Consider the following 57,671-nt stretch of genomic DNA (forward strand, 5'->3'; position numbering starts at 1 on the left):
CCAGCGCAGGCCGACTCCGTTCATTTCCGCTGTTTCGAACTCATCGTGGATGAACGCCGAGCGGCAACCGCAACTCAGTCGCCCGACCCGGTGGGGGGATCCGCCACCGACGCTCCGCGTGGCAACACGCGCTCCGGTGATCAAGCCGAGTTGCTGCGGCTCAACAACATCACCAAACGTTTTCCTGGCGTACTCGCGCTCGACAACGTCAGTTTTGATCTAAGGCGCGGCGAAGTCCACGCCGTATGCGGCGAGAACGGCGCGGGCAAGTCAACGCTGATGAAAATCATCAGCGGCCAGTACCCGCCCGACGATGGCACCCTCATCTACAAAGGCAGCCAACGCCACTTCACGTCCTCGCTCGAAGCCCAAGCCGCAGGCATCGCAATTATTCACCAGGAGCTGAACCTGGTGCCCCAGCTATCGGTGGCGGAAAACATCTTTCTTGCACGTGAACCACGCCGCGGCATCTTCGTCGATCGCGCGCGTTTGCACGCCGACGGCCAACGTTGCCTCGAGCGGCTTCGCGTCGACATTGAGCCGGGGACACTGGTGCGCACCTTATCGGTTGCGCAACGGCAAATGGTCGAGATCGCCAAGGCGCTGTCGCTTGACGCCGAAGTGTTGATCATGGATGAACCGACTTCATCGCTCACGGAAGAAGAAACGACTCAGCTCTTCAAGATCATTCACGAGCTAAAGCGTGCTGGCGTCGGAATCATTTACATCTCGCACCGGCTCGATGAAATGACCGAGATCGTCGATCGGGTCACCGTGATGCGCGACGGGCGGTATGTTGCGACCGACATGTTTCGCGACACCACGATCAACAAGATCGTGGCGCGCATGGTCGGTCGCTCACTTGAAGACAAGTTTCCGGCGCGCACGTCGGTGCCCACCGACGACGTGCTGCTGTCCGTCGACCAACTGACGCGCACGAACGTGTTCGGCCCCGTCAGTTTCGAGCTACGCCGCGGCGAAATCCTTGGCTTCGCTGGCTTGCTGGGCGCGGGCCGGACCGAAGTGGCCCGCGCCATCTTCGGTGCCGACCCACTCGATAGCGGCACGGTGCACCTCGGCACAGAGACCCTCGCGATCCGCTCGCCAATCGATGCAATCCGGCACGGCATTGCCTATCTGTCCGAGGACCGCAAGGCCAGCGGTCTGTCGGTCAACATGCCGGTCGCAAGCAATATCACCCTTGCTAACCTGGGTGCGGTGTCGAACCGCTTCGGATTTATCCGCTTCGCTGCAGAAGCTGCTGTGGCGCAACGTTACATCGACGCGCTCGGAATACGCACCCCAAGCATCAGGCAGATCGCACGCAATCTCTCGGGCGGTAACCAGCAGAAGGTCGTCATCAGCAAGTGGCTGTTCCGCGATTCACGCGTGCTGTTCTTCGACGAGCCGACGCGCGGCATCGACGTCGGCGCCAAATTCGCGATCTATGAACTACTCGACAGATTGGCCGGGCAGGGCATCGGCGTCGTGATGATCAGTTCGGAACTGCCCGAGATACTCGGCATGACCGATCGGGTCGCCGTCTTTCACGAGGGAGAACTCGTGACGATTCTCGAAACCCGTCAAACCAGCCAGGAGGAAATCATGCACTATGCGTCGGGTCGCACGGTCAACTCCGACAAGTCGGGGACATCGGGTATATCAGGCGCTCCAGGAGTCTCGCGATGAGCACGGTCACCGGACCCACACCTGCCCACGTCAACGAACGGCGCAAGGATCTGATCCAGAAGTTCGCCGCCTTCGGCAGCCTGATTGTCATGATCGTGGTGTTTTCCTCCACAAGCGAGGCGTTCCATACGGTCGACAACGCCATGACCGTCGCGCTGCAGGTGACCTCAATCGCCTACCTCGGCGTTGCCGCGACCTGCGTGATCATCACGGGTGGCATCGACCTGTCAGTGGGCTCGGTGCTCGCGCTCGCGGGTGTCGTCGCGGCCCTTGCGGTGAAAGCCGGCATGCCGGTCACCGTCGGCATGCTTCTCGGCATCACCGTCGGCGGGCTGTGCGGCGCCGTCAACGGCCTGTGTGTGACGCGCATGCGCCTGCCTCCTTTCATCGCCACGCTCGGCATGATGCTGGTGGCCCGCGGCCTCGCACTGCAAATCACCGGCGCGCGCCCGGTGTCGGGACTGGGTGAAGCATTTGGCGTGCTCGGCAACGGATCGCTCTTCAGGATCGAGACAATCGGCGCAGACGGATTTCCGGATGTGACGTTCCCCGGCATCCCCTACCCGGTCCTGCTGATGATCGTCATCGCCGTTACGGTATCGATCATGCTAAGTCGCACAACACTCGGCCGTCACATCTATGCCGTCGGCTCGAACGCGGAAGCCGCGAGGCTGTCCGGTGTCAACGTCGCGCGCGTGACGATGTTCACGTATGTGCTGTCTGGGACGCTCGCGGGGGTCACCGGCTGCGTGCTGATGTCCCGGCTACTGACCGCGCAGCCGAATGAAGGCGTGATGTACGAGCTCGACGCCATTGCTAGTGCTGTGATCGGTGGCACCTCGCTGATGGGAGGCGTTGGAACGATCTCCGGGACCGCCATCGGCGCCTTTGTGATCGGCATCCTGCGCAACGGCTTGAATATGAATGGAGTGTCCAGCTTCATTCAGCAAATCATCATCGGCTTGGTCATTCTGGGCACTGTCTGGATTGACCAGCTCCGCAACCGCCGGTGAGATCCATCGGCGCATCGGAACGTGAAGGTCTGCAGCGCCGAGAAGTCCACGTACGACAACAACTTCTCCGTAGGAGTAGAGACATGCGCACATTCCAACTGAGCCTGCTGGCCGCAACCCTGGCCCTGGCAACCGGCCTCGCCCAGGCCGCCGGTGGCGAAATCGCCGTCATCGTCAAGACCTCGAATTCCAACTATTGGCAAAACGTCCAAAAAGGCGCCAATGCAGCCATCGGCGACGCCAAGGGCTACACGATGACGTTCCAGGGCCCGGCGACCGAAACGGCGATTGCCGATGAAGTCAACATGGTCGAGAACGCGGTGAACCGTAAGGTCGCCGGAATCGTGCTTGCACCGTCCGATCCCGACGCGCTGGTGCCTGCCGTCAAGAAGGCATGGGAAGCACACATCCCGGTCGTGATCATCGACTCAGCCTTGGCCGATTCAGGCAAGCAGTACTATCAATCATTCCTGTCGACCGACAACAAGAAAGCCGGCGAGCTATGCGCGAAGGCGTTGATCGATCGCGTCGGCCGGACCGGCAAGGTTGCCATCATGTCGTATGTCGCGGGCGCGGGCTCAGAGATCGGCCGCGTTGGCGGCTTCCGGGATTACCTTAAGGCGCACTCCCAACTGCAGGTGGTCGGTCCGTTTTATTCGAACTCGCAGATGGCGACCGCGCTGAACCAGACCACCGACACGCTCACCGCCAATCCGGATCTCAAAGGAATCTTCGGGGCAAATGAACCGACGGCGGTAGGCATGGGCCGCGCGCTCGAGCAATCTGGCAAGGCGGGCAAGGTGGTGGCGATCGGATTCGACGGAAATCAGGACCTGCAAGGCTTCGTCAAGGACGGCACGCTCGCCGCTACCGCCGTGCAGGGCTCGTACCAGATGGGCGATCTCGGCGTGAAAACGGTGATCAGTCTGATCGAGAAAAAGCCCGTGCCGAAGAACCTCGATACCGGCGTCGTGCTTGTAACGAAGGACAACATCGACCAGCCGGTTGCCAAGAACGTGCTGTATTGACGCGGCGGAGCGGATCCAGCCCGCTTGAGCGCCCGGCAACGACCAGTCAGACAAGGATTGCTATGCTTACGGTGATATGCGAGACGCCCGGTACGCTGAGCGCCCAGGAACGAATGAAGCCTGTACCCCGTGAAAACGAGGTGCTGGTGCGCGTAAAGCGCGTTGGCGTTTGCGGGACCGACCTGCATATCTTTACTGGAAATCAGCCCTATCTGGCCTATCCGCGCGTGATGGGCCACGAGTTGTCTGGTCTCGTCGAACAGGCACCGGTCGACAGCGGACTGGTCGCAGGCGATCCGGTCTATGTGATGCCGTATCTGTCGTGCGGACAATGCATCGCATGCCGTCGCGGAAAAACCAACTGTTGCGTGAACATTCAGGTGTTCGGGGTACACCGGGATGGCGCGTTCGCAGAATACCTGAGCGTGCCCGCGCAGTTCGTCCACAAGGCCGAAGGCATCAGCCTCGACGAGGCGGCCATGGTCGAGTTTCTTGCGATCGGCGCACATGCGGTCCGGCGTGGCGACGTGAAGGAAGGCGAGCGGGTTCTTGTGGTCGGTGCGGGTCCAATCGGCATGGCGGCGCTCACGTTTTCGAAGCTGCGCGGCGCAACAGTGACGGCGCTCGACACGCGTGCCGACCGGCTTGATTTTTGCGTGAAGCAACTCGGCATCACGGCGGCGGTGCAGATCGGGGAGGACGACAAGACCCGACTCTCGGCAATCACGGATGGCGATTTCTTCGATGTCGTTTTCGACGCAACGGGCAACCCCAAGGCGATGGAGCGCGGCTTCGAGTTTGTTGCACATGGCGGCCGCTACGTGCTCGTGTCGATCGTGTCCGACACCATCACGTTTTTCGATCCGGAGTTCCACAAACGCGAGACAACACTGCTTGCCAGTCGGAACGCAACGGTCGAGGACTTTGAGACGGTCGTCAAGGCGATGCGTGCAGGGCATATTCCACACTTGGCCCTCAATACGCATCGACTCGCACTCGCCGACGTGCCGGCCAGCTTCGCTACGCTACTCGACCCCGCCGGCGGCGTCGTCAAGGCAATCGTGGAATGCTAAGCATGCCCGGGCTCGACACAGACTCACGCACTGCATCAGAGCCTTTGATACAGCCGATCCTTCAGTTCGGCACCAGCCGGTTCCTCCAGGCGCATGTCGACCTGTTTGTATCGCAGGCTCTGGAGTCAGGCGATGCGCTCGGCGGCATCGCCGTCGTGCAAACCACGGACAGCGCGGATAGCGCCGCGCGCACCGCCGCGTTTGCAAGCGGGAACGCCTATCCGGTGCAAATACGCGGCCTACTTCGAGGCAGGGTACTCGACCAGACGCTTTCCTGTCGTGCGATCCGTCAGTCAGCTCATGCGCGAACCGACTGGACGCGAATCCGTGAGACCGTAAGCGGACCGGTGCAGATCATTGTTTCCAACACGGCAGACAGCGGCTACCAGCTCGACGAACGCGACGATGCAAGCGCTGCAACCGCTCCGGCGCGCGCGCCGTACAGCTTTCCTGCGAAACTGCTGGTCCTGTTGTACGGACGTTGGCAAAGCCAGCCCAACGCACCGCTATCCCTCTTTCCTTGTGAACTGGTCGAGAGGAACGGCGATGTACTACGCGCGATTATTGTCAGGCTCGCATCGCAATGGCGCTTGCCTGGTGACTTCATTCACTACCTGGCCGAGCATTGCGTGTGGGCCAATTCGCTGGTCGACCGGATCGTATCCGAGTCGATCAAACCGGTCGGGGCGGTTGCGGAGCCTTACGCGCTGTGGGCAATCGAAAGGCAGCCGAGGTTGCTGCTGCCTTGCGTACACGCGTCAATCGTGCTGACCGACGATCTGAGGCATTTCGAGCAGCTCAAGCTGTTTTTTCTGAACCTGGGGCACACGTTCCTCGCCGAACGCTGGTTGCGCGACGGCAGGCCGCCAGACGAGACTGTCTACCACGCGATGAACGACCCTGTGCTTCGTGCCGCGCTTGAAGCGGTCTGGATGGACGAAGTGTTACCAGTGTTCCAGGCCCTGGGGAAACGGAATGATGCGCTTGCCTATCTGGATGAAGTGCGCGAACGCTTCCTCAATCCTTTTCTCCATCATCGGATCGCCGATATCGCGCAGAATCACCCGCAAAAAAAGCAGCGGAGAATTGTGCCTTTGCTGGAACTGGCAGCGTCTCTTGCGAAAGGCACGGGCGCCGGGATCAAACAATCGCGACTGAGGGAAGCGGCCACCGGCCCTTAAGCGATCAATGCAGCGGATTGCGGGCTGGCAGACGAGACTCACAGAGCGTTTCGATGGGTTGTGTTGCAATAAGGGCGGCAAGGCGAGACGTTGTGTAATGGCATGGAATCCTACATGATCGTCTAAATGCCTGACTGCATGTGCTCAACGCGCGCGCAATGCATCGACGATGTTCATGCGCGCCGCGCGCATCGCAGGCAGAAAGCCGCCAACGAGGCCCATCGTCATCGAAAATGTGAGCGTCTTCACGACGATGGCCGGGGTGAGGATAAAGCGGAACGACAGATCCGCAAAGGTCTGGAAGTTGGTGGTCGAAAACGACGCGAACTGCATGAACGCCGCGCAGCCCAGTCCCGCCAGTCCGCCGACGAGCCCCAGCAGCATCGCTTCGACGAGAAACGCAGCGAGCACGTTGGTGCGCCTGAAGCCGAGCGCACGCAACGTGCCGATCTCCGCAACCCGGTTGGCCACGGACGCGTACATCGTGATCATCGCGCCGATCATTGCGGCTATCGAAAAGATCGTCGATAGCGTGAAGCCGAGAATGTTGATGAACGTCGAGAGCGCCTTCGACTGGTCGCTATAGAACGTCTGTTCGCGCTTCGCTTCATCGGCGAGGCGCGGATCGACGTCGATGTCGGACTTGAAGCCGCCGAACCGGTCGGACTGCGCGAGCCGCACTACCATCGACGAATAACTCGTGCGGCGAAATGACTGCATCAATTGATCGACATCGCCCCAGATTTCCGAATCGAAGCCGCTGCCGCCCGCGTCGAAAGTGCCAACCACGGTCCAGTCGCGCTGCGCGAAGCGCAAATGCTCGCCTGGCTGCGTACCGCTGAAGCCCTTTGCAATGCTGCTGCCGACGATGATTTCGGACGATCCTGGATTGAACATGCGCCCCGACGCGAGCTTCACTTGCGGCCGCAAGCTCATGCCCGCGGGCGAGACTCCGCGAATCACGACGTTCGATGGCTTGCCCGAGGCGAGCTTCGTCAGAGAGATCAGCACAACGGACTCCTTCGACGCCATGCGTCGCCCGTCGCTACCGATCGCCACCGCCGGGTGCATTTCGATCACGTTCGCCTGGCCGCGGTCGATCGCGCTCTGCACTTCCGTTTCCGCGCCCTTGCGGATGACCACGACGTTGTCCTCTTCACCGGTGGACACGAGCGTCTTCTTGAGGCCCGCATCGAGCATCAGCACGGTCGCGAACACGAACACGACAAGCGCGAGCCCACCGGCCGTGAGCGCGGTGGTCAGCCGGCGCATCCACAGATTGCGAGCGATATACGAGAGCGGGATCGCCACGTGAGCCTCTAGCCGATAGCCCGCAGGCCTTCGACGATCCTCACCCGCGCCACCTGCAGCGCCGGAATGATCGCGGCCGTGATCCCGACGACGAGCGCGCACGCCGCCTGCAACAGCATCGTTTCGCGCGACACGTGGAACACCGGGAACACGCCTGCCGTCGCCTGCTTGAAGAGGCTTGCGGCGGGCGGCGTGGCGAGTATGCCGAGACCGCCGCCCACCGCGCAGATCGTCACCGACTCGCCGAACATCAGCAACGCGAGAAATCCCGGGCCGAAACCGAGCGCCTTGAGCGTCGCATATTCAACGGTGCGCTCGCGCGCGCTCATCGCCATCGCATTGGCCATCACGGCCATGATGATGACGATGACCACATACGACACCAGGCGGATCGCCGCAATGATCTGATTCGACATCGCCACGAAGCCAAGCTGGAACGCCTGCTCGGTTTCGGTGAGCGTCTCGGCGAGCGAGTTCCTGAATACGTTGTCGACATTGCGCGAGATCGCAGCGGCTTCGTCCGGGTTCGCGATACCAAGCACATAGACCCCGACCTGATCCGCTTTCCGGCCGGGCGTCTTGCGTACCGTTTCGTTCAGGTACTCCCAGTGAAAAATCAGTTGGCGCGTAATCGTCGATTCGTCGCGGCCGTCGAGAATGCCGCGCACGACAAACTCCCAGGTGCCCGGATAGATCGTGCCCTTGATCGGAATCACGTCGCCGATCTTGAAGCCGAACTGGCTCGCGAGCTGCCGCCCGATCAGGCAGCCCTTGCGGTCCCGCTCGTAGTCGTTGCGCTGCTGCGCGGGCAAGATGAATTCCGGGTACAGATCGAGATAGTTGTCCGATACGGCGAACTGCGCGAAGAAGTTCTTCGGTTCGCGATACACACCGCCGAACCAGTTGGAGCGCGCGACCATCGTCACGCCTTCCACGCCGCGTATGCGGTTCTCGTAGCTCAACGGCAGCGGAAAGACGAGTGAGATCGCATTGCGCGTCACGAGCCTTGCGTTCGATGCCGCCGCGGCGCCCGCATACCATGCGTCGACCACGGTATGCAGCAGCCCGTACGCGAGCACCGCGATCAGGAGTCCGAACACGGTCAGCAACGTGCGCAGCTTGTGCCGCAACGCGTTTCTCGTGATTAGCTTGAACAGATACATGACGATTGGCCGTGGCGCGCTTCAGCGAGTGGTTCCATCGATCAGTTCCCCCTTCTCCAGATGCACGAGCGCCTTCGCCGCACCCGCCGCATGCGCGTCGTGGGTCACCATGATGATGGTCTTGCCGAGCTCGCGGTTGAGCCGCTGCATCATCGTCAGCACCTCCTCGGCAGACGTGCGGTCCAGGTCGCCTGTCGGTTCGTCGGCGACGATCAGCGTCGGATCGGTGATCAGCGCGCGAGCGATCGCGACGCGTTGCTGCTGGCCGCCGGAAAGCTCGGACGGGTAATGCTGCGCGCGATCCGACAGATTCACCATGTCGAGGACGAGGCTCACGCGCTCGCGCCGCTCCTTGCGCGATAGGCGCGTGAGCATCAACGGCAATTCGATGTTCTCGAATGCAGTCAGCACGGGCATCAGGTTGTAGAACTGGAAGATGAAGCCCACATGGGCCGCGCGCCATTCCGCCAGCGCCGACTCCGACAGCCGCGTGATGTCGAGTCCGCCGACGCGCAGTTCGCCGCCATCCGGCCGGTCGATGCCCGCGATCAGATTGAGCAGCGTGCTCTTCCCCGACCCCGACGGCCCCATCAGCGCAATGAAGTCGCCTTCGCCGATCGAGAGCGTGATGTCGGAGAGAACGGGCACCGTCTGAACGCCGCGCCGGTACGATTTGACGAGGTGCCTGATGTCGACGAGCGGCTCTGTATCGCTCACGCGCTTCACGTTGTCCACAGTGCTCACACTATTTCTTCGCCACGGTGACTTTGGCGCCGTTCTTGATGTGCTCGTTCGGCGCGCGTACGAGCACATCGCCGGGATGCACGCCGCTGACGGCCACAAGGTCGCCGAGCGCCGCGCCGGTCGTGACGGGCACTTCGCGCACGGTATCGTCCTTGATCACGAAAGCGACCTTGCGGCCATCGCGCTCGACGATCGCCGCGGGCTGCACCGCGACCACCGGCTCCCGGTCCCGCGGCGGAACAGGCTTCGTCAGAAACGCAATCTTAGCGCTCATGTCGGGCAGCACGCGCTCATCGCGATCGACGAAGCGCACTTTGACGAGGACGGTCGCTTTCGAACGGTCGACAGTCGGCACGATGCGCGACACGCGGCCAGCCAGTCTGAGTTCGGGCAGCGCATCGAGCTGGATCTCGCAAGGCTCGTTCACGGTGATCTTCGCGATGTTCGATTCCGCGACATCGGCTTCGACTTCGAGCGTTTCCATATCGGCGATCGTCACGACGGCGCCCTTGCTGTCGGATGCCTGCGAGAACGGCGTGATGTTGTCGCCGACGTTGGCATGCTTCTCGATCACCACGCCATCGAACGGCGCGCGAATCACAGTTTGATCGACGGCCACCTGGGCGGCCTGCGCATTGGCCTGCGCCGACACGATCGCCGCACGGCTGTTGTCGATCGACGCTCGGGCCTTGTCGTAACGGGCGAGATCGGAGTCGTACTGGGTGGCGGGCATGGCGCCCTGCGGCGCGAGTATCGCGGATCGGCGCAGGTTGATTTGGGCGTTCTTCAGTTCGGCCACCTGCAGCGCGAGATTGGCCTGCGCCACCTTGATTTGCGCCTTGGCCTGGGCGAGCGCGGCCTCGACGTCCGCGCTTTCGAGCCGGGCAATCACCTCGTCTTTCTTGACGCGCGTACCCTCCAGCACGCCGAGCCACTCGAGGCGCCCCTGCCCTTTCGACGCCACCGCGGCCTTGCGCTGCGGCACGACGTAGCCGGTCGCGTTGAGCAGCGTATAGGTCTGCGAGGGGTAAGCGGACACCACGGTCGTGGTTTCGACGGCCTGCGGACCGGCCAGCTTGAGGCCGGCGATCGCCGCACCGACGAGAAGCAGCGCGACGACCCCGTAAGCGAACCAGTTGTGCCGCCGTCCGGCAGCGACGGCGGGCCGGTCGATTTTCAGCCTCTTCAGATCGTGATCTGCCAATTTTTTATGTCTTCGCCGGCTGGCATTCGCGCTTTGCGGACACCGCACAGAAACGGCATCACGACGCCTCGCCACGCCGGCTACTTGTCCTGTAGACGGGCCCACAGTATAGCGCCGCGCCCGGCCCCCGCTCGCGTCACGCGGCCGGGACGCTCGCGCCTGCGCAGACGGCGCATTCCCTTTCAGCGCCCAGTGCTGCATTGCGACAACCGAGCGTTCGCATGCAGGGCTGGCTCGCGGGGTGATCGACGAAGCGAGGAACGGGCACCATGCGCGCGCCGCTATTGCCTAAACTGAAGTTTGTACGCACTGCGCTGCGTGTGTCGTGTCGCTCGCGCGCGTGAACTCCGGCACGTCTTCGGTATCTGACAGAACATGGGGGCGGACATGAGCACGGCTGCCACTTTTCACATCGGCTATACGCAATATCTTGGCCCCGATGGCGAGGCTGTTCAGGCCTTGCCTGCCTTTGCGCGAGACCCGGCGGTGCTGATTTCTCTTTATCGCGCGATGGTGCTGACGCGGGCGTTCGACACGAAGGCGGTTGCGCTGCAGCGTACCGGCAAGCTCGGCACTTTCGCGTCGTCGGTCGGCCAGGAAGCGGTCGGCGTCGGCGTGGCCAGCGCGATGCAGCCCGACGACGTGCTGTTCCCTTCGTATCGGGATCACGCCGCGCAATTGCTGCGGGGCGTCACGATGACGGAAAGCCTGCTGTACTGGGGCGGCGACGAGCGCGGCAGCGACTTCGGCGTGCCCCGCAACGATTTCCCGAACTGTGTGCCGATCGGAACACAGGTGTGCCACGCCGCCGGCGCGGCCTACGCGTTCATGCTGCGTCACGAGCCGCGCGTCGCGGTGGCGATCTTCGGCGACGGCGCCACGTCCAAGGGGGACTTCTATGAGGCGATGAACATGGCCGGGGCCTGGCAGGCGCCGCTTGTCCTCGTGGTCAATAACAACGAGTGGGCAATTTCGATACCGCGTAGCCACCAGAGCGCTGCTCAAACGCTCGCGCAAAAAGCGATCGCAGCGGGAATCGACGGGCTGCAGGTCGACGGTAACGACGTGATCGCCGTGCACCAGGTTGTCCACGCGGCGCTCGCCAAGGCTCGCCGAGGCGATGGCCCGACGCTGATCGAAGCGCTCAGCTATCGTCTCGGCGATCACACGACAGCCGATGACGCGACGCGCTATCGCGACTCCGAAGTCATCAGCAAGCAGTGGGAATACGAACCGCTGCTTCGTTTGCGCACTTTCATGATGCGCCTGAACGTCTGGGACAAGGCGCGGGACGAGCAACTCGGCAAGGCCTGCCATGCGCAGGTCGAGCAGGCCGTCGATGCGTATCTGGCGATACCGCCGCCGGGGGCGTCCGCGATGTTCGATCACCTGTATGAGACGTTGCCGCCGGCGATGCGCGAGCAACTGGCAATGGCAGAGCGCTTCGCGCCGGTTGCGGGGAACGGCAATGGCTGAGCTCAGCATGGTCGACGCGCTCAATCAGGCGCTTGCCTACGAACTGGCGCACGACCCGGCCGTCGTGCTGCTCGGAGAGGACATTGGCGTGAACGGCGGCGTGTTTCGCACGACCGCCGGGCTGCGGACACGCTTCGGCAATCAGCGGGTAATCGATACCCCTCTGGCCGAAACCGCAATTGCCGGCACCGCGATCGGCATGGCGGCGATGGGTCTGAAGCCCATTGTGGAGATCCAGTTCGCGGGGTTCATCTATCCAGTCATCGATCACATTCTGAATCATGCGTCACGGTTGCGGCATCGAACGCGCGGACGGCTGACGTGCCCACTGGTGATCCGTGCGCCATGCGGCGCAGGCATTCACGCGCCAGAGCATCATTCTGAAAACCCTGAAGCGCTCTTCACCCACATACCCGGGCTGCGCGTCGTGACGCCGTCCTCGCCGGCGCGCGCGTACGGCTTGCTGCTAGCGGCGATCCGGGACCCGGACCCGGTGATCTTCTTCGAGCCGACGCGCCTGTATCGGCTCTTCAGGCAGCCCGTGGAGGACGATGGAGAAGCGCTGCCGCTCGACAGTTGCTTTACGTTGCGCGAAGGAACCGACGTCACGCTGGTGAGTTGGGGCGGGGCGTTGCAGGAGGTACAGGCCGCGGCCGATCTGCTCGCGCAGGAAGGCGTGGCGGCCGAGGTGATCGACGTGGTGACACTCAAACCGCTCGACCTGAACACCATTCTCGCGTCGGTGGCGAAAACCGGGCGCTGCGTGATCGTGCACGAGGGCTCACGCACCGGTGGGGTCGGCGCGGAGATTGCCGCCAACATCGCTGAGCGGGGACTGTACTCACTGCTCGCGCCGGTGCAGCGCGTCACCGGATATGACGTGGTGGTGCCGCTGTTCCGGCTCGAAAGTCAATATATGCCGTCCACCGCGCGCATCGTTGCCGCGGTCAGGCAAGCGCTGGAAGCATAGTGAAATCATGAAAATCTTCAAACTACCCGATCTCGGCGAAGGCTTGCAGGAAGCAGAGATCGTCGAGTGGCATGTCAAGAGCGGCGATGACGTTCGCGCGGATCAACCGCTGTTGTCGGTCGAAACAGCGAAGGCGATCGTCGATATCCCGTCGCCTCAATCCGGCCGCATCGTGAAACTGTTCGGCCAGGTGGGCGACATCGTGCATCTGGGGGCGCCGCTAGTCGCATTCGAAGGGGCGGCCGACGAAGCCGATGCCGGTACCGTGGTCGGCCATGTGGAGGTCGGCCAGCACGTTGTGCAGGAAGCGCCGGCCGCACTCGGCGGCGGTGCGGGCGCGGGTGTCGGCGCGATCAAGGCGATCCCGGCCGTACGGGCGCTCGCGCGCAAGCTGGATGTCGATCTGGCGATGGTGACACCGTCGGGTCCGGAGGGTGTCATCACGGCGGCGGACGTGCGGCGCGTCGCGAAAATATTCGCTGATCTCGGGCCGCCTGAAGTGCTGCGCGGCGTACGGCGCGCGATGGCGCAGAACATGGCACGCGCGCAGAGCGAGGTGGCCGCAGCGACCGTCATCGACGACGCCGACATTCACGCGTGGCCGCCCCATACTGATGTGACGATCCGCCTGATCCGTGCGCTGGTGGCCGGATGCCGCGCCGAACCGGCGCTCAACGCATGGTTCGACGGACATGCGGGACGGCGTCACGTGCTGGAGAAAGTCGATCTCGGCATCGCCGTCGATCTACCGGATGGTCTGTTCGTGCCGGTGTTGCGCAACGTCGCGCACCGCGACGCAGCGGATCTGCGCGCGGGGCTCGACCGCATGCGCGCCGACATCCGGGCACGCAAGATTCCACCGGAAGAACTGCGCGGCAATACGATCACGCTGTCGAACTTCGGCATGATCGCGGGCAAATACGCGGCTCCCGTCGTCGTGCCGCCCACTGTCGCGATTCTCGGAGCGGGGCGCATTCATGAGCAGGTCGTGGCGGCCGGCGGGGTTCCTGCTGTGCATCGGATCTTGCCGCTTAGTCTGACGTTCGACCATCGAGTTGTCACGGGCGGTGAAGCGGCACGTTTTCTCGCCGCGGCGATTGCTGATCTGCAGTTGGTGCAGTAACCGTGTTCGGGCGCGGGTATCTGGACCGCAGTCAAAAAGGGATTGGCCGTCCGGGAAACACATGCATGCCGGACGGCATGAAGGACGCATCGCGTGATGCGCGTCGGCGTTCCGGTTTCAATGAATGCTCTTGGCGATGGCATAAGCTGCAGTGCATCCGTAACGGAAAGTCATGATCGATCATCGCGCCGTTGTTATGAATCTGGATTTCCGGCAGGCCGAAGCCGCTCAAATGACCGTGTAGCGGCGACGGTGAACGGCGGCAACTGGCCGGCAGTACGCGTTCAGCCACCTCGCCGGAAAGCTGGCATTGACGACTCCAACGTCAGCTCTGTAGAACGTTCACGGAACTGGTGCTGCCGGCCAAAAAGAGACGGCCGTCGGCAATGCGTCGATCGGCCGCTTACGAGACATCAGGTATGCGCACCCACCTCCGCAGTGGTCCGTTGGGCGATGAGCCGTACAAGCTCAGTGGCCGTGTCGCTCCCCGGCCGCGACCGGTGCCTGCTTCGATTGCCGGCTCAGCATCAACGTGACAACCGCAGACACCGCCAGCGTCGCACCGACCACATATAACCCTGCGGAGTAACCGCCAGTCACATTCTTGAGCCAGCCGATTGCGAAGGGACCGACGAAGCCTCCCAGATTGCCGACCGAGTTGATCATCGCGATGCCCGCAGCTGCACCGGCACCTGAGAGGAACATGCTGGGCATCGCCCACAACGGCGCTTTGGCCGCGCTGATTCCGATGTTCACGATCACCAGCGCCAGGATGATCATCAATGCGGTGGTGGCGTTGCCGGCAAAGACGAATCCGAGGCATGCTATGACACAGGGGACGACCACGTGCCACGTGCGTTCTTCAGTGCGGTCCGAGTGCTTTGCCCACAAGATCATTGCAATCACGGCGAGGATGCTTGGTACGCCCGCCAGCAGCCCCGTCTCGAACGACCCGAACCCGTATTGGCGGATGATCAGCGGTGCCCAAAGGCCGAGCGTGTACAGCCCGGCCGACGTGCCGAAGTAGATCAATGCGAGCGCCAGAACTCGCGGATCTCGCAAGGCGCTGAGCGCACCTGCGGTATGGCCGGCATGGGACTGTTTCGCGCCCGCTTCCATTTTCAGCTTCGCGATCAGCCATTCGCGCTCTTCCGGCTCAAGCCACTGCGCTTTCGCTGGCGTATCCGTGAGGTACTTGAGGACAAAGAAACCGAGGATGATGGCGGGCACCGCTTCCAGAATATAAAGCATCTGCCAGTCAGCCAGTCCGGCGATCGGAGGCAGCTTCATGATCGCGCCGGAAAGCGGCGAGCCAATCGCTGTCGAGATCGGCGCGGCGGCCATGAACCATGCCGCGGCAACCGCACGCTGACGCGATGGGAACCACAGGCTGAGATACAGGATGATGCCGGGGAAGAAGCCTGCTTCGGCGACACCCAGAATAAAGCGCAACGCGTAGAAGCTGTTCGGACCGACGACGAATGCAGAAGCCGCCGAGACGATCCCCCATGACACCATCACGCGGGCAATCCACCGACGCGCACCGACCTTGTGAAGAATCAGGTTCGACGGCACTTCAAACAGGAAGTAGCCAATAAAGAACAGTCCGCCGCCGAGACCGAAGGACGTCGGCGAAAGACCGATGGCCTTGTTCATTGACAGGGCGGCGAAGCCCACGTTGACACGGTCGAGAAAACTCACGAAATACAGCAGCATCACAAACGGAATGATCCGCAGCATGAGCTTGCGGGAAACCCGGCTTTCGAGATCGGAAATCATTGTCTCCTCCTTGGAGGCTTGAGCAGTGCTCTATTCAGAAACGAGTAGGGGGTTCGGTGCGCGCCGCAGCCGTCTGATGCGGCTCTTGTCCTGTCAGGCGCGCGTGTCGTTCAAACGCTTTGAAAAAGAAAGTCATGCGATGCGTCACTGGATCTGCGCGATACGCAGGAGGTTCGTGGTGCCGGGAGTGCCGAACGGCATGCCGGCCGAGATGACGACGGTCTGTCCTGGATTGCCGAACCCTTCGGTGCGCACGGTTTCGCAGGCAAGGTCGCTCACTTCGAGTGCATCGACGACCTCCTTGCACAGCACCGGGTGCACGCCCCACACCAGCGCGAGGCGACGTGCTGTGCCTGTTTGCGGCGTCATGCCGACGATCGGTGCGCATGGCCGTTCACGCGCCATACGCAGCGCTGAATAGCCGGAACTCGTGTAAGCAACTGTCGCAACCGCGTTCAGCAGCCCAGTGACGTGCCGCATCGCGTAGCCGATTGCATCCGACGTGTTAGCGCGAGGCGCCGCATGCGACGCGGCGATGACTTCCCTGTAGTAGGGGTCGCGTTCGGTTTGCGAGATGATGAGGTCCATCATTCGTATGGCTTCGACGGGGTATTTGCCGCTTGCCGATTCGGCGGAGAGCATGACAGCGTCGGCGCCGTCGTAAATGGCAGTGGCGACATCCGATGCTTCGGCACGTGTCGGCACCGGCGCTGCGACCATCGATTCGAGCATCTGCGTTGCAACGATGACCGGCTTGCCGGCCTTGCGGCATGCGCGAACGATGCGCTTCTGGATCGCCGGCACCTGTTCGGCAGGCATCTCGACGCCAAGGTCGCCACGCGCGACCATCACGGCGTCCGCTTCATCGACGATGGCATCGAGGCTGCCTATCGCCGCCGGCTTCTCGAGCTTCGCCACGATGCCGACGCGATCGCCGACGACCTGGCGGACCTCGACGATGTCCTCGACACGCTGCACGAACGACAGCGCAAGCCAGTCGATGCCCAGCGTCATGCCGAACTCCAGATCGCGGCGGTCCTTTTCCGTCATGGCGGACAGCGGTAGCACGACGTCCGGAACGTTCACTCCCTTACGCTCTGAAAGCGTCCCCCCGACGACGACCGTTGTTTCAGCGAAGTCAGCGCCGCAGCGTTCGACTCGCAACTGCACACGGCCGTCGTCGAGCAGCAGGTTCGTCTGCGGCTTGAGTGCCGCGAAGATTTCCGGATGCGGTAGCGAGACACGTGCGTTGTCGCCGGGCGTCTGCGCGTCGAGGTCGAGTCGAAACGCAGCGCCTTTCTCCAGCGTAACCGGACCGTTCGCGAACATGCCGATCCGCAGTTTCGGGCCTTGCAGGTCGAGCAGCACGCCAATCGGGCGGCCTGCGTCCTTTTCGATCGAACGGATGAGGGTGAGGCGCCGTTGGTGATCGTCGTGGGTGCCGTGGCTGAAGTTCAGCCGGAAGACATCGGCGCCCGAGTTGAACAGCGCTTCGATGGTTTCGCGGCTGGTGCTTGCCGGGCCCAATGTCGCGACGATTTTTGCGTTACGGTTGCGGCGCATCTTTATCGACTCCCTGAAAGATCGCCGTGCTGAGCGGCAATGAAGATGGCACGAAAATCGTTGACATTGGTCAGCGTCGGCCCGGTGATGACCGAGTCGCCCAGTGCCTGGAAAAAGCCGTGCGCGTCGTTGTTTTCGAGGCGCTCGGATGGACGGATGCCGCGTTCGCGAGCCCGTTTCAGTGTGTCCGGCCGCAGCAATGCGCCCGCGATTTCTTCCTGACCGTCGACGCCGTCGGTGTCGCCAGCGATGGCGAACACGCCGGGCTCGCCGTTCAGCGCCACGCCCAGTGACAACAGGAATTCGACGTTGCGCCCCCCGCGGCCATTGCCGCGAATGGTGACGGTCGTTTCGCCGCCGGAGAGCAGGATGCAGGGTGCGCGGAAAGGTTGGCCCCGGCGGTTCACCTGTCTGGCGATGCCCGCCATCACGGCGCCTACGTCGCGGGCTTCGCCTTCGATGGCGTCGCTGAGAATGTGAACATCGATGCCGGCCGCGCGCGACTGCTCCGCAGCCGCTTCGAGCGCGAGTTGGGGCGTCGCGATCAGATGCGTTTCGATCTGAGGCAGGCGCGGATCGTCCGGCTTCAACGTCTCCGTGCCGCCGCTTTCGAGCAGTGCGATCGCTGCGGGTGAAGCGCAGATTTCATAGCGACGCAGAACCGCAAGCGCGTCGGAGCACGTCGTCGTGTCGGGGACGGTCGGGCCCGAGGCGATGTCGCCGGCGGCGTCCGCCGGCACGTCGGAGATGATCAGATTGACGACGCGCGCCGGATAGCAGGCCGCCGCGAGACGGCCGCCCTTGATTGCCGACAGGTGCCGGCGCACGCAATTCATTTCGGCAATCGTCGCGCCGCTGGCAAGCAGCGCCTGGTTGATCTCCTGTTTGTCCTGCAGGGTCAGCCCTTCGGCCGGAAGCGGCAGCAAAGACGAGCCGCCACCGGAGATCAGGCAAATGACCAGGTCGTCGGCAGTTAGTCCCGATACGAGCTCCAGCATGCGTTCGGCTGCCTTCCAACCGCTCTCGTCGGGAACGGGGTGCGCAGCTTCGACGATCTCGATGCGTTCGCACGGCACCGCGTATCCATAGCGGGTGACGACGAGGCCTTCGAGCCGGCCTGTCCAGTGATCTTCCACTGCTCGAGCCATCGCCGCCGATGCTTTGCCGGCACCGATGACGATTGTGCGGCCACGTGGCGGCTTGGGCAGGAAATCGGGCACACGGAGCGATGGCTGTGCAGTCGCGATCGCGGCCTCGAACATGTTCTGCAAAAGCCGCTCGACGTCGAGTTCGCTATGTGTAGCGTCACCGACCGGCAGCTTGAATTGGGCGGTGGTCTTCATCCCTGTACCCGCAAAGAAAGGGACGGAAATTGTTTGAAGGAAGTGAACATCGTGTCTCCTGCCTTATATTCGCCGCGCTCAGGATGAGCCGGGCCGCGGCCGCGCGATCGCGGGCCGCGTACCAGGCTCCAGCGGAGTCGCTAATGAGGCTTATGCCGCGTTGGCAGCAGGCACCGCAGCTTTCTCGATGAGCGCGCAAACAGCCGCCGTTACCTGAGCGGTTGTTGCCGTGCCGCCGAGGTCTCGGGTATGAATCGACGTATCGGCAGTCACCGCTTCGACGGCCTGCATCACGCGTCTGGCCGCATCGGGTTCACCCAGGTGTTCGAGCAGCATGACGACCGACCAGATGGTGCCGACCGGATTGGCGAGGCCCTTGCCCATGATGTCGAACGCGGAACCGTGGATCGGCTCGAACATCGACGGATAGCGACGCTCCGGATCAATGTTGCCCGTCGGCGCGATGCCGAGGCTGCCGGCGAGGGCGGCCGCGAGGTCGCTAAGGATGTCGGCGTGCAGGTTGGTGGCGACGATCGTGTCGAGCGTCGCCGGGCGGTTGATCATCCGGGCGGTCGATGCGTCGACCAGTTCCTTGTCCCATTTGACGTCCGGGAATTCCTTCGAGACTTCGAGAGCGATCTCGTCCCACATCACCATGGCGTGACGCTGCGCGTTGCTCTTGGTGATTACGGTCAGCAGCTTGCGCGGACGGGATTGCGCAAGGCGGAACGCGAAACGCATGATGCGTTCGACCCCGGCGCGCGTCAGAATCGACACGTCCGTCGCCGCTTCGATCGGGTGTCCCTGATGGACGCGGCCGCCCACACCAGAATATTCGCCTTCTGAGTTTTCCCGAACGATGACCCAGTTCAGGTCTTCCGGCTTGCAGCGCTTCAGCGGTCCATCGATGCCGGGCAAGATGCGGGTCGGACGCACGTTCGCGTATTGGTCGAAGCCCTGGCAGATTTTCAGGCGCAGGCCCCATAACGTGATGTGATCGGGAATGTCCGGGTCGCCGGCCGAGCCGAACAAAATTGCGTCCTTGTTGCGGATTGCATCGAGCCCATCCGCCGGCATCATGACGCCATGCTCGCGGTAGTAGTCGCCGCCCCAATCGAAGTTTTCGAATTCGAATGCGAACGACTTCGTGGTCTTTGCGAGCGCTTCGAGAACTTGCGCTCCGGCGGGTACCACTTCTTTGCCGATGCCGTCGCCGGGGATGGTCGCGATGCGATAGGTTTTCATGTCTCCGTCCTTCAGGTGTTGTGGGTGTGAGTGAACTTTATCTATCTCCGGACGCAAAAACCGGTGCTAAACTCAAAGCATCTTTAACCTGAATTCACAAGTGGGGCCATGCACGACACCGTCCAGCCATCCGACCTGAGCTTCTTCTCGACCCTCGCGGCGTCCGGCAGCCTGAGCGCGGCGGCCCGCGAACTGGGGCTGACGCCTGCAGCTATCAGCAAGCGCCTGACGCAGATGGAGAGCCGCGCGGGGGTGGCGCTGATCAACCGCACGACGCGCCGGATGATGCTCACGCCGGAGGGCGAGCTGTATCTCGAGCATGCACGCCGAATCCTCGACGAAATCGACGAACTGGCGGAGCTGCTTGGAACAGCGAAGAAAAGTCCGAAGGGGCTGCTGCGGGTGAATGCGACGCTCGGCTTCGGGCGCAGTCATGTCGCGCCTGCGATTTCACGGTTTGTCGCGAAGTATCCGCAGGTGACGGTGCAGCTTCAATTGTCGGTCACGCCACCGCCGCTGACGGACGACACCTTCGACGTCTGTATCCGGTTCGGCGAGCCGCCTGATACGCGGGTGGTTGCGCGTCGTCTCGCGGGCAATCGGCGGCGGCTGTGCGCCGCGCCTTCGTACATTGCGTCTCACGGATTGCCGATCACGGCGCACGACCTGACGCGACACAATTGCATCGGCATTCGTCAGGGCGACGAAGCTTACGGCGTATGGCGTCTGACATCGGGCCGGAGCGCGTCGCGCAAAACGGAAGCTGTGCGGATCAATGGCACGCTGACAACGAATGATGGCGAGATCGCCGTGAAATGGGCGCTTGAAGGACACGGCATCCTTATGCGGGCCGAGTGGGACATCAAGCAGTATCTGGCCGATGGCTCACTGGTCCTCGTGCTGCCCGACCACGAAACGCCGAACGCCGATATTTTCGCGGTGTATTCGCAACGACATCAGATGTCGAATCGCATTCGCGCGTTCGTCGAATTTATCGCCCAGGATCTTCGGAGCGAAGCGGATGAGAGCGCGTAAACGGCAGGCGCGCTGAATAGTCGAAAACGGACGTTCGGGGTGAGGATGCCGACTGACCGTTTCACGCCCTGAGTCAGTCCGTCAAGCTTTTAGAAGGGGGAAGCATGAGGTTTGCAAGAAGGGGCGAGCCTCGCTTCCTCAATGCGTTTAGATAGACGCTTTCGTCGTATCGTGTCCCAGTCTGCCAGCAGCGGTAGAGGATGCGTATCCATTTGAATGCCAGCGCCCGAACGGCAGCCTGATATGAACTGCCTTTCGCGCGCTGCTGCCGGTAGAAGGCGCCGGCCCAGAACGATTTGTTGATGGTCTGACCGGGCCCATTCGACGAATGTCTGACGCAGGAATTTTGGGCATTGCCAGCGCCAATGTACCCAGCATTTCTTGCCGCTGCGCTGCGTGACCGGCGCGATGCCGCTCGTAAAGCCGGCTACTGATCTAGCGGTCGAGCTGGCGCACCGACCAACCTTCGCGCAATGCCTATGTTTCATAGAAAGCGCGGGCGGCCGCGGTCTTCACGGAAAGCAGGCGCACATAGGCGGACCATGGCAGCGTAAAACGCGCGGCTAACGCCATGTAATCAGGCGCCGTTGCAATGCCATCGACGACGTCTTTTGGCGGCAGCAATTTTCCAGACGGCGTCTGGACATTTTGGGGAGCTGCCGATTTTCCAGTCACTGTCTGGAAAATCTCCGTCAACGGCCAGGCGACGTAGAACGCGCGCATGCTCGCCAGATTGGCCTTGCCGAACCGCGGCCAAAGCGGCGTGTCAGGTCGTCGGCGAGTCGCACGATCAGAGCCTGCCCGTAGCCGGCGCGCGCCTGCCCGCCCTGCTCAGTGGCGACAATCCGCCAAACACGTTGAACACAGACACTCTGGAACGTAATGTCATTCCGGCTGGTCCTTCTGGCGATCACCGGATGCGACCAGTTCCTGATCCATCAGCGTGAGCTTCAGTGGTGCATCGGCAGACAGCTTCTTCTTCGTGATCGTGTATTTCCAGCCATCGCCTTTGCCAGGATTACGATAGAACGCGACGATTGCCACGTACTTCGTGTCTGCCTGCATGGGCTGCGAGAGGCTTACCGACGCGCCTGGATTGACGACGGCTGCCATACTGGCCTGCAGGTCCTGCGCGAGTACGGTTCTGTCGTTCTTCAACAGATCGTCGTAGGACACGCCGTCAAACAGCTTGCGATCCTTGAGCTGATAGACGCGGACCGCGAGTGACGTCGAGCGGCCTGCGTCATCCGGATTCAGCCCGGCACGCGCGGTCAGGTCGACGTCAAGCACCTTGATCTGCTTGAAAAACACCGAGTGATAGGCGCTCGAGGTGCTGTCGGACACCGACTGCCAGGCGCCGCACGCGGAGAGCAGCGCGCAGGACACAACGGCGGCCACGGTTAAACGGAAAGGCATAGGTTCTCCTGATTCAGGCAGCACGCGGCACCCGATGCGGGTTCGGTCCGGGCGCGGGAAAGGCTTCGTAGACGCCGAGCGCAATGGTGATGATTCGCTCCTCATCCGAGGGCAACACGGTGGTCCATCCAAGGCGCGGCGCCGGACCGGCCGCAGCCGTGCCGACCGACGGCGCGGGCGCAAGCCGCGACGACACCTCCATGCGCAGGTGGACGTCGGACTTGGTGCCGACATATAGACGGATGAACGCCATCAGCTCGCGATGCAGCCATGCGCCGGGCAGCAGGTCGTGCGCCTGCTGCCCGTCCGCAGGGCGCAGCGTCACCCGCACGGCGCGGCTGCGGTACTCGAGGCGATTACCGAGCACATAGCCGCCGCCGAGTCCGCGACGCTGGCTGTCTTCCGCAGCGCGCCCCGAAGGAAGTCCCGCTGGGGGACCGGCGAGCCTGTCTGACGACGTGAGCCGCCGCGGCTGACCGGCACGCATGACTGTTGGCCAGAACTCGTCGACGCGCACTTCGACACCGGGCACCGCCAGCGCCACCACACCGGCGAGTCCCTCGGGCGTGCGCGTGCGCTGGACCATGAGACCGAGCAGCGCGAGCACGCGCGAATCCGGCAAGCCCGACCGGGCAGGCTTGTCGCCCCAGCCGAAGCCGGCGAGACACAGCAGGTTGCGCGACTGCGCATCGGTGCCGCCCGCCTGGAAACTCTCCGGGTAGCGGTATTTCTTCCAGGCGCGGTACAGCAGCGCAACGTAGCGGTGGTTGAACTGGTCCAGAAACGCCTCAACCGCCTCGTGCCCCTCCTCGCGCAGCACGATCTCATCGACCATGTGCGACGGCATCGCGGCGTCGACGCCGTACAGGCCCAAGAAGGTCGTGCGCACGGTCGGCGGCGCATCCGGGAACTCGTCATCGTATTCGACCGCTGCAATCTCACCCGCCGGGAACCCAAGGCGCGGCCGCGGCCGGAACCTCACCGGCTCGTGCTCCGGCGTATCGCGTGTGCCGAAACCGGGTTGATCCGGTGTGCGCACTTCAAGCAGTCTGCATAGCTGCATGAAATTCATCTTCGGCGCGCGCGCAAGGAGTGACGCGACGAGCGGTTCGAGGTTCGGTAGCTCGCGTGGTTTCATAGGGGAGCGCGCTGCGCCTTGCTGCGCGGCCAGACGGTACGGGTTTGCGACGGGAGGCTGACGATGGCGAGCTTCGTGAACAGGTTGATCTCCGCATACAGCCCGAAGAACCGGTGCAGCAGTTCGCCGAACAGCATCAGGTCGCCCTCGCCCGCGAACGCGTGCGAGTCGAGCGTGACCTCGATCAGTACGCCGCGCTCGACCGAGCCGCCGGACACCTCCTCGAGCAGTTCCTCCGACACGTGCAGGATGCCGGCCAGGCGCCGGCGGTTCAGCTCGTCGCTGGTCCAGTCATACAGCGCCAGTGCACCGCGCAGCACTTCCGCGTCCATCATCGACAGGAAGTTGGGCGCGAGGTGCGACAGGACTCTCCACTGGAAGCGGTCGCCGGTCGGCGGATAGAGCGGCAACGTCGGCGCAACCAGATTGCGCACGCCAGCGACATTCGGCGTGCTCGCGGCCAGTTCATCGATGCTCGCCTCGCGCAGACCCTTGCGCGGCAGCAGTCCGTTGGTGCCGGTCACGCGCAGCGACACGCTTTCCTCCGGCAGGTCCTCCATCGTCTCCCACGCGTGGCCGCCGAGGATCACCCACGTTTCGTGCAGACCGGTTACGCCCGGCCGCACGCGGGTGTGGAAATACCGCTCGGGCGCTTCATGCCGCAGCATGCCGCCGCGATGCCGGAAGGTGGCGAACGGCACATACTCGTAGCGTTCCGCCGTCACATGGTCGAACGATTCGATCGCGTCGACCGAATAGGTTTCGATATGCTCGCCCTGGTGCCCCGCCGGGACGACCCGATATTCGGTCTCGTGGTGATCGATCACGACCGGCTCGGCGTCGAGTTCGAACAGGTTGATGACCGGCGTGCAGAAGAGCCGCACGTTCTCCGCGCTGAAACGCTGGTCGGACGGATACGCGCGCGCGAGCAAGATTTCGAGTTCGAAGCGGGTCGTGCTCGCCGGCAACTTCGCCACGTCGAGACCACAGAGGTCGACAAAGAGGAATTTCTCGCGGAACGTGAAATATTCGAGGAGCAGCTGGTAGCCGGAAAACGACGCCTCAGCTTTTGGCCATAACCGCTCTTCGGTCGAAAATCCGGCCGGTTCCACCGTGACGCCGGCCAGCGGCAGCGCCTCGCCATCGCGCACTTCCGGAATCCGCCAGGTCACTGAATCCACCTGACGGGTCAGCGCAAGATGCATCGCGAATGCAGTCGGCAGATCGGCGTTCAGATACAGGCGCACACGGGACAGGTCCGTCGCCTCACGGCGCGCGGACTGGTCCAGATCGAATCCGAGGCGGATCACCGAGCGGCCGTCATGTCGTACCGTCGGGCCCGCATGCGTGAGACGCAGCGGCTGCAGCGTCACGTCCTGCGTGGTCCGGTAAAGGCACTGCACGGTCTTCGGCGTGGTGCCCTCGGCGCCCGCTGCCGGCGGCACAGCGATGGATGCGGAACGCACCGGCACGCCGGCGGGCACGTTTTCGGTTTTCTGCAGTTTCTCGGCAAGCGGGATCAGCTCGACGACCGACAGCGAGGGAATCATCCGCAGGTAGTGTGGCCACAGCAGGCTCACGAGGCCTTCGGTCAGCTCGGGCAGTTCATCGTCGAGCTTCTGCTGCAGGCGTCCGGTCAGGAAGGCGAAGCCTTCGTGCAGGCGCTCGACATAGGGATCGCGGTCACCCACGCGATCGAGGTTGAGCATGCGCGCCCGGTCGGGATGCGCTTTCGCGAATTCCTTGCCGGACTCGCGCAGGTAGCGCATCTCGGCTTCGTAGTAGCGCAGGATCGGATCTTCGTTTTCCATGATGTTCTCTTATTTTTGCTCTCTTATGACAGCGTCAGCGCACGGGCCGGGTCGAGCACAGTCAGCTCGTCGCGCAACTGACCGATGCGGTGCGCGAGCGCCGGCTTGTCCGCGTCCTTGCGGCTGCTTGCCGCTTTCAGGGCACGCATCAACTGGTGCTTGACCTCGAAGATGAGCGCCGGCTCCCAGCGCATCAATAAAATGGTCCCGGCGGCCGAGTCGAGTTCGGCCAGCAGCGCCATCGCCGTCTCCGCACGGCCCGCGTGATCGGCGAGTCGCGCCATCACGAGCCGCTGCAGGTAGCGCTGGCGTTCGGTCCGGATGCCAGGCAGCGCCTCAAGCCACGCGAAGGCGGCCTCGATGCCCTCGCCTGCCGCCGTATCGCGTGCCTGCGCTTCGATCTCGGGCCAGTCGCCGGCGGCGCCATCATCACTGTCAGCGGATACGGACAGTGGTGCAACGCTTTCGCCTGCCTCGAGATCACGCACGACCGCATGGCGGGCGATCCATTCGAGCGTCGCGTCGTCGGCGAATGGCGTGCCGTCGTTGAACGCGAGCCGTTCGATACCGGGCAGGCGTTCGAGGAACAGCGCGAAGTCGGCGCGCAGCAGTTCCCGCCACGCGCTATAGGGCGCACCGACGTGGTCGAGCGCGACGTGCTGGAAGTACTCAAGGTCAAACCAGAGATGATTGACGCCCTCCATGAACGCCCCTTCGACGCGTTCCAGCAGTTCGTGCCACTGCTTCTGCAGCACGAGTCGTTTCATCTGCTGGCGAAGTTCGCCGCGCGGCGGCACAAGGCGCGTACGTGCGCCCGCATCCGCTGGCGGCACCTCGTGGAGTGTGTCCCAGCGGATGCTGCGCACGAGCCGCACGGAAGGCAGGTAGCCGTTTTCCTGATCGCGCAGCCACGTCGCCATCGTGCGCGCCAGGTCAAGCAGATCGCGCGTGGAGCCGATCGCGCTGGATGCTGAAGGGGAACCTGCCACGACGAAGGGCGCGGCCGAGTCGGGTTCCGCGCTGCGTGCGGGATCGTCGCCGCGCTCGAAACGGGACACGAGGGGGCGCAGGTTCGGCCGGGCCGCTTCTGGCCACCCCCCGGTGCGGGTCACAAGCAGATCGAGCGCGGCGATCGCACGTTCGAGATCGGCGGGCGCGAAGTCGCCGCGGCTCTCCAGCAGATCGATCATGCGGGTGGTGGCCAGCATATCAAGCGCGCCCTTCTTCGCCTCGGCGCGTGCGGGCAGCAGCGCTTCGCCGAACCGCTCCACCAGCGCCGCCGCAAGCTCCAGACCGTCCGCGAAGCCAGCCGTCCCATCCTGGCGCAGTCGCGCGAACGTGTAATACCCCACAACCCGCAGATCCTTGCCGGTTTCCTTCGTGAGCTGTTCGCAGGAGCGGACGATCAGGCCGTCATCAATGCCGGAGAGCTTGTTCGCCTCGTCCTTCAGTTCGAAGAACGCATCCTCGTAGCCCGGATCGCGGCCCACACCGTGGTCGCCTGGTAACGGGTGCAGCCACGCGTCCCACGCAGCGAGACGCGCGCGCACCAGTTGCTCCGCATCACGCGAAGGAAACAGTGTTTTGAGCAGACCGGACAGCATTTACTCGACCTCCGGCATCGCGCCATGCGGCAGCGGCATCGCAGCGTGTTTCGCTGCTGCGATCGCTGACGGCGGCAGGGGCGGCGGATTGACGGCCGAGAGCTTCGGTCCGCCTTTTGCTGCGCTGGTCACGAAGATCCGCGCCGGCAGCGTGAAGTGGCGCAGTTCGAGCACGTCGAGCGGCCCCGCTCCGGCCTCGCTGCGAAGCTGTACGCGCAGCGGAATGCCCTGGCTCTGGTCCGGCGTCCAGGTCAACAGATAGCGCGCGCTGTCCTGCGGCGACACCTTCGCGTGCTCAAGGAGCCGGATCAGCCCGAACCTGCCCTGAGCGTCGAGCCCCGAGCGCAAGCCGCCCTGCTCGGTCTGCCACTCGATATGCGAGAGATTCTCCAGCGAGTCGCCTGGCCAGACAAACGGCGTCCACTCTTCCTTCTGGTTGAAGTAGTGCAACTCGCGGCCCGACAGGACAAACTTCATGTCGGTTACTCCCGGTGTCGGCACTGCGCGTAGCTCATAGCGCACATGCGCATCGCCGGATGGAAACAGCACGGTCGCCACGCGGGTGAGTCTGTTCAGGTCCGCGAGGAAGCCCGTATCCAGTGTGAGCGCGCCGTGGTTTGCTCCTTGGGCGGCGACCCATCGGTCGCCCTGACGCTCGACAATACCGGCCAGTTGCGTCGTGACGAACCCGGTGATGACGCCGCTCTCCAGGCGCATGAACCGCGCCATCTCGGGCAGCGAGGCATCGTTGTCGGAGTCGGCGAATGGATAGCGTCCGCCGAACGTCCGGTTCCAGTCCGCGACAATCGCCGTGCGCCAGATGTCGTTCAGGCTCGCCGCGGCCGGCTGTACCACGACCTGCCAGGTCTGGTCGAGCGGTGCCTGAAAGAGATTGCCGAAGCCTGCCCATTGCTCGCCGAGGCTCGCAGCGAGACGGCTCGCGTAATCCCGGCTGTCGGCGATATCAGACGTCTTGCCCTGCAGCACGGATTGTGCGGCCGAGCGGGCCATCGCCTCCGCGTCGGCACTGTCGACCATCTGCTGCGCCTTCAGCCGCATCGCGCTCACCCGTTCGAGATAACGCGCGAGGCTCAGGTCGCCCGTGGCCGCCAGCCGGGTGGCGGCCTTCGCGTTTGCGGGCGCGCCCGAAGCCAGGGAAGCCAGGTCGCTGCCCGTCAGGCGCAGGACCGGTCCGAAGGCCGCGGCCAGCGGTGCCAGTTGCGGCTGGGTCTGCTTCGACGGATCTTTCTCGTCGGCGCCGACAAGCTGCTGCGCTTTGCTGATCAGGGTGTCGGACAGCGATTGCGTCGCGGCCCCCGCACCTGCCTGATAAACCACTGCGTTCATCAGGGCAACAAGCGGCGAGCGCTGCGGATCGCTGAGCAGCGTCAGCTGGTCAACCGTGCCTGACAACGTCGGCGCCGGCTGCCAGCGCAGGCTGTTGAGGAACAGCTCCCAGGCCCGCGCGTAGTCGTCAAAATAGCGCTGACGCAGTTCGGCTTTCAGCGAGCCCGTCGAGGGTGCGCTCGCGTGGACGTCTGAGAGCACCCAGTCGCCGGTCACATTGCGCTGCTCGCTCGCGTCGTCGATGGCTTTCGATATCCGCTCGTCCCATGCAGTGCGCGTGAAAACGCCCGGTACGGTCGCCGCGGTATTGAAAAGCCCCTTGCTGCTCGTATCTCCCAGCAGCGACGCGAGCGACACAGGCGGATATTTCGGCTTCGCGTCGTCGAGGATCTGCTGGTAGATCGCGTCAGTCGAGTTCTGGATGCCGCGCACGCCGATGATGGTCTGACGCGCCGTAGCCACCAGTGCGCCATCCGGAACGATCGCGAGCGACGAGTCCCCGGCGGATCCACGGCGCCCCAGGTGATTCGCAAAGAACGTGATTGCATGCTGGCGCAGGTCCTCCCACGTGCCGGACGTGAGCTGGGAATTGGCCGGGCGCGCTGGCACGGCCGTGGCAATCAGCTGCGGCGTCAGGAATGCGGCAACCACCCGATCCGGCCTCACGAGCATCAGGTAAGTCTTGAGTGTGTCGTAGGCGGCCTGGACCTGCGCGTTGCCGCCGCTGGCGATTTCCGCATCCGAGAGCGAGGCGAGCTGGCGTAGGCGCTCCTCCAGTTTCAGGCGGATCGGCGTGACGAGGATGCGGCTGACGGCGTTTTCATAACCGGGCCAGGCGGCGGTCAACAGCGCATCGTCGTGGTTCAGGCCGAAGCGTGTAGTCCACGGCGCGCCGTCGCGCTGACGGACTTCAAGCGTATCGAGCTGTTTGTCCAGGCTATCGAGTGCGAGTGCCCCCTGCGAGCGGTCCTGCGTCGACAGTTTCGTGAGCGTGTCAGTGGCCGTCTGGATCGTCGTGCGGTTCATCATGCCCGACAGCATCGTGCCGGCGACCCAGCATCCAATGAGCGCCGTCGTCATCCACGCGGCCGTGGTCGACACTGAGAAGCCAACACGGCGGCCGTGAATCTTGCGGCTGTGGTCGGCGACCGTTTGCCAGATCGTCCTTTGCTGCGGCGGTAGCGGTTCGCCGTCTTCGGAGTCTGGAGCGGGGGCGGTCAGTTGCCGCTCCTTGAACAGCGGCGCAAACAGCAGGCCGTGGACGGCATTGCGCCACAGACGTGAGTGGCCGGTCTGCACGACCAGGTCCGACAATGCTGCGCGGAGTTCCGAAATGTGTCGCGACAGTTCGGCCGGGTACCGGTCGTTAGGGTCCTGCGTGAGGCGCACGACTCCAGCGTCGGCAAGATTTTCGGAGAGTCTGCGCAGCGAGGCTTCGACCTCGTCAGGACGAGTGCGCTCATTCGCCCAGGTGAAGCCGATCGCCTCGTCGGGGCCGGACTGTTCGCCGCCAAAGTCGGTGACATTCAGCAGGTACGCTGGCCCAGCCCAGCGCAGCGCGCGGGCGTGACGTGCGAGCCGCTGGGCAATGCCCTCCGCGTCGAACGGCGTATTCGCTGAACCGCGGTTTCGCGTCAGGGCCACGATCGCATCGACCGGGCGTCGCCGGCGAAGGCGGCGGATCTGGTCAAGCCATTCGATATCGAGCTTGTCGGTGGTCTGCTTCGCATAGAGCAACACGGTATCGCCGGTAATCGAGTATCCGGCGTCGGCGAGCCCGGGCGCAAGACGCTTGACGAGCGGCTCGTCGCCGGCGACCACGACCCAGCGGTCGCGATAACGCCAGCTCCAGCCGTGACGCTCGCGAAGCGCATCGCGCAGCATAACGACCTTGTCCGGTGTTGGGACGTGCGCGAACGCCGGGCCTTCGTTGGCACCTTGCGCCTGCTTCTGCGAATCGTAGCGTGCCAACCACCGCATCGCACGCATTGAAGCAATCCAGAGTAAGACGGCCTCAAAGTACTTTACGAACATCAACGCCAGGAGCAGCCCCGAGAGCAGACATAGTTCGATGATGATCCGTGTCTGAAGCGACCATCCGCGCGCGGGGCCCTCCATCCAGACGGCCAAACCCAACGCAACGAAAAGGATGCCAATCCCGATGCAAACGAAGAGCGCTACCGGCTCAGACTTTTGTTCATTCATGTTTGTTTTCTGCACACGAGCGCGATCAGGTCGCCGCCGTCCGGTGTAAGTACGAGTTGCGGGTCGCCGGTCCGCGCCGCGAGTTCAGCCGCGAGAGCGGTTGCAAGCCATCCACCCGCCGCCCCACAGTCCCCGACCGTCGTTTTCAGGTCGATCCTTGATCTTTGTCCGTCGAGTTTGGACGCCGACTTTATTGCTACCTCCAGCTCGGGCGAAAGTCCGTGACTCCAGACAGTCTTGACGCGTGTCGACGCCGCTTTCCCCCAACGCATGGCATGTCCGAGTGTCTCTCCAACAGTATCGACCGGGCCCCGTGCTGGACGATGCAGGAGTAGGGGCGGGTTTCCCGTCATTGTTTTGGCAAGGCTCGGGTGCCCCAATAGCAGCGCGACGCCCGCCTCCGCGACTCCGTCCTGCAAGCGCTCGCTGACCGCATTGCGCAATCGAACTGCAACTAGCAGGTGAACAACCTCCGGCCTCATGCGGTCGAACCACGTGTCCGCTTGAAACACCGACGAAGGCGCGGGGGGAGGCGTCATCGTCACACGTAGAGACGGCAATTTCGCGGAAACAAGCTGCTGCAGCAGGGCACGCACGGCAGTGTCCTCAAGTACGGAATGCAGGCTCGATTCGACCTGGAGCGTGGTGCGCGCCGGAAGGGTCATTAGTTGCGGCGCCAGGCTGTCGATCAATCGGACCAGAAGCCAATTGCAGGCTGCCTGATGGCGAGCGTGTTCCGTTAGTTCGTTTCCCGCATGGAACTGCTGATCCGGGACTTCTAGCCAACGGGCACTCACGTCGGTGTTTGGCTCGGCCCGGCTCGCCCGAGGGCGTAACACCAGGCTGCCGTCGACCAGCCCCTCGATACCGTTCCCGTCGTGATCGGAGGAGAAACACCACGCATGGCCCAGCAACGCCAGCGGCTCGCTGGCAAGGGCATGGCATTTTTCGGTTTCGTGGTCGCTGACGCGATTTGCCGCGATTGCTCCACTCCGTCGTGCGTATAGATATCCAAGGCGACAGCACAGCAAAAACGCCCATGCAAGCATCGGATAGCCGACGACACAGAACCAGAACCAAACAGTGTTTGTCGGTCGGCCTTTCGGCCACAGAAAAATCGTCAGCGCGGCACCCAAGCACAGGACGACACCGAGGAGCACTAGCCAAACGGGTTTCGAGAGCTGCGGCGGCGCAGGTACCGCAATCCGCGGCGGTATGCGTGCAAAGTCAATCGGCATCTGGCTATCGGACCGTCGCCCCATCGGACACAGCGATGAGGACACTCCCGCACTGGGTCTTGTCCCCATCACGCGAAAGCGGCGTGCCAGCATCCTTGATGCCGCCTCCCCCTTCCACGATTTCGTTGTCGCCGTGAATCGGGCAGGACACCAGGTCTCCCACGCGTGCGGCGCGACGACCCTTGACCTTGATACGGTCCGAGCCGGTAAGGATCTTCCCGCCGTGACTCGTGCTATCACCTTCGTACGCTAATTTCTTCATTCTAATATCCCTGTTCAAGCTAATCCGATGAATGCGATGACCAGCTTGCTAGCAAAGCCAGCAGCGCTGCTTTTATATGTCGCACGCATTGGTTGACGTGCCTTTTGAAATCACGTGAAAATTTGCGCTTGCGCGATTATTCGTATGGCCATAGTCCGCACCTACCTATTGGGATTCAATATTCTTGTATCCCTCTTTCGTAATGTCGCTGTAGGCCGCCTGACGAATCGAGGCATCGTTACTGCAAATTTTCCGAGAAATTTTCTTGTTGCCGCGATACACAATTATTCCAGCCGAAAATTCCGGGCCATCATCGGTCTTTACGGTCTTGTCATAGAAATAATAGGTATATCCAGCCCTCGAAAATCTAATATGTGCTTCGTCACCACCGGCATAAGGGACATTGCTAAAATAAAAAACGTTACCTTTGTTCGAGCCGCTATCTGACACCTCAATGTCAATTTTCTTCATTGTTCCATTGCGATACGTCAAAACGCCAGTATCTTTCATCTCGCATAGAGAGGCAGTAGTCCTGTCCAATTCGCAATTAAATACAGCTTCTTCTTTCGCTCCGCACATGCCTTCTGCGTGTGCGGTTGTTGTAGAATTAAAAATAATTGCCAACAAAAATACGGGGTAAATATTCTTCACGATTTCATTCCGTCGAAAGACCCAAAATAGGAGCCACCTTATTGTACCGACTAAGGCGATCAGCATAGCCATTCTGTCCACCATTCACGATCTGAGTGACATCCATAACAGTTTCGGTGTCTGATGTTCGATTCAAATTGTTACGTGACCAGAAGACATATGCAGACTCGACTCCGTACTCCACGTTTGACACGACAAGTTCAGGATTTGCAATGAAGTCCTTTGGGTCATCTGGCACTCGGCGATTATGTTCGTCCTGGAAAGACTGATACCCACTTTTACCAGTTATTTGAATAAGCCCTCGTCCGCGATACTTGTATCCATCACCGCTTGACTCATCGCCGTTTCCCATTCTGCCTGCGTAGACATAGTTCGCTAGATGCTCTACGTTGTTAGCGTAATATGATTCCTGGCTCCACAGTTTGTCTCGCAATCTGCCGTGCGTACAGTCGTCACAGGAAGCATTGTAGTTATTCTTACCCCCTTTGCATCCGAAGGTTTTTCGCATATTCCGAGGGTTATAGTTCAATCCTTCTTCGGTCACCCGAAAATGTGTTTCGTGAGCGCATTGCGACAAGAAATGTGCAATTCGTTTCGACGTGTTTACGGAATATGCTTTAGCGTATTTGTTCAAATGCGGCAGCATGCTTGTATAGTGTTCAACTGAATTAGCTGGTTCTACAGCAACAAGCATGTCGAGCGTTATCAATTGCTGTTCGCAAGCAAAGTTCCCCACCAATCCGATCGGATGGATATGAAATACATTCGACGCGGGAAAGCCAGTCAAGCCGGTCTTTACGGCATCCCACCAGACCAGCTTTTCGATCCGTTTCTGTTCCTCGGCGTGCTCGGCCCGTGGCCCCGTATGCGCCTCGATCGCGGCAATCAACTGCTTCCATTTATCGGGATTAGCCCACTCGCTCTCGTGCTGAATGATCAGCCTCGACATACGCAGCGCATTCCACGGGTCGTTCGCCGCGTTGCACAGGTCATCGGCCGCTTGTGTCTGGTCGCCTGCCAGATGCAACGCCTGGTAAATCGACGTCATGAGCGGGCTGAGTTTGTCCAGCGAACCCGGGTTCGGCACATCCGCACCGACCGAATAGTCGACGAACCCTTGCGTGGTCGCGAACATCGTATGCGTGGGATCATGTTCGTCGTCCAGAGGCTGAAAGTCCACCCACTTCTGCGCGAACTCCTTCGTTACCCTGCCGCCCGCAAAGCTCTGTTCGCGCACCCACCCGTCGATTGGCTGATGGCGAACATCCGCGCTGTCCACCTTCCACCAGTGCCGCTTTTCACCGTCGCTGCCGGGCACTACTGCGGTCTCCATGAACTGATGGTCCGCGTCCGCCTTTGCAAGCGCCGCGAGCGGAAAAACCCCGATCACACCGGTCTGCCTGGCATCAGCCCCTTCCTGGTTGGGCAGCCCGTACAACTTGGTCTGACTGTCGATCCGCAGGATCGTCGGGTCGGCAGGCAGTTTCAATTGTTGCCACGCGCTGAGATGCGCGCCGTTATCTTTGATCCAGTCACGCCCCTTGTCGATAAACGACTTGACGCTGCCGTCGCAGAAAACTTCGATGTGCACCATGCGGTTGCCCGAAGTCTGCTGGGACAATGAGTCATAGCGCCCAAGATGGCCGATCAGTTCTCCCGCCTTGATCTGGACTACTTCAGAAGGCGCGGACAGCACCACCACCTTGTCCAGCGAAGAATCAGGCATCACCTCCTTCGCGACGGGGCCACCGTTTTCCACGCCAAGAAAGATCCATCCGTTCACCAACGCGGAGGGCTGCACGAAACCACCCGCGACCGGTGGATATGGGGTTACGCCACTCGCATCCTTGATCTTCCCCCAGCCGCCCTCGCGCTTTCCAATGCTCACCTGCGCCCCCTGCGGAAGGATGCCAAGCACGGTGCCATGCGGCTTCGATACCAGAACCCGCAGCCCCTGCTGGTCAGCCGGCGCCGACTGGCCGCCCGCTCCAGCGGTGGGACGGTCCTGCGCGTGAGTGGTCACCTCGAACCGTGTTGTCCAGTACTTCGGCCTGGGAAGGGACGTGTCACTTTCGTAGTCCGCGAAATCCTGCAGGTGTGCGTACAGGCTGTAGAACGTCAGTTTCCTGTCTTTCGGAAATTCCATCGAATGACGCACCAGCGCGAAGCCTGTGCTGTACGGTGCGCTGATCGCAGGGTTGCCGTTCTGCGCGGGGATTTCGCTCACCGGGTAAGTGCGGTTGACGCGCCACGCAACCACTTCGCCGTCGGCTATGCAACGAACGCCGCTTTTCAGATCGAGCGAAGCACCAGCGCCAGCCTCGGTCACATGGATTCCACCGTGCCACATGCCCTTGCCGCTGACCGAATAGGCGCCTGATGGCTCCTGGCTCAGCAGTTTGTGAAACTCATGCTCATCGGTGAAGTCAGCCGACGCCGCGCCAGTGCCCTGTCCCTTCCTGCGAAACGGAAAGGCAAAAGCAAGCTGCTTCACGGGAGTGCTGGGCGGATTCTGCGGAGTCGTATTTGCCATGATCGCGCTTATTCAGAAAACCCGAAGTTCATGTTTCCCTTGACCTCTTTCAGGGGGCTGCCCGACCAGTTGGGAAAGGTGAAATCGCCCTTCGCCGGGCCGTCGACATCCAGACCACCCTTGACCTGTACTTCGCCCGGACTAAAGTCAACCGCTACTCGAGCTTCTTTGCCTGCTCGTCAATATCAAGTGCGCTACACATTAACCACATCTCTAGTGGTTTTGCGCCGCCGGAGTAGTTAGCTTGACACCATCCCGCTGTAACCTTGTCAATGGTGGCCCGATCTCCTTTGATCAGATATTTCGTTGTCTTATTTCCAAAATTAGGGCCATCAAACAGATAGCTTTTACCTTTCAATTTGACAGGAATAAATTCGTCCCTAGTCATCAGCGCCGCGAAAGGAGAGTCCATTGCCAGCTGAACATCCACTCGTGATTGGTAAGGAAATTTATAAGTTACGCGTCGTCCATCTGATAGCCAGCTGTAATCGGCCCCAAACCAATCAGAAGCGCGCTCATCACGACGCAAGGTGTTTCCGATTAAGTCAAAGACAGCAACTGAGTAGAATTTGCCAGATGAATTTGGCTCCACGAGCGATTCTCGTACATTCATAGCATGGATGACGAAGATTCTCTCTCGGTGATCGTAACCAACACTCGATGAAAATGCGTCAACGATTTCACCGGGCGTGTCATCATAAAGGAGACCCCGTCCTTCCGCCTTCACGGGGGAATTTCCATTGAAGATGTAATACAAAGAAATCGCATCCGCGCCGATGGGCGTCCTCGTCTTTGGGTCTAACATCGGCTCCTGGACAAAGCAGACAGTTCCATTTTTTATGCTCAGTGGCTGATAACTTTGCGGGCCATGCATATCGGCACAGGTACTCTTCGCACATGCCGAACCACTTATAAGAACGATCGCCAGGAGAAGCCAGCTCTTAATCATCAGCACACCCCGACGAAAAGTCTTGATCAAATATGGTAGAAATTTCTCGATGGAACTGCTGTCGTTCGGGAAGGCCTTTGTACGCAGAATTTATCGGGTGGGTAACCATCTTAACCCCCTCGTCACCGATCGTAGCTGGATTATCGGCAATCGAGCCAATTCCTCTATCTCGCCAAAACCACAATCCCGTTTCTATGATAACCCTAGGGTTATTTTCGACAAGTTCTGGCTGACTATCAATAGGGTAGCCAATCGCCTGTGCGCAGCTTTTGTAGGTATCGTACCAAGTCAGCTGTAGCAGGCCACGACCGCGGAAGTCTTTTCCAGGCTGTTCGTTCGTGCCAAAACAGTGCTCTCCATAAGCAGGGTCATTTGCGATCAAATGATTTTGAATCCATGCTATTTTTGCCGAAGGACTTGCAAAGGTCATATTTTTACGAGAAAATCCATTATTAATCGCAGTAGGGGCCATGTTGTACAAGCTCTGCCCAGTGTAGCTTGCATAGTTAAGTGACTCTCTGAATGCAGTAAAACGTTTCGTCTCGACCTTGGCCTGTGCCAATAAATGCTTTATTTGACGACAGCTATTAACACCATAATTCTGGAATAAATCAATTGAAGCACGGACCAATTCGTCAACGACGCCAGCGTTAGCGTTGGGGGCAATTTTTCTCAAGAATTCCCCAGTCAATGTGATTGTCGCGCCGCATTTCTTGCACACAAGATTTTTGCTGGCGAAATTCCCTACCAGCGCGACTGGATGAATATGGAAGACGCTGGATGCAGGGAAGCCAGTCAAGCCGGCCTTGACTTCATCCCACCAGACCAGCTTTTCGATCCGTTTCTGTTCCTCGGCGTGTTCGGCCCGGGGGCCCGTGTGCGCCTCGATCGCGGCAATCAACTGCTTCCATTTGTCGGGATTAGCCCACTCGCTCTCGTGCTGAATGATCAGCCTCGACATACGCAGCGCATTCCACGGGTCGTTCGCCGCGTTGCGCAGGTCATCGGCCGCTTGTGTCTGGTCGCCTGCCAGATGCAACGCCTGGTAAATCGACGTCATGAGCGGGCTGAGCTTGTCCAGCGAACCCGGGTTCGGCACATCCGCATTAGCCGTATAGTCGACGAACCCTTGCGTGGTCGCGAACATCGTATGCGTGGGATCATGTTCGTCGTCCAGAGGCTGAAAGTCCACCCACTTCTGCGCAAACTCCTTCGTTACCCTGCCGCCCGCAAAGCTCTGTTCGCGCACCCACCCGTCGATTGGCTGGTGGCGAACATCCGCGCTGTCCACCTTCCACCAGTGCCGCTTTTCACCGTCGCTGCCGGGCACTACTGCGGTCTCCATGAACTGATGGTCCGCGTCCGCCTTTGCAAGCGCCGCGAGCGAGAAAACCCCGATCACACCGGTCTGCCTGGCATCAGCCCCTTCCTGATTGGGCAGCCCGTACAACGTGGTCTGACTGTCGATCCGCAGGATCGTCGGGTCGCCGGGCAGTTTCAATTGTTGCCACGCGCTGAGATGCGCGCCGTTATCTTTGATCCAGTCACGCCCCTTGTCGATAAACGACTTGACGCTGCCGTCGCAGAAAACTTCGATGTGCACCATGCGGTTGCCCGAAGTCTGCTGGGACAATGAATCGTAGCGCCCAAGATGGCCGATCAGTTCTCCTGCCTTGATCTGGACTACCTCGGAGGGAGAGGACAGCACGACCACCTTGTCCAGCGAGGAATCAGGCATCACCTCCTTCGCGACGGGGCCACCGTTTTCCACGCCAAGAAAGATCCATCCGTTCACCAACGAGGGCTGCACGAAACCACCCGCGACCGGTGGATACGGGGTTACACCACTCGCATCCTTGATCTGCCCCCAGCCGCCCTCGCGCTTTCCAATGCTCACCTGCGCCCCCTGCGGAAGGATGCCAAGCACGGTGCCATGCGGCTTCGATACCAGAACCCGCAGCCCCTGCTGGTCAGCCGGCGCCGACTGGCCGCCCGCTCCAGCGGTGGGACGGTCCTGCGCGTGAGTGGTCACCTCGAACCGTGTTGTCCAGTACTTCGGCCTGGGAATGGACGTGTCACTTTCGTAGTCCGCGAAATCCTGCAGGTGTGCGTACAGGCTGTAAAAAGTCAGTTTCTGATCTTTCGGAAACTCCATCGAATGACGCACCAGCGCGAAGCCTGTGCTGTACGGTGCGCTGATCGCAGGGTTGCCGTTCTGCGCGGGGATTTCGCTTACCGGGTAAGTGCGGTCGACGCGCCACGCCACCACTTCGCCGTCGGCAATGCAACGGACCCCGCTTTTCAGATCCAGCGAAGCACCAGCGCCAGCCTCGGTCACATGGATTCCACCGTGCCACATGCCCTTGCCGCTGACAGAATAGGCGCCTGATGGCTCCTGGCTCAGCAGTTTGTGAAACTCATGCTCATCGGTGAAGTCGGCCGACGCCGCGCCAGTGCCCTGTCCCTTCCTGCGAAACGGAAAGGCAAAAGGAAGCTGCTTCACGGGAGTGCTGGGCGGATTCTGCGGAGTTGTATTTGCCATGATTGTGCTTATTCAGAAAACCCGAAGTTCATGTTTCCCTTGACATCTTTCAGGGGGCTGCCAGACCAGTTGGGAAAGGTGAAATCGCCCTTCGCCGGGCCGTCGACATCCAGACCACCCTTGACCTGTACTTCGCCCGGACTCACTATTTCGATCTTTCCGTTCGCGATCTTCAGATATGCACCCGCTCCATCACCCAAGGTGATGCCCTTCGAACCGGTAATGATCACTTCGCCTGTTGACGAGCTGACTGCAATGTTGGTAAGCGCCATCAATTCCATCGCATCGCCCTGGGCCTGAATCTGCACCTTGCCTTTGGCCGCAAAAATCCGGATTCCAAGCTTCGCGGCAAACAGCGAAATCGCCTCGCCGGCGGCTGCCGTGATGCGCTTGAGCACACCAATATCGAGCCCTTCGCCGGCTGTGACGAACATCTGCTTGGCGGCGGCCAGCTGCATGTGCTGACCACTCGCAACACCGATGCCTTCAGGTGCGCTTACGACAATTACCGGCTTCTGGAGTTTGGCGAGCTTCTGCTCGACGAGCGTACGTTGCTGATCGACTTCTGCGAGCCATGCCTGCGCGGCGCTAGCAGAATCATTGAGGGAGCGCAGGATTTCCTCGGCCTGCTGAAGCGTGCTATCCGCGTTGGGCATCGCGAGCTGCTCGCCCGAAGCACCCGGCTGCGCCTCGGCGCTGAGCAAAATTCCCTTTGCCGCCCGGGTCGCGAGATGTCCATCTGTCCGCAATTCCGCACCCTGCCCGCGTTCCTTGCTATCGGCGTCGACCATGTGGCCAAGGTTCAGCTCACTGGTCTGGTACGGCGTCGTCAGGTGACTATGCTCGACACCTTCCTTGTCTTCGATTCGCCACTCCGTACCACCCGCGGTACGAACGATGTTCCGGGTGTTGTTGAGGTTATTGACGAGGTCGGGATGCAGACTGTCGTGCATCGAACCAATGATGACGGGCCGATTTGGATCCCCCGCCGTATGGATGACGGCGACCTCCGCCCCATCGATCAGCGGAAAATGGTGGCCGTAGTTGTCGCCGCTGTATGGCTTCGCGAGGCGCACCGGCCGGCTGGTGCCGCCCGGGCTCCACTCGTCGAGATCAAACGGCAGCTTGATCACGTACCAGCCCTGCTCGGTCAGATACGCGTATTTGTATCCGCCCGGCGACGTAATACGCGCCGGCAGGATACCGTCGATCACCGGTCTTTTGATCGTATCGAGCGACGTGCGCCACACCCGGTCGGCCGGGATCGCCGTGAGCGTATTGGTGTAGGACTGGCTGCGGCCACCGCAGGATTGCACCGACGTGATGAACAGCCCATGCGGCGCATCGACCGGGTTCTGGTCGAGCCGTACGACCTCGCCAGCCTCGATGGCGAATGCGTTGCCCGTTGCCTTGTAGGTGATCTGTGTTGCGAGCCAGGCTTCATGCCGCAGCCGTGCGATGCGCCGCCCTTCTTCAGGCGTCTCATAATGTTCGCCCCAGCGATAGTCAACCGCGTTGGTCGTCTTGTCGCCGCGTGCGGCGTTTTCCTCGACGAGCAACGACACGTCGGCCTGCCGGTGGTTATAGTCGTGCAGGCGGACAGCTTCCGGGACACGCTGCGTATATCGCTCAAGTGTCTTGATCGCATCTACGCCGACGCTTTCGAGTCCCGAGTGTAGCCGGAACGGCACAACGCGCTGATTGCGGGCATACGCGTCCAGATCGTCGCCGAAGACAATCACGGCGTGATCGCGCTTCTGCTCGAAGCGGAACCAGATGCCTTCCTCCGCGCAGATCCGCTGGATGAAGGCAAACGTCGTTTCCTCGCACTGTGTGATGTACTCGTGCCGCTTGTATTTCGCACGCAGCTTGAACTCGAAATCGACGCCCGCGCGGAAACCATAGTGGCGCAGCGTATCGGTAATGATTTCCTCGACCGACTGCTTCTGGAACAGCCGGCTCGTGACACCGCGATTCAGATCAGCGAGCTTCGGCTCCATCACGACCTTGTAGCGCGTCTCGTCAGCCGAAGTCCCGAGTTCATCGAACTTCGTGATAATGCCGTGGACTGCGTGTGCAGGCGGCATCTTGCTGAACTGCCCAGCGTTCTCGCCGAACATCTTGCGCAGATAGTCCATGTTCGGGTCGATCGGGTCGATGATGAACTTCGCCGGGCGTCCCAGCACCTGATCCATCGGAATTCCGGCCATCGGGCTCGTGAATTCGATCTCGTACCGGTAAAGCTCGCCGAGCGCGTCGCGCCCGCCGAACTTCAGGATCGAGAACGGCGCCGGGTGCGGCGCCAGTTTCAACTCATAGGCCTGGGAAGGCAAAACCATCGACATTTTCGAAAGACCCCTTGAACACGCGTCACATCGCAAAGGACAACGCCGGGACGCATGTTTCAGCGCCCCGGCGGGGTTACATCAGGTAATGCGGATCAGCTCTTGGCTTTCGGCATCTGCGAGACCAGCGACAGGCCGATGTCCATGCCTTCCACCTGGAAGTGCGGAATGATGAAGAGCTTGATGCGGAAGAAGCCCGGGTTGTCCTCGATGTCCTCGACCGTGACCTTCGCCTCACGCAACGGGTGCGACGACTGCAACTCGTCACCCGGATCCTTCATCTCGGTCACGAGGCCCTTGATCCAGTTGTTCAGTTCGAGCTCAAGTACACGACGGTCCTTGGTCGTGCCGATGTTCTCGCGCTGGATCAGCTTCAGGTAATGCGCGATGCGCGAGAGCAGGAAGATGTACGGCAGGCGTGCGTTGATGCGGCTGTTCGCGGTCGCCTCCTTGGTCTCGTACAGCGAGGGCTTCTGCGTGGAGCTGGCCGAGAAGAAGCACGCGAAGTCGTGATTCTTGTAGAACGAGAGCGGAATGAACCCGAGGTTGGCGAACTCGAATTCGCGGGTTTCGGGAATCAGCACTTCGGTCGGAATCTTCGGCTGCGCACCGGTGCCCAGGTCGTACAGGTGAACCGGCAGGTCCTCGACCTTGCCGCCTGCCTGCGGACCGCGGATCTGCACGCACCAGCCGTTGTTGACAAAGCTGCGCGTCATATTGGCGGCAAACGCGAACGACGCGTTGACCCACAGGTATTTGTCGTGGTCCGGACCCTTGACCGCTTCTTCATAGTTGAAGGCGCGAACCGGTGTCGTATCCTTGCCGTACGGCAGGCGACCGAGCACGCGCGGCATCGTCAGCCCCACGTAGCGGGCGTCGTCCGTGTCGCGAAAGCTCTTCCACTTGATGTACTCGGCGCGATCAAAGTAGTTGCCGATATCCTGGATCGCGGCCACTTCCTCCATCGACTGCTTGCCGAAAAACGCGGCACCGACCGAACCGATGAACGGCATGTGCGCGGCTGCGGCCACCTTCGAGACGTTACGCAGCAGCGCCACGTCCTGCGGCGTGTTTGCGAACTCGTAGTCGCTGATCATTGCGCTGATCGGCTGGCCGCCCGGCGTGTCGTACTCCTCGATGTAGGTGAGGCGGTACAGGCCGCTCTGGATGATCTCCGGCGTATCCTCGAAATCACGCTGCAGCGCCTCCTTCGACACGTCGAGCACCTCGACGCGCGCGTTGCGCCGAAAGTCGGTGCGGCTGACCAGCATCTTGAGACCACGCCAGCGGCCTTCGAGCGCCTGGAATTCCGGCGCATGCATCACCGCGTCGAGTTGGCGGCTGATCTGGCGGTCGAGCTGACCGATATGAAAGTCGAGCAGTGACTTGTCGAGGCGGTCAACCGACTGGTTCGACTTCGAGATAAGGTCAAGGAACGCGCCCATACCCCGCGCGATCCGCTCGTCGGCCGATGCCTCGGACAGCATGTCGTTGTCGCGGAACGCTTCGAGCGGTCTCGCCTCGGCGACGGGCTTCAGGTTAATCTTGTTACACAGCGACGCATAGACGCTGTCGTTCTCAAGAACGACAGTTTCCGTTGCGCCCTGGCGGGATTCATTCTGTTTCATCTTGTGTCCTGTCTGCGGATCTATCGCGACCAGCTTATCTGTCCGGTTATGGAATGCGGTCAAGGCCATCTTCGGCCGACGTCGCTCAGGCATGGCCTTCCGGCTGGGTGGCTGCCGTTGCGATCTGCCCGAGTTCGCCGCGCAGCTTGTCAGACAGGCGCTTATCCTTCAGAATCTTCTCGAACTCGCGCCGGAACGTACCGTTATCGAGCAGATTCGATTTCAGGTCGCGCAGCAGATTGCGCATGGCGAGCATCGCCTGCAGTTCTGGGATCTGACGCGCCACCTGCTCAGGCTCGAAGTCCTTCAGCGTGCGGAACGACAGGTTCACCGGCAGCTCCGAGCCGTCGCCGGCCAGCGTGTTTTCCGCAGCAAGCTTGAGGTCCGGCGCGTAGTCGGCGAGCACCGCATCGAAGTTGTTCTTGTTGATGTCGGTCTTCCTGCGCTCGGCGAGCGGCGCCTGTTCCTTGCCCGCGCTGAAGTCGCCGGCGACGAGCAGCTTTAGCGGCAGCTCGACCTTCTTCTGGGCGCCGCCCGTATGCAAATCTAACGTGATCGAAACCCGACTTTTCGGAATTTCGCGCTGGAAGCTGTCCATTAGTGCTCCTTATTGAACGACGTTCAGGGTCCCCGCAGAACTCGCTCGGTGCGATGCGGTGACCTCTTTCGACCGGGCGCGCACCCAAACGCGTGCTTCGCTCGTGAAGAACTCTTTCTGGTACCCCATAGCGCGGCCTCCATTCATGCGATCTTTATTGCCACGCTGTATTAAACAGTTTTATTCGCGCGGAGTCAAAGAATGTCAGCGTTGTTAAATCCATACGGATTGTCAATACATTGTGAATTACTGTGAATTATCGTCAATCCGAGACAAATTCAGATTTTCCCCATATTAATAATTGGATAAAACGGGTAGCCTAGCGCATGGTGATTTCCATCAAACCCATGCTGGAAAGGGCTCGCAATGACATGACGTTCTCTGAAATCCTTTCGACAATGAAGGCTGCACGATGGCAACATCGTGCTAATCATGCAGCGAGAATATTCCCCGCTCCAATACGGGAAATATCTAGAAAATAACGATCCTCCATTTCACGTAGTTCGCATGCTTAACTACTCGCAGGTATACGAACAGAGAATGTGGCGTATAGGATCGGCCCTCACCATAATCCCAGACAACGGCACAAACCACACCCATGCGGATCGACAAACCGCTTTTTCATGAAGGGCTGATCCTCACGCAGCAGCATTTCCAGCAGCAGGATCTCTGGTTCGCCCACCTGTCCCGTCAGGTGGCTGGCGCATGCCTGGCAGAACCCTGGGGCACGCAAGGCGTGGGGATCGATGAGGAGGCGCTCGCGACCGGACGCCTGAAGCTTACCCAGTTGAAGCTCCACTTTCCGGACGGCACGCTGATCGACACGGCGGTGGCCGATGCGCTGCCGCCCGCACGCGATCTCACCCAGGGCCTGTCTCCCGATGTGCAGAGCGTGGTGGTGCTGGCCGCCCTGCCGCTATTCAACGCGACGGGCAGCAACTGCCGGTTTGACGAAACGACGCTGGCACGGCCGCGGCGCTCTTACCGGGAGTTCGTCAAGGTCATCGACCTCAACGGTACTGGCGAAGCCGAGATTGCCGCCGAGCGCCATGCGGTACGGGTGCTGTTTGACTTCGAGTCGCATGCCGACGACACGGTGTGCGCGATCGCGCGGCTGACGCGCACGACGGGCGGGCAATTTCAGGTGGACCACCGCTACGTGCCGCCGTGCCTGACGCTTGCCGCTCATTCGCTGCATATGGAACGGATCAACCGGCTCGCCGACATCCTGCAGGCGAAGAGCACGGCGCTTGGCGGGCGTAGAAGTGAACGGATCGAGCAGGTCGCCGAATATGGCGTGGCCGATGTGCAGCTGTTCTGGCTGCTCCACTGCATCCATACGGTCTGGCCGCAATTGCGGTTCTTTTCCACGCACCCGAGCCAGCCCCCGGAGCGTCTTTACTCGACCCTCGCGCAACTCGCGAGTGTCCTCATGACGTTTTCCACCGGCTCGCAGCTCGCCGACATTCCGCCGTATGACCACGCCCGTGCCGACGAGGTGTTCGCGAGGCTCGAGACGCTGATCCGTGATCTGCTCGACGCGATCATTCCGTCCCGCGTTGTATCGATTGGCCTCACGCACCGCAATCCGACGACGTGGGCGGGCCAGTTCCTCGACGAGCGCATCGTGGAGAGCTCGGCTGACTGGTACCTGTCGGTCAACGCCGCGTCGCCCGCGTTCGAACTCGTCGAGCAGTTCCCGAGGCTTTGCAAGATCGGCGCGCCGGACGACATCGAGCACATTGTCAATTCGGCGCTCCCCGGCATTCCACTGAAGGCCGTGCAGCGTGTGCCGGCCGCTATCCCGGTGCGGCTGGACAACCAGTACTTCGCGCTCGACGCGAGCGATCCGGCGCATGCACGGATGCTGGCTGCCCGTGCCTGCCAGATCTACCTGCCGACGTCCGTACCCGGCGCCTCGCTTGAACTTTACGCGGTGTTGCGCTCATGAGCACGCTGACTCCTGTGCGCGGCGAGGCCGCCCTGATGGACGGATGCGCCACCGCGAACCGTACTTCCGCTGGCGGCATCCGCGACCTGTTGCGCGACACGGCCCTGCTCGTGACGCGTTTGTCCGAGGGTGGCCATACGGAAGACGCTGCTGCCCTGCGTCAACGTTGCCAGCAACTGATGGCCAGCTTCTCTGCTGCGCTCGATCAGCGCGGCTTTGCGGCGGACGTCCGCGAAGACGCGGAGGTTGCCCAATGCGGCCTGCTCGATGAGGCCGTCCTGCGCAACCTCAGCGCGGAGAGCAAGCCGGTCTGGGATGCACAGCCGTTGCAGGTTGAGCGTTTCGGCAAACACGATGCGGGCGAACGCGTGTTCGAGCGGCTTGAGCAGCGGATGCGCCAAGCGTCGCCGAACACCGAACTGCTCGAGTGCTACGCGGCGATCCTTGGGCTGGGCTTCATGGGTCGCTACGCGCGCGAAGGCGAGACGAAACGGTCCGCGCTGATCACGTCGCTCAATGCGCAGCTCGAAAAGCTAAGGCCGGTCGGGGGGCGCCCCTTCTTTGCCGATCGTACCGGCAGGCGGCTGGCGGACTGGTTTTATCGCCTCTCGCCCTGGGCGATTGCCGGCCTCGCGTGCGTGGCCGCTGCGGTGATCTGGCTGGTCTGGGCGCAGGTGCTCGATGCGCAGCTCGCGCAGCTCGCTCACCCTGGATCAGTTGCGCCGACGGCGCCGCGGCCGTGAAGTCCGATCTGCATGCACCGTCCGCGCCGGCGCTCGGGGACGCGAGCCGCACACTGGACCCCGGTTCGGGCCCGATGCCGAACCACGTGCTGGAGGGGCTCGGTTATCCGTTCCGGGCCATCGTGGCACTGGCGGTTGTGCTCGCGCTCGCCGTTATCTGGCTCGTGCTGCCCGTCCCCCAAGGGGACTTCCTTCGACCAACGGAAGTCCCTGTGGGACGGGGCGTCAGTCGAGGTCTCGCATGGACGCTCACTGCCCTCATTACCCTGTCTTCGGTCGCACTGATCTGGCTGCGCACCCGCCAGCTCTCACGCGCTCGCGAACAGAACGCGCACCTGCTGGCAGCGCTTGGCGCGGCGACGGCAGATATTCCGGTCAACCTGCGCACCCGCATGCCGCTCGTGATTGTGACGGGTGATGCGCTGGAAAACCTGTTCGACCGGATTGCCGGCGAGCAACGGATGGCGCACGTCGGCGACGGTGCCATCTGGCTGAGAGCCGACCGTCCTCAGGGCCTGCCCCGGCTTGCGGTCGCCGTGAAGCAGTGGCGCGATGGTCGCGCGCCCGACGGCGTTGTGCTGTCGGTGGCGCCAGCATTGCATTCGGGTGAAGACGTGCTGACGCAGAAGCTGCGCGTGGTGCGGCAGTCCGTCGCTGACGCCTCGCGCATGCTCGGCGCGCGCCTGCCGGGTTTTGTCGCCGTCTATCAGCGGCTCACCGGTGCGCCGATGACACTCGCGATGCCGCAGTGGTATGGCGTGTCATCCGCCACTCACCTGACCGACGCACAGCGTTTCGAAGCGGTAATCCGGGCGGCCGAGTGTGAGGTCGGACGGGCCGGAGGCGACCGCATTGTGGCGGCAAGCGTGGCCGCACGCGCCGCGAGCCTAGCGTCGATCGTCGGCTGGACCCAGCGCGTCGTGCTCGGGGTACTGAGCGACCGCCGGCAGCCGGCCACGCCGTGGGCGCTGTTCGGCGGGGGGTGGATTGATTGCGGACCCGCGAGCGGTCCGAGCAGGCCCTGGGAGCGCGACGTCGAAATGCAGACCCGGGTCGTGCCGCCTGCACTGCCGGCGTCCCCGCTGCCCTGGCCGCTGCCCCAACCGTTGGTCGAGGCGATGCCGCGGCGGTTGTGGATGTCGCCGCGCCTGGCGGCTCTCGCCCACGCTGTTGCGCTCGTTGCCTGCGCGCTCGCGGTGGCGTCCTGGGGGGCCGCAAGAAACAATCAGGCGCTGCTCACCCGTATCGGCGCGGATCTCGGCCGGTACTCGATGATTCCCGTTGCACACGACGCCGCGAAGCGCGATGCGCTGCAGGCGCTCGTGGCCGATCGCGACCAGCTCGACCGCTATTCACGCACAGGTATACCGCTCGGACTGTCCTTCGGCATGTACCGCGGTGCGCAGTTGATGCCCGCGCTCGACCAGGCGATCGCAACCTACCAGCCGCCGCCTCCACCGCCCGCGGTGGTGACGCTCGACAGCATGTCGCTGTTCGATAGCGGCCGCGCCCAACTGAAGCCGGGCTCGACGCGCGCGATGGTGGGCGCGCTTGAAATGATCCGCTCGCATCCAGACAAGCGGATTCTTGTGGCGGGCTATACGGACAACGTCGGCAATCCGGACAGCAACCTGAAGCTCTCGGTCGCACGCGCGGGCGCGGTGCGCGACTGGCTCATCGACGCATCGGGCATCGCCGCCACGCAGTTCGCGATCCAGGGCTACGGCGACACGCGGCCGATCGCGAGCAACGATGCGCAGGAAGGACGCGCGAAGAACCGGCGAGTCGAGATCACGCTGGTGCCGGACGCCATGAAGGCAGTCCCCGCCGGGAATCCGGCGCGGTAACAGGAGTTTGTAGCCCCCGGAGCGAACGCTTCGGGTTTCAGGAAGCTCGGGGGCTCGCTCCGGGCGATTGTCGCAGTACCAGAAAAGGGAGTGAAAGATGGCAATTCCGGCCTATATGTGGCTCAAGGATGACGGCGGTGCGGACATCAAGGGCTCGGTGACGGTTCAGGGTCGTGAAGGCAGCATCGAACTGACCGCGTTCGATCATGGCGTGAACATCCCGACCGACGGCAACACCGGCAAGCTGACCGGCACGCGCGTGCACAAGCCGATCAAGCTGACCAAGGAGACGGACGCGTCGACGCCGTACCTGTACAAGGCGGTGACGAGCGGCCAGACCCTGAAGTCGGTCGAGATCAAGTGGTACAAGATCGACGACGCGGGCAAGGAGAAGGAGTACTTCAACACGAAGCTCGACAACGTGAAGATCGTGGCCGTCAACCCGAAGATGCTCGACATCAAGGACCCGGCGTACGAAAAGCACAACCACGTCGAGGAAGTTGAACTGCGCTACGAGACGATCACGTGGTCGTACAAGGACGGCAACATCATCCACAAGGATACGTGGAACGAGCGCTCCTGATCCTGGCCACGGGCCATGTTGTGCCGGAACCGGTTTGCACCCCGCAGCCGGTTCCCTTCTGCCAGCCCCGTTCGTGGGCTGGCACTTTTTTGATACGGGTAGAGCGGCGTTTCTGCCCTGTTCCGTGATACGGCATTGATATGACACAGCGCGACTCGACTCACCTGCTTCGCCGGCTCAACCCGCACTGCGCGAACGCGCTCGAGGCGGCCGCGAGCCTCTGTCAGACCCGCCTCGCCGACGAAATCACCGTCGAGCACTGGCTGCTGAAGCTCATCGAGGCGGACGATGGCGACATCCCTGCGATCCTGCGGCACTATGGAATCGAGCTCAGTGCCGTCTGGGACGCGCTGATCGCCGCGATCGATCATCTGCCCCGCAACCTGCGCGGCAAACCCGCCCTTTCCCTGCAGCTGGCGACCGTGCTGCAGGATGCCTGGAGCTGGGCCTCGTCGGAGGACGTGGACCAGCCAATCCGTTCGGGCAACCTGCTGCAGGCGATCGTCGACGGGCCGCACGTGCTGCGCGCGCAAAACGCATGGCCGCTGCTGTCCATCAGTAGCGCGCAGATCCAGCGCCTGATACCTCGACTCGGCCGACTGTCGTGCGAAAACCTGCCCGACGAAGCAGGGCCGGCAGCGCCAACGACAGCGCCAGCATCCGGAGTCGAAGCAACCCAACCGCCGGCGGCCACCAGTGCACCCGCGAAACATGCGCCGCAACGCTCGACCGAGGGCGAGGCGCTCGCCCGGTTCGCCATCGACCTGACCGACAAGGCCCGTCGCGGCGAAATCGACCCGGTGTTCGGGCGCGAACGCGAAATCCAGCAGATGGTCGACGTGCTCGCGCGGCGGCGCAAGAACAATCCGATCCTCGTCGGCGAACCCGGTGTGGGCAAGACCGCGCTGGTCGAAGGCCTTGCGCTACGCGTCGCGGAGGGGAGCGTGCCGAACGTGATCCGCGACGTACGCATTCTCACGCTCGACCTGGGTCTGCTGCAGGCCGGCGCCGGTGTGAAGGGCGAATTCGAGCAGCGCCTGAAGAACGTGATCGACGAGGTACAGGCTTCGCCCGTGCCAATCCTGCTGTTCATCGACGAAGCCCACACGCTGATCGGCGCGGGCAACGCCGCCGGCGGCGCCGACGCGGCGAACCTGCTGAAACCCGCGCTCGCCCGCGGTGAGCTGCGCACGATTGCGGCCACCACCTGGTCGGAATACAAGGAATATTTTGAGCGCGACGCCGCGCTCGAACGGCGCTTCCAGATCATCAAGGTCGACGAGCCCGATGACGAAGCAGCGTGCCTGATGCTGCGCGGACTTGCGAGCCGCTACGCGAAACACCATAACGTGCATATCCGCGACGAAGCGCTCGTCGCGGCCGTGAAACTCTCGCGTCGCTATATCCCGGCGCGGCAGTTGCCCGACAAGGCGGTCGACCTGATCGACACGGCCGCCGCACGCGTTCGCATGGGGCTGGAATCCCCGCCGTCAGAGCTGCAGCGCGCCCGCGCAGCAGTCGCCGCGATCGAAATTGAACGCTCGACGCTCGACGCGGACGAACGGGCAGGCGCTAGCAATGTCACTGCGGACGTCACGGCGCGACGTGATGCGCTCACTGCCGCTCTCGCTGATGCGAACAGTGAACTGACGGCCTTGCAGGCGCGCTATGAGCATGAGTTGGGGCTTGTCCAGGCGCTGCACCTGCAGCGGGACACGAAAGATTCGAAACCGGATACCGGAGCGCTTGCGAGTGCAAAGCGGACGCTCGCCGATGCACAGGGCAAGGTGCCGCTGGTCTTTGCGGATGTCGACGCGCAGGCGATCGCACGCGTCGTCGCCGAGTGGACCGGCGTGCCGGTCGGCAATCTTGTCGAGGACGAACTCAGGAGCCTGCTCACGATCGAGGAGAGTCTCGCGAAGCGGGTTGTGGCGCAGGACGATGCGCTGGCCGCACTCGCGGAAAGCCTGCGCACCGCGAAGGCGGGGCTGAAGAGCGAGCACACGCCGCTCGGCGTGTTCCTGCTGGCTGGCCCCTCGGGTGTCGGCAAGACCGAGACAGCGCTTGCGCTCGCCGACCTGCTGTTCGGAGGCGTTGCGGCCCTCACGACCATCAACATGTCGGAGTACCAGGAAGCGCACACGGTGTCGCAACTGAAGGGCTCGCCGCCGGGTTATGTCGGCTACGGTCGCGGCGGCATCCTGACCGAAGCGGTGCGGCAGCGCCCGTATAGCGTCGTGCTGCTCGACGAGATCGAGAAGGCCCACCGCGATGTGCTGGACATCTTCTACCAGGTGTTCGATCGCGGCATGATGCGCGATGGCGAAGGACGCGAAATCGACTTCCGCAACTGCGTGATCCTGATGACCTCCAACCTCGGCAGCGCGCAGATCATTGATGCGACCGCGGAGAACCCGACGATCCCGCAGGCGGAACTGCTCGAGGCGATTCATCCGCAGCTCGTTGCGCACTTCCAGCCCGCGCTGCTCGCGCGCTTCCAGCCGCTGGCGTATCGCCCTCTGGACGCAGGTGCGCTCGCCTCGATCGTGCGGCTCAAGCTCGCGAAAATCGCCGACCGTCTGCGCAGGCAGCACGATGTCGCGTTGACCGCCGATGACGCCCTGACCGATTCGCTCGCGCAGCTTTGCCTCGCGCGTGAATCGGGTGCACGCAACGTCGATGCGTTCCTCAACCAGCGCATCCTGCCCACCGTGTCGCGCGAACTGCTCACGCGGATGGCCAACGGCGCGGCGCCAGCGGAAATCCGGCTGTCGGGTTCGCCTGACGGGAACCTCACGATCGACTTTGTCGAGCACGATGATCTGAGCGCAGCGCAGGCGGCCGCAGCAGCCGCGGGGCAAACGGGCGAACGTGTACCGGCCGACGCCGGCATCTAGGAGAGCGCACGATGCCCGCCGGCCCGTCCCTTTACGACATGCTGCTCGGCCAGATCGGTGGGGAGCCGCTCGACGCCTACGACGACAGAACGCTCGAAATCATGAGCGTGCAGCAGAATGTGCGGCGCATCCTCAACACACGCGCGGGCGCGCTCAAGCATCTGCCCGACTATGGTCTGCCGGACCTCACCAACATCTACAAGGCCCTGCCCGCTTCGTCCCACCTGCTCAGGCAGCAGATGGAGGCAACGCTCTTGAAGTACGAACCCCGGATCCGCGCGATCGACGTCGAGATCACCGACAATCAGGACCCCGGCGTGCTCGTGAGCTTCGAGATGACGTGCCACATGAAGAAGGCCGGACTCGTGCGGTTCGGCACGTATTTCGAACCACCGGGACGGATGCGTGTGGAGCGGCGGAATCGGGAGCGGAATTGATGTCCCATTCGATTTCATCCCGGCGAGCACACCGCGGAATTCGTCAGCAAACGCGTCGCCGGATTGCCCCCGGTACGTCTAGATCCGGCTAGTGATAATCATCGGAAAGGCCTCCGGCCGCCCCAATAAAGGGGGGCGGCCCGGGTCTGGAGTTGAGGTGCAACGCTCAACCGACCCGTTCAGGAGGCTGAAATGAAGTGTATGTAGCGGCATCGATCTGCACTCGAATAATGCCGTGGTCGCGGTGATCGACGATCAGGACCGGGTGCTGTACTGCAGGCGACTGACCAACGACCTGCCATTAATCATCGCAGCCCTCGCGCCATTCCACGAGGACCTGCAAGGCATCGTGTTGGAATCGACCTATAACTGGTATGGCTTGTCGATGGCCTGGTGGCCGCTGGCTTTGCCGTGCATCTTGCCAACACATCTGCCATCAAGCAGTACGAGGGACTGAAGTACGCTGCCGACGAACGCGATGCCGTGTTTCTCGCGCATATCTTCCGCAGACCGATGATGCAGGCGTGGAGTGCGTTCGTTTGTTCGCAGATGGAGGGTCCTTTCAAGCCGCCACGCCTGCGGGGTTGTGCAGCGGCTCCACAAACCGACTTCTAGACAGCGTCTGGAAATCCCTCGCGCGCTTCTTGAGCCGTATGCACATCGCGGCAACCCATGCGCTAACAAACTGCCTGGCGTCACGCGACAGGACTCCGATTAACGCGGTGACGTCGTTGGCAGAATCGGGCAAATGCGCCGCCCGTCTGCGAAGCGTCTCGGGCTTCACACCGAACAACGCTGCTAGCCCGAATATTCCGTAAAGCGGCGCGCAGTGTAGCCGCGCTTCCACGCCTGGGCGTATCGAGAAACGCTCTGAGGCGTCACACAGGGCAACACCGCGCGGTAAGTAGGCACTTCCTTGCACAAGGCGTCCGCGTCAAAAGCGGACAAGTGGCGTAATCTCGAACCGAAGATGGCAAGACACGCACGGAAGGCGTGCGACTGCGCGATTTGCGATGAAGCGTCATCGTCGCTTTCGATTACGCGTCAAAGTCAACACGCCGAGGCGTTAACTTGTTTATAAGAGGCGTCCAAAATCACAAAATTTTGTCCGTGATTCAGGAGACACATGAACCCGCGCCGACTAGGCTTGAGAGCCCCCCCCGCACAAGCCGCCGACCTGTCCGAAGCGAAGCCGAAAGAGCAGCGCCGGATACTCTCGACGCAGGAAAGGGTTGTCCTTCGACGCATCGGTGATGCATTAGCCCGAGCACGGCTCGAAGTACGCATGACCCAGGAAGAAGTGTCGGCAAAGATCGGCGTCAACACCGAAACGATTTCACGCTTTGAACGCGGCCACACGGCCCCGACCCTGTTGCGGCTGTTCGAGCTTGCGGCGATTTATGGCGTGCCACCCGAAACGTTTATCGCAGGCGGGGGCGGTCGTTCGTCAGAACCAGCCCGTGACATAGCCGCGCTTCTAGTTAACCTGTCGGCTGAAGACCGGGAATTTATCCGGCAACTTGTAGCAAATGTGGCGGGGCACATGGCGAAGAAATAGGCGTTGTCACGTTCGCAGTGCCGGTCGACTAAGTTGTCGTGATGAAGAAGGCGGAATCTCTCTATCACGGTCACAGGTTCCCGGCGTCAATCATCAGCCACGCCGTTCGCGTGGTACTTTCGCTTCCAGCTCAGCCTGCGCGACATCGAGGAATTGCTGTTCGAGCGTGGCGTCGTCGTCAGCCATGAATCGATCCGCGGGTGGGCCGATAAGTTCGGCGCCGGCTTCGCACATCGCGCCAAGGCTGCGCGGCACCAGCCGGGCAGCACCTGGCATCTTGACGAGGTGTTCGTGACATTGCGCGGCGAGCCTTATGTGCTGTGGCGCGCGGTCGACCAGCACGGCATCGAACTCGACATCCTCCTGCAAAAGCGCCGCGACAAGGCTGCGGCCAAAGGCTTCTTCAAACGCAGCTCGCCGCGCGGTTTGTCGCATGGCGCGAATTCACCGAAACTGCCCAGAATCCGTCTGCAGTCTTCTGAGTGATTGACTCACCTGCCGATGATTCGCCGGGTGATCGGCAATGTGACAACGCCCTGCGCATTAAACCGTAGCGCCGACCTTGACCGCAGGCACATAGCCCGCGCGTTCGACAATCTTTTGCATCGTCGGCGAAACGATTAATTTGCGATCTGGACTCAATTCGGCACACCCGTGTTCAACATGACGCCGTAGACCTCGCCGATGCCTTCGTTGTACGCTTCATCGAACAGATATTCGAGCCCCGGATGCACGCCGCGCAGACCGGCGACGACCGCATACGCCCAATGAAAATATCCGCGCTTGCGGTCAATGTCCCAATCGGCAGGCGGATTGACTGCCATGTCGCGCAGATTCGAAATCATATCGGCCAGCTTGATGAGCTTTGCGCTTTTGCTCAGATTCGGCGCGTGCTCAACCTGCAACCGCTTGCGCTCCTGTTTCGGGAGGCTTTTGTCGTCCGTCACTTCCTGCACGATTTTGCACACGAGCGGCCCGAAAATATCATGCAGTTCGTCCGCAGTGGTTTGCGTATCTTCAATCGTGTCGTGAAGTACCGCGGCCACGAGCACGTTTTCGTCACTGATCCCGGCTTCGTTCGCCAGGACGTTCGCAAGCGCGACCGGATGGTTAATATAGGGCGTGCGCTCTGCGTCCTTGCGACGTTGGTTCCTGTGTTTTTCTGCTGCGAAATCAATCGCCCGAATAATTTTGTTCATATTTCGTTTCCTCACCTACAGTTTACGTCTGCTGTTTACGTCTGTCTGGTTGTTTCTCACGCGTCTGCTTATCCAGGCTGTCCTGGCTGCGCACCGTTCACAGCAGCTGGCGTTGCATGAGCGCGGCCAACGTATTGCATAAATACCTGGCCGGTTCTGTACGACAGCCACACTTTGCTCGAGCGTAGAAAATCCATGCCGAGCAGCATGTCGAATCCGAACAGCGGCGATTCCTGTACCCACACAGGTGCATTTTTGAAGGTCATCGAGCCTGCGAGCGGTTCTTCGTTCGTAATGCCGCCGAATTCCGAAAACGAAAACGGACTGTCGGACCAATCATTGACGAACAGCATCGACGCATCGAGATGCGCGACTTCGTTATCCTCGTTGGGATCAAAATTCGGATGCTCGCGGCTCATCACGCGCACACGACCGACGCTTCCAGTTCGACATTCTCAAACAGGTTTTGCGTGTGCCAGTGCTTGAGCCGACCTGCGTCGTGATAAGCCGTCAGCGCCTGTTCTGCGCGCTTCAGAATCCATTTCTCCGCGTCGACCAGCTTGTCATTGAGCGCGCAGCTTCGCGTGCTCGTCGGTCGTCAGTTGGCTAGCCAATGACGTTGTTATGTTTCATGCTGTTTTGCATTTGCCTGCTTCTCACGTTGCTGTTTCTCATGTTGTCGTTGTTCCTTCTGCTCCCTGAGCATCCGGAAAATGTGAGCGAAATTCACGCTGAATTTCTCAGCCGTCAGACTGATCACATAATTCCTTCCGTCAGCGTTCTGCCCAAAAATGTGAATCACCGCTGTACCTCAAAATAGTTACTGCCAACCTGCCCTGCTGCAGTACGCCAGCCACACGGGGAATCTCGCCACTTCGAACAGGCCCATTGGCGTTTCCGTGGGCATCAGCTTTGCCCATGTAGTGTCATCACGCGTGCCATACAGAATCAGCGAATCGTCTTTGCACATCATCAGCCCAAACCAGCGGCAAAAAGGTTCGAAAACTTCCTCACACCACAGCGTGTCCAGGTCCGGATAGATGACCTTGAATTCCGGCGGGTTGAACGCATCAAACCATCCGCCCGATGTCTTCGCGGGCGCAGCTTCGCTGCATTTCACGATGTCCCAACAGCGCCCGCGATAGTGGATGCTCACCGCAATTGTGTTGGCGGTAAGAAAAATCCGGATTGCCGGATGCATGCGGCCTAGACGAAATTCCGTCGATGTTTTGCCCTGCTCGTGCGGCACGCTTTCAATTTCCCCGACCGATGCCGACAGCGATGACAGCCATTCATACATTGCGCGGCGACGTGCCGTGCACTGCTGCTGCTCGCGTCGCGTTTCGCTTGCCTTCCACGAGTTGCGAGGCGGAAGGGACCCGTATTTGTGTGGCGCGCGTACCGGCCAGGTTTTGCGCTTGCAGTGCAGCTTGACGCGCGTATCCCAAAGCCACCCACGTTTGTTGTGTCTTTGGCGCTTTTTGTGTTTCCGTATTTTCAGCAACATCCCCGATTCCGCTTCGTCAGGCTTTTAATTAATGTAGGTCGTCCCGTCCACGTGGCTCAGGTGCTGCAAGACCGGATCGTCCTTGTGTACCGCGATGGCGTTCAGCGAGGCCGGAAAGAGGCGGTAATCCAGTTCATCAAACAGCGCTTTAATCATCGTCTGGTCCGACTTGGCGACTTCGAGCAGCATGGCCGGTTTGAACGTGCGCAGCGTGTCTTTTGCGCCGCGCAGCACTTCGACTTCCATACCTTCGACATCGAGCTTGAGAAAATCCAGGCGCTTGAGCCCAAGCGAATCGATGGTCGTCATTGCGACTCGCAGGCCCTGCGCCGGATCGTACGAAATGCGTTGGCCGATATATTCGTTGGCTTCTTGCTGGCGCAGTTCAAGACTGCCGAAACTCGACTGCACGAAATAATCAGGGCGCGGCACAACCAGCTCGCCGTTTTGATCGCCGAGCGCGCAGAGCATGGCGCGAGCATTCAGGCAGTTGTTCAGCGCGATGTTCCCGGCTAGCGCGTAATAAACGACTTCCTGGGCTTCGAAGGCGAGCACCTGTCCCCACCCGTACATGTGACGCGCCCACTCAATCGTATGCACGCCGATATTTGCGCCGCCGTCGATGGCGATCACACCATCGCCGAAATACTGTCGCCGCTTGTTGAGCAGCGCGAGCGCGAAAGCGACTTCGTTCGCGTCGTGGCTTCCGTGTTGCAGGATTTGATGCCCCACGCCGTAGACATGCCCGGTGCCGACGACGTTGTAATCGTTGCGGTTGACGATCATCGTGCCGTGATTCGATGCCGCGAGCACGAAAGCAATGGGACGTGGCGGAAATGACATGACAGCCCTCTTTGGACAAACGCTTTTCGGTCGCCCGCCGCAACAGAAGTACCACAGCAGGCTTTACAGCAAATTGCCTGGCCTGCTTAACCGATCAGATTAAACAGGCCTTGTGATGCGAAACAGGCCCTTGTGGAGTCCGTTTCGCCTTGCACAAATCGTTACCAGCGGTAACCGACGCCTGCACCGACGCCGAACGAACCGTGACCGGAAACCGCAGTCGTGACGGAACTTTTAACGAGCCATTTTTGCGTTGCGACCGACAGACCGACAGCCATCGCAGTTTGACCGCCGTAATTGCCGCCGCCCATTGCGACGACCTTTTCACCCGGCAGCACAGCCTGCGGCAAATTCGCCATTGCGATTGCACTCGCCGTACCGGCGTTTGCGTCCTTGCGGATGCGCGACATGTCGTTACGCACGCCGCTGATTGCATCGTCCAACTGACGCACGTTCACAGCATCAGTCGGAGCCGTACCGTCTGCAACGTTTGTGATTTGACGCTCAGCACCCGGCGCACCAACCGAAACCGTGTTGTCCCGATCTGCGACTGAACCTGCACCCAAGGCAACTGAATTGCTTGCGGTGACTTTCGAATTTGCGCCGACAGCAGTTCCGTCTGTGCCCGTGACGTTCGAACCATTGCCGATTGCAGTTCCGTTCGTTGCGGTGACAAGCGAATTCGTACCGACTGCGGTGCCCGTGTTATCAACGACCGTACCGGAAACGACGCCACCGGTTTCGCCAGTCGGCAGCGAATCAACCTTCGTGCTAACTGCATCGATTTTCGTATTCACTGCCGTAAGGCCCGTCGAAAGCGCCGACACTTGCGAGGCAATCGAGAAAAGCTGCGAGCCGTTCACCGCATCCGTGCTCGTAGCCGAAATTTCGCCTGCGGC

45 protein-coding genes and 2 pseudogenes (1 of these 47 cut by a window edge) are annotated in these 57,671 nt (G+C 61.6%); 18 read left to right on the top strand and 29 right to left on the bottom strand.

Annotated elements, in window-relative coordinates:
- The first annotated feature begins 90 nt into the window (after positions 1 to 90).
- From B0G69_RS32250 to B0G69_RS32270, 5 genes are all read left to right on the top strand, one after another.
- Positions 91 to 1,689 (top strand): sugar ABC transporter ATP-binding protein, encoded by a 1,599-nt coding sequence (locus tag B0G69_RS32250; RefSeq protein WP_241991683.1) that lies wholly within the window; start codon positions 91 to 93, stop codon positions 1,687 to 1,689.
- Positions 1,686 to 2,702: an ABC transporter permease gene (locus B0G69_RS32255; RefSeq protein ID WP_121324138.1), complete on the top strand. Its 1,017-nt coding sequence runs from the start codon at positions 1,686 to 1,688 to the stop codon at positions 2,700 to 2,702. Before B0G69_RS32250 ends, B0G69_RS32255 begins: the two co-directional genes overlap by 4 nt.
- Before the next feature lie 83 nt (positions 2,703 to 2,785).
- The gene (locus B0G69_RS32260; protein WP_121324139.1) at positions 2,786 to 3,730 is read left to right on the top strand and encodes an ABC transporter substrate-binding protein; all 945 of its coding nucleotides are present in this window, start codon (positions 2,786 to 2,788) and stop codon (positions 3,728 to 3,730) included.
- Between the two features lie 62 nt (positions 3,731 to 3,792).
- Entirely contained in the window at positions 3,793 to 4,803 is a 1,011-nt protein-coding gene (locus B0G69_RS32265) for a zinc-binding alcohol dehydrogenase family protein (protein ID WP_121324141.1), read from the top strand.
- Between the two features lie 44 nt (positions 4,804 to 4,847).
- A complete protein-coding gene (locus tag B0G69_RS32270; protein ID WP_199731487.1) occupies positions 4,848 to 5,984 on the top strand; it encodes a mannitol dehydrogenase family protein in 1,137 nt (378 codons plus the stop codon).
- Between the two features lie 144 nt (positions 5,985 to 6,128).
- Here B0G69_RS32270 and B0G69_RS32275 read toward each other — a convergent pair whose 3' ends face one another.
- Genes B0G69_RS32275 through B0G69_RS32290 form a run of 4 tightly spaced genes read right to left on the bottom strand, consistent with a single transcriptional unit; the run spans position 6,129 to position 10,406 of the window.
- A complete protein-coding gene (locus tag B0G69_RS32275; protein WP_121324144.1) occupies positions 6,129 to 7,295 on the bottom strand; it encodes an ABC transporter permease in 1,167 nt (388 codons plus the stop codon).
- Between the two features lie 8 nt (positions 7,296 to 7,303).
- Positions 7,304 to 8,458, bottom strand: a complete 1,155-nt coding sequence (locus B0G69_RS32280; RefSeq protein ID WP_121324146.1) for an ABC transporter permease — start codon at positions 8,456 to 8,458, stop codon at positions 7,304 to 7,306.
- Positions 8,459 to 8,479: 21 nt separating this feature from the next.
- Positions 8,480 to 9,202, bottom strand: coding sequence for an ABC transporter ATP-binding protein (locus B0G69_RS32285; protein WP_121324148.1), 723 nt, complete (start codon positions 9,200 to 9,202; stop codon positions 8,480 to 8,482).
- 1 nt (position 9,203) lies between these two features.
- Positions 9,204 to 10,406, bottom strand: a complete 1,203-nt coding sequence (locus B0G69_RS32290; RefSeq protein ID WP_121324150.1) for an efflux RND transporter periplasmic adaptor subunit — start codon at positions 10,404 to 10,406, stop codon at positions 9,204 to 9,206.
- Between the two features lie 387 nt (positions 10,407 to 10,793).
- Between B0G69_RS32290 and pdhA the strand changes: the two genes are divergently transcribed.
- The 3 genes from pdhA to B0G69_RS32305 are packed head-to-tail and all read left to right on the top strand — an operon-like array spanning position 10,794 to position 13,975.
- Complete coding sequence (gene pdhA, locus B0G69_RS32295; protein ID WP_121324152.1) at positions 10,794 to 11,882, top strand: pyruvate dehydrogenase (acetyl-transferring) E1 component subunit alpha; 1,089 nt, start codon at positions 10,794 to 10,796, stop codon at positions 11,880 to 11,882.
- Positions 11,875 to 12,852, top strand: a complete 978-nt coding sequence (locus B0G69_RS32300) for an alpha-ketoacid dehydrogenase subunit beta (protein WP_121324154.1) — start codon at positions 11,875 to 11,877, stop codon at positions 12,850 to 12,852. The genes pdhA and B0G69_RS32300 overlap by 8 nt, the downstream gene beginning before the upstream one ends.
- A 7-nt stretch (positions 12,853 to 12,859) precedes the next feature.
- Complete coding sequence (locus B0G69_RS32305) at positions 12,860 to 13,975, top strand: dihydrolipoamide acetyltransferase family protein (RefSeq protein WP_121324155.1); 1,116 nt, start codon at positions 12,860 to 12,862, stop codon at positions 13,973 to 13,975.
- Between the two features lie 468 nt (positions 13,976 to 14,443).
- On the opposite strand, the gene B0G69_RS32310 is transcribed toward B0G69_RS32305, so the two are convergent.
- From B0G69_RS32310 to B0G69_RS32325, 4 genes are all read right to left on the bottom strand, one after another.
- On the bottom strand, positions 14,444 to 15,754 hold the full coding sequence (locus B0G69_RS32310; protein ID WP_121324156.1) for an MFS transporter: 1,311 nt from the start codon (positions 15,752 to 15,754) through the stop codon (positions 14,444 to 14,446).
- Between the two features lie 144 nt (positions 15,755 to 15,898).
- Entirely contained in the window at positions 15,899 to 17,317 is a 1,419-nt protein-coding gene (gene pyk / locus B0G69_RS32315; protein ID WP_121324157.1) for a pyruvate kinase, read from the bottom strand.
- A 2-nt stretch (positions 17,318 to 17,319) separates the two neighbouring features.
- Positions 17,320 to 18,579, bottom strand: coding sequence for a glycerate kinase (locus B0G69_RS32320; protein WP_241991684.1), 1,260 nt, complete (start codon positions 18,577 to 18,579; stop codon positions 17,320 to 17,322).
- 231 nt (positions 18,580 to 18,810) lie between these two features.
- The gene (locus tag B0G69_RS32325) at positions 18,811 to 19,905 is read right to left on the bottom strand and encodes a tartrate dehydrogenase (RefSeq protein ID WP_121324160.1); all 1,095 of its coding nucleotides are present in this window, start codon (positions 19,903 to 19,905) and stop codon (positions 18,811 to 18,813) included.
- A gap of 108 nt (positions 19,906 to 20,013) precedes the next feature.
- On the opposite strand from B0G69_RS32325, the gene B0G69_RS32330 reads away from it, so the two are divergent.
- Positions 20,014 to 20,940, top strand: coding sequence for a LysR substrate-binding domain-containing protein (locus B0G69_RS32330; RefSeq protein WP_121324161.1), 927 nt, complete (start codon positions 20,014 to 20,016; stop codon positions 20,938 to 20,940).
- 73 nt (positions 20,941 to 21,013) lie between these two features.
- On the opposite strand, the pseudogene B0G69_RS42245 reads toward B0G69_RS32330, so the two are convergent.
- From B0G69_RS42245 to tssB, 16 genes and pseudogenes are all read right to left on the bottom strand, one after another.
- Positions 21,014 to 21,359, bottom strand: a pseudogene (locus B0G69_RS42245) (IS110 family transposase); the annotation flags it as partial.
- Positions 21,360 to 21,417: 58 nt separating this feature from the next.
- The gene (locus B0G69_RS42250; RefSeq protein ID WP_241991582.1) at positions 21,418 to 21,663 is read right to left on the bottom strand and encodes a hypothetical protein; all 246 of its coding nucleotides are present in this window, start codon (positions 21,661 to 21,663) and stop codon (positions 21,418 to 21,420) included.
- 162 nt (positions 21,664 to 21,825) lie between these two features.
- Positions 21,826 to 22,356, bottom strand: a complete 531-nt coding sequence (tssJ, locus tag B0G69_RS32345; protein ID WP_199731450.1) for a type VI secretion system lipoprotein TssJ — start codon at positions 22,354 to 22,356, stop codon at positions 21,826 to 21,828.
- A 13-nt stretch (positions 22,357 to 22,369) separates the two neighbouring features.
- The gene (gene tssG, locus B0G69_RS32350; protein WP_121324163.1) at positions 22,370 to 23,494 is read right to left on the bottom strand and encodes a type VI secretion system baseplate subunit TssG; all 1,125 of its coding nucleotides are present in this window, start codon (positions 23,492 to 23,494) and stop codon (positions 22,370 to 22,372) included.
- Complete coding sequence (gene tssF / locus B0G69_RS32355; RefSeq protein WP_121324165.1) at positions 23,491 to 25,305, bottom strand: type VI secretion system baseplate subunit TssF; 1,815 nt, start codon at positions 25,303 to 25,305, stop codon at positions 23,491 to 23,493. Before tssF ends, tssG begins: the two co-directional genes overlap by 4 nt.
- 23 nt (positions 25,306 to 25,328) lie before the next feature.
- A complete protein-coding gene (gene tssA, locus B0G69_RS32360) occupies positions 25,329 to 26,909 on the bottom strand; it encodes a type VI secretion system protein TssA (RefSeq protein WP_121324166.1) in 1,581 nt (526 codons plus the stop codon).
- Positions 26,910 to 30,461 (bottom strand): ImcF-related family protein, encoded by a 3,552-nt coding sequence (locus B0G69_RS32365; RefSeq protein WP_121324168.1) that lies wholly within the window; start codon positions 30,459 to 30,461, stop codon positions 26,910 to 26,912.
- Positions 30,458 to 31,699, bottom strand: a complete 1,242-nt coding sequence (locus tag B0G69_RS32370; protein WP_121325061.1) for a hypothetical protein — start codon at positions 31,697 to 31,699, stop codon at positions 30,458 to 30,460. The genes B0G69_RS32365 and B0G69_RS32370 overlap by 4 nt, the downstream gene beginning before the upstream one ends.
- A gap of 4 nt (positions 31,700 to 31,703) precedes the next feature.
- Positions 31,704 to 31,961, bottom strand: a complete 258-nt coding sequence (locus B0G69_RS32375) for a PAAR domain-containing protein (protein WP_121324170.1) — start codon at positions 31,959 to 31,961, stop codon at positions 31,704 to 31,706.
- Positions 31,962 to 32,126: 165 nt separating this feature from the next.
- Positions 32,127 to 32,612 carry a hypothetical protein gene (locus B0G69_RS40820; protein WP_147440804.1) on the bottom strand — a complete coding sequence of 162 codons (486 nt, stop codon included), beginning with the start codon at positions 32,610 to 32,612 and terminating at the stop codon, positions 32,127 to 32,129.
- Between the two features lie 4 nt (positions 32,613 to 32,616).
- Positions 32,617 to 35,145 carry a glycoside hydrolase family 19 protein gene (locus B0G69_RS32385; protein ID WP_121324174.1) on the bottom strand — a complete coding sequence of 843 codons (2,529 nt, stop codon included), beginning with the start codon at positions 35,143 to 35,145 and terminating at the stop codon, positions 32,617 to 32,619.
- A gap of 154 nt (positions 35,146 to 35,299) precedes the next feature.
- Positions 35,300 to 36,094, bottom strand: a complete 795-nt coding sequence (locus B0G69_RS40825) for a hypothetical protein (RefSeq protein WP_147440805.1) — start codon at positions 36,092 to 36,094, stop codon at positions 35,300 to 35,302.
- Entirely contained in the window at positions 36,087 to 38,636 is a 2,550-nt protein-coding gene (locus B0G69_RS32395) for a glycoside hydrolase family 19 protein (RefSeq protein WP_121324178.1), read from the bottom strand. Before B0G69_RS32395 ends, B0G69_RS40825 begins: the two co-directional genes overlap by 8 nt.
- Positions 38,637 to 38,644: 8 nt before the next feature.
- Positions 38,645 to 40,981: a type VI secretion system Vgr family protein gene (gene vgrG / locus B0G69_RS32400; RefSeq protein ID WP_121324179.1), complete on the bottom strand. Its 2,337-nt coding sequence runs from the start codon at positions 40,979 to 40,981 to the stop codon at positions 38,645 to 38,647.
- Positions 40,982 to 41,076: 95 nt separating this feature from the next.
- Positions 41,077 to 42,609, bottom strand: coding sequence for a type VI secretion system contractile sheath large subunit (gene tssC, locus B0G69_RS32405; RefSeq protein ID WP_121324180.1), 1,533 nt, complete (start codon positions 42,607 to 42,609; stop codon positions 41,077 to 41,079).
- 85 nt (positions 42,610 to 42,694) lie between these two features.
- Complete coding sequence (tssB, locus tag B0G69_RS32410) at positions 42,695 to 43,207, bottom strand: type VI secretion system contractile sheath small subunit (RefSeq protein WP_121324182.1); 513 nt, start codon at positions 43,205 to 43,207, stop codon at positions 42,695 to 42,697.
- Between the two features lie 598 nt (positions 43,208 to 43,805).
- On the opposite strand from tssB, the gene tssK reads away from it, so the two are divergent.
- From tssK to B0G69_RS32455, 9 genes and pseudogenes are all read left to right on the top strand, one after another.
- Positions 43,806 to 45,158, top strand: a complete 1,353-nt coding sequence (tssK, locus tag B0G69_RS32415) for a type VI secretion system baseplate subunit TssK (RefSeq protein WP_121324184.1) — start codon at positions 43,806 to 43,808, stop codon at positions 45,156 to 45,158.
- Positions 45,155 to 45,901 (top strand): DotU family type IV/VI secretion system protein, encoded by a 747-nt coding sequence (locus B0G69_RS32420; protein ID WP_121324185.1) that lies wholly within the window; start codon positions 45,155 to 45,157, stop codon positions 45,899 to 45,901. The genes tssK and B0G69_RS32420 overlap by 4 nt, the downstream gene beginning before the upstream one ends.
- A gap of 74 nt (positions 45,902 to 45,975) precedes the next feature.
- The gene (locus tag B0G69_RS32425) at positions 45,976 to 47,748 is read left to right on the top strand and encodes an OmpA family protein (RefSeq protein ID WP_121325062.1); all 1,773 of its coding nucleotides are present in this window, start codon (positions 45,976 to 45,978) and stop codon (positions 47,746 to 47,748) included.
- A 97-nt stretch (positions 47,749 to 47,845) separates the two neighbouring features.
- On the top strand, positions 47,846 to 48,331 hold the full coding sequence (locus B0G69_RS32430) for an Hcp family type VI secretion system effector (protein WP_121324187.1): 486 nt from the start codon (positions 47,846 to 47,848) through the stop codon (positions 48,329 to 48,331).
- Positions 48,332 to 48,471: 140 nt separating this feature from the next.
- Positions 48,472 to 51,228 carry a type VI secretion system ATPase TssH gene (tssH, locus tag B0G69_RS32435; RefSeq protein WP_121324189.1) on the top strand — a complete coding sequence of 919 codons (2,757 nt, stop codon included), beginning with the start codon at positions 48,472 to 48,474 and terminating at the stop codon, positions 51,226 to 51,228.
- A gap of 11 nt (positions 51,229 to 51,239) precedes the next feature.
- On the top strand, positions 51,240 to 51,665 hold the full coding sequence (gene tssE, locus B0G69_RS32440) for a type VI secretion system baseplate subunit TssE (protein ID WP_121324191.1): 426 nt from the start codon (positions 51,240 to 51,242) through the stop codon (positions 51,663 to 51,665).
- Positions 51,666 to 51,900: 235 nt separating this feature from the next.
- Positions 51,901 to 52,122: a hypothetical protein gene (locus B0G69_RS32445; RefSeq protein ID WP_241991583.1), complete on the top strand. Its 222-nt coding sequence runs from the start codon at positions 51,901 to 51,903 to the stop codon at positions 52,120 to 52,122.
- Positions 52,123 to 52,791: 669 nt separating this feature from the next.
- Entirely contained in the window at positions 52,792 to 53,223 is a 432-nt protein-coding gene (locus B0G69_RS32450; RefSeq protein WP_121324192.1) for a helix-turn-helix transcriptional regulator, read from the top strand.
- A 41-nt stretch (positions 53,224 to 53,264) separates the two neighbouring features.
- Positions 53,265 to 53,634: pseudogene (locus tag B0G69_RS32455) on the top strand (IS6 family transposase); the annotation flags it as partial.
- 227 nt (positions 53,635 to 53,861) lie between these two features.
- On the opposite strand, the gene B0G69_RS32460 reads toward B0G69_RS32455, so the two are convergent.
- From B0G69_RS32460 to B0G69_RS32485, 5 genes are all read right to left on the bottom strand, one after another.
- Positions 53,862 to 54,422, bottom strand: a complete 561-nt coding sequence (locus B0G69_RS32460) for an HD domain-containing protein (protein ID WP_121324194.1) — start codon at positions 54,420 to 54,422, stop codon at positions 53,862 to 53,864.
- A 68-nt stretch (positions 54,423 to 54,490) separates the two neighbouring features.
- A complete protein-coding gene (locus tag B0G69_RS32465) occupies positions 54,491 to 54,841 on the bottom strand; it encodes a hypothetical protein (protein ID WP_121324196.1) in 351 nt (116 codons plus the stop codon).
- A gap of 401 nt (positions 54,842 to 55,242) precedes the next feature.
- The gene (locus B0G69_RS32475) at positions 55,243 to 55,929 is read right to left on the bottom strand and encodes a hypothetical protein (RefSeq protein WP_147440806.1); all 687 of its coding nucleotides are present in this window, start codon (positions 55,927 to 55,929) and stop codon (positions 55,243 to 55,245) included.
- Positions 55,930 to 55,953: 24 nt separating this feature from the next.
- The gene (locus tag B0G69_RS32480; RefSeq protein ID WP_347232533.1) at positions 55,954 to 56,715 is read right to left on the bottom strand and encodes an FkbM family methyltransferase; all 762 of its coding nucleotides are present in this window, start codon (positions 56,713 to 56,715) and stop codon (positions 55,954 to 55,956) included.
- A gap of 218 nt (positions 56,716 to 56,933) precedes the next feature.
- Positions 56,934 to 57,671: the final stretch of a YadA family autotransporter adhesin gene (locus B0G69_RS32485; RefSeq protein ID WP_121324203.1), read on the bottom strand. Its footprint extends 1,119 nt past the window's final position; only the last 738 of its 1,857 coding nucleotides appear in the window; its start codon lies beyond the right edge, outside the window; it ends in the stop codon at positions 56,934 to 56,936.

It is taken from the genome of Paraburkholderia sp. RAU2J (assembly GCF_003634845.1).
GTDB lineage: Bacteria > Pseudomonadota > Gammaproteobacteria > Burkholderiales > Burkholderiaceae > Paraburkholderia > Paraburkholderia fynbosensis.

Excerpts from the sequence above, each read along its gene's own strand:
- tssC (WP_121324180.1), bottom strand. The coding sequence starts at position 42,609 with ATGAAACAGAATGAATCCCGCCAGGGCGCAACGGAAACTGTCGTTCTT.
- tssH (WP_121324189.1), top strand. The coding sequence starts at position 48,472 with ATGACACAGCGCGACTCGACTCACCTGCTTCGCCGGCTCAACCCGCAC.
- B0G69_RS32375 (WP_121324170.1), bottom strand. The coding sequence starts at position 31,961 with ATGAAGAAATTAGCGTACGAAGGTGATAGCACGAGTCACGGCGGGAAG.
- tssB (WP_121324182.1), bottom strand. The coding sequence starts at position 43,207 with ATGGACAGCTTCCAGCGCGAAATTCCGAAAAGTCGGGTTTCGATCACG.
- B0G69_RS32385 (WP_121324174.1), bottom strand. The coding sequence starts at position 35,145 with ATGGCAAATACGACTCCGCAGAATCCGCCCAGCACTCCCGTGAAGCAG.
- B0G69_RS32305 (WP_121324155.1), top strand. The coding sequence starts at position 12,860 with ATGAAAATCTTCAAACTACCCGATCTCGGCGAAGGCTTGCAGGAAGCA.
- B0G69_RS32265 (WP_121324141.1), top strand. The coding sequence starts at position 3,793 with ATGCTTACGGTGATATGCGAGACGCCCGGTACGCTGAGCGCCCAGGAA.
- B0G69_RS32460 (WP_121324194.1), bottom strand. The coding sequence starts at position 54,422 with ATGAACAAAATTATTCGGGCGATTGATTTCGCAGCAGAAAAACACAGG.
- B0G69_RS32280 (WP_121324146.1), bottom strand. The coding sequence starts at position 8,458 with ATGTATCTGTTCAAGCTAATCACGAGAAACGCGTTGCGGCACAAGCTG.
- pdhA (WP_121324152.1), top strand. The coding sequence starts at position 10,794 with ATGAGCACGGCTGCCACTTTTCACATCGGCTATACGCAATATCTTGGC.
- tssF (WP_121324165.1), bottom strand. The coding sequence starts at position 25,305 with ATGGAAAACGAAGATCCGATCCTGCGCTACTACGAAGCCGAGATGCGC.
- pyk (WP_121324157.1), bottom strand. The coding sequence starts at position 17,317 with ATGCGCCGCAACCGTAACGCAAAAATCGTCGCGACATTGGGCCCGGCA.
- B0G69_RS32420 (WP_121324185.1), top strand. The coding sequence starts at position 45,155 with ATGAGCACGCTGACTCCTGTGCGCGGCGAGGCCGCCCTGATGGACGGA.
- B0G69_RS32255 (WP_121324138.1), top strand. The coding sequence starts at position 1,686 with ATGAGCACGGTCACCGGACCCACACCTGCCCACGTCAACGAACGGCGC.
- B0G69_RS40825 (WP_147440805.1), bottom strand. The coding sequence starts at position 36,094 with ATGATTAAGAGCTGGCTTCTCCTGGCGATCGTTCTTATAAGTGGTTCG.
- B0G69_RS32330 (WP_121324161.1), top strand. The coding sequence starts at position 20,014 with ATGCACGACACCGTCCAGCCATCCGACCTGAGCTTCTTCTCGACCCTC.
- B0G69_RS32425 (WP_121325062.1), top strand. The coding sequence starts at position 45,976 with ATGCCGAACCACGTGCTGGAGGGGCTCGGTTATCCGTTCCGGGCCATC.
- B0G69_RS32300 (WP_121324154.1), top strand. The coding sequence starts at position 11,875 with ATGGCTGAGCTCAGCATGGTCGACGCGCTCAATCAGGCGCTTGCCTAC.
- B0G69_RS32430 (WP_121324187.1), top strand. The coding sequence starts at position 47,846 with ATGGCAATTCCGGCCTATATGTGGCTCAAGGATGACGGCGGTGCGGAC.
- B0G69_RS32480 (WP_347232533.1), bottom strand. The coding sequence starts at position 56,715 with ATGATCGTCAACCGCAACGATTACAACGTCGTCGGCACCGGGCATGTC.
- B0G69_RS32320 (WP_241991684.1), bottom strand. The coding sequence starts at position 18,579 with ATGTTCGAGGCCGCGATCGCGACTGCACAGCCATCGCTCCGTGTGCCC.
- B0G69_RS42250 (WP_241991582.1), bottom strand. The coding sequence starts at position 21,663 with ATGCGCGCGTTCTACGTCGCCTGGCCGTTGACGGAGATTTTCCAGACA.
- tssG (WP_121324163.1), bottom strand. The coding sequence starts at position 23,494 with ATGAAACCACGCGAGCTACCGAACCTCGAACCGCTCGTCGCGTCACTC.
- B0G69_RS32475 (WP_147440806.1), bottom strand. The coding sequence starts at position 55,929 with ATGTTGCTGAAAATACGGAAACACAAAAAGCGCCAAAGACACAACAAA.
- B0G69_RS32365 (WP_121324168.1), bottom strand. The coding sequence starts at position 30,461 with ATGAATGAACAAAAGTCTGAGCCGGTAGCGCTCTTCGTTTGCATCGGG.
- B0G69_RS32450 (WP_121324192.1), top strand. The coding sequence starts at position 52,792 with ATGAACCCGCGCCGACTAGGCTTGAGAGCCCCCCCCGCACAAGCCGCC.
- tssJ (WP_199731450.1), bottom strand. The coding sequence starts at position 22,356 with ATGCCTTTCCGTTTAACCGTGGCCGCCGTTGTGTCCTGCGCGCTGCTC.
- B0G69_RS32260 (WP_121324139.1), top strand. The coding sequence starts at position 2,786 with ATGCGCACATTCCAACTGAGCCTGCTGGCCGCAACCCTGGCCCTGGCA.
- tssE (WP_121324191.1), top strand. The coding sequence starts at position 51,240 with ATGCCCGCCGGCCCGTCCCTTTACGACATGCTGCTCGGCCAGATCGGT.
- B0G69_RS32370 (WP_121325061.1), bottom strand. The coding sequence starts at position 31,699 with ATGCCGATTGACTTTGCACGCATACCGCCGCGGATTGCGGTACCTGCG.
- B0G69_RS32465 (WP_121324196.1), bottom strand. The coding sequence starts at position 54,841 with ATGAGCCGCGAGCATCCGAATTTTGATCCCAACGAGGATAACGAAGTC.
- tssA (WP_121324166.1), bottom strand. The coding sequence starts at position 26,909 with ATGCTGTCCGGTCTGCTCAAAACACTGTTTCCTTCGCGTGATGCGGAG.
- vgrG (WP_121324179.1), bottom strand. The coding sequence starts at position 40,981 with ATGTCGATGGTTTTGCCTTCCCAGGCCTATGAGTTGAAACTGGCGCCG.
- B0G69_RS32310 (WP_121324156.1), bottom strand. The coding sequence starts at position 15,754 with ATGATTTCCGATCTCGAAAGCCGGGTTTCCCGCAAGCTCATGCTGCGG.
- B0G69_RS32325 (WP_121324160.1), bottom strand. The coding sequence starts at position 19,905 with ATGAAAACCTATCGCATCGCGACCATCCCCGGCGACGGCATCGGCAAA.
- B0G69_RS32395 (WP_121324178.1), bottom strand. The coding sequence starts at position 38,636 with ATGGCAAATACAACTCCGCAGAATCCGCCCAGCACTCCCGTGAAGCAG.
- tssK (WP_121324184.1), top strand. The coding sequence starts at position 43,806 with ATGCGGATCGACAAACCGCTTTTTCATGAAGGGCTGATCCTCACGCAG.